The sequence below is a fragment of the Dyadobacter sp. Leaf189 genome (assembly GCF_001424405.1).
Classification (GTDB): Bacteria; Bacteroidota; Bacteroidia; order Cytophagales; family Spirosomataceae; genus Dyadobacter.
In genome coordinates this window covers 1149544-1207214 of the sequence record NZ_LMPS01000004.1, presented here as the reverse complement: position 1 = coordinate 1207214, position 57671 = coordinate 1149544, and the positions used below count along the sequence as shown (strand labels likewise).

The 57671-nt window shown below is 46.8% G+C and carries 54 protein-coding genes (2 of these 54 only partly in view); 27 read left to right on the top strand and 27 right to left on the bottom strand.

What is annotated here, in order from left to right:
- From ASG33_RS14435 to pafA (ASG33_RS14425), 3 genes are all read left to right on the top strand, one after another.
- On the top strand, window positions 1-383 hold the 3' end of the coding sequence (locus tag ASG33_RS14435) for a M16 family metallopeptidase (RefSeq protein ID WP_409012523.1). It extends 2401 nt beyond the left edge of the window; the window shows 383 of its 2784 coding nt (coding positions 2402-2784); its start codon lies off the left edge, out of view; it ends in the stop codon at window positions 381-383.
- Between the two features lie 120 nt (window positions 384-503).
- Window positions 504-2174 (top strand): alkaline phosphatase PafA, encoded by a 1671-nt coding sequence (pafA, locus tag ASG33_RS14430; RefSeq protein ID WP_056286277.1) that lies wholly within the window; start codon window positions 504-506, stop codon window positions 2172-2174.
- Between the two features lie 60 nt (window positions 2175-2234).
- Entirely contained in the window at window positions 2235-3884 is a 1650-nt protein-coding gene (pafA, locus tag ASG33_RS14425) for an alkaline phosphatase PafA (protein WP_056286274.1), read from the top strand.
- A gap of 79 nt (window positions 3885-3963) precedes the next feature.
- Here pafA (ASG33_RS14425) and ASG33_RS14420 read toward each other — a convergent pair whose 3' ends face one another.
- From ASG33_RS14420 to ASG33_RS14410, 3 genes are all read right to left on the bottom strand, one after another.
- Window positions 3964-4398: an NfeD family protein gene (locus ASG33_RS14420; protein ID WP_056286271.1), complete on the bottom strand. Its 435-nt coding sequence runs from the start codon at window positions 4396-4398 to the stop codon at window positions 3964-3966.
- 1 nt (window position 4399) lies between these two features.
- The gene (locus tag ASG33_RS14415; RefSeq protein ID WP_056286268.1) at window positions 4400-5311 is read right to left on the bottom strand and encodes an SPFH domain-containing protein; all 912 of its coding nucleotides are present in this window, start codon (window positions 5309-5311) and stop codon (window positions 4400-4402) included.
- A 123-nt stretch (window positions 5312-5434) separates the two neighbouring features.
- A complete protein-coding gene (locus ASG33_RS14410; protein WP_056286265.1) occupies window positions 5435-6601 on the bottom strand; it encodes an acyl-CoA dehydrogenase family protein in 1167 nt (388 codons plus the stop codon).
- A 211-nt stretch (window positions 6602-6812) separates the two neighbouring features.
- Between ASG33_RS14410 and ASG33_RS14405 the strand changes: the two genes are divergently transcribed.
- Together ASG33_RS14405 and ASG33_RS14400 are read left to right on the top strand one after the other, a co-directional pair.
- A complete protein-coding gene (locus tag ASG33_RS14405) occupies window positions 6813-8129 on the top strand; it encodes a UDP-glucose/GDP-mannose dehydrogenase family protein (protein ID WP_056286263.1) in 1317 nt (438 codons plus the stop codon).
- Between the two features lie 36 nt (window positions 8130-8165).
- A complete protein-coding gene (locus ASG33_RS14400) occupies window positions 8166-9158 on the top strand; it encodes a UDP-glucuronic acid decarboxylase family protein (protein WP_056286260.1) in 993 nt (330 codons plus the stop codon).
- 60 nt (window positions 9159-9218) lie between these two features.
- Here ASG33_RS14400 and frr read toward each other — a convergent pair whose 3' ends face one another.
- From frr to dusB, 4 genes are all read right to left on the bottom strand, one after another.
- A complete protein-coding gene (frr, locus tag ASG33_RS14395) occupies window positions 9219-9779 on the bottom strand; it encodes a ribosome recycling factor (RefSeq protein WP_056286258.1) in 561 nt (186 codons plus the stop codon).
- A gap of 24 nt (window positions 9780-9803) precedes the next feature.
- On the bottom strand, window positions 9804-10523 hold the full coding sequence (gene pyrH / locus ASG33_RS14390) for a UMP kinase (protein WP_056286255.1): 720 nt from the start codon (window positions 10521-10523) through the stop codon (window positions 9804-9806).
- 62 nt (window positions 10524-10585) lie between these two features.
- Complete coding sequence (locus tag ASG33_RS14385; RefSeq protein ID WP_056286253.1) at window positions 10586-11122, bottom strand: biotin/lipoyl-containing protein; 537 nt, start codon at window positions 11120-11122, stop codon at window positions 10586-10588.
- Entirely contained in the window at window positions 11116-12105 is a 990-nt protein-coding gene (dusB, locus tag ASG33_RS14380) for a tRNA dihydrouridine synthase DusB (RefSeq protein ID WP_056286251.1), read from the bottom strand. Before dusB ends, ASG33_RS14385 begins: the two co-directional genes overlap by 7 nt.
- Before the next feature lie 108 nt (window positions 12106-12213).
- On the opposite strand from dusB, the gene ASG33_RS14375 reads away from it, so the two are divergent.
- The 4 genes from ASG33_RS14375 (at window position 12214) to ASG33_RS14360 (ending at window position 15147) form a co-directional block, all read left to right on the top strand.
- The gene (locus ASG33_RS14375) at window positions 12214-13176 is read left to right on the top strand and encodes a CPBP family intramembrane glutamic endopeptidase (RefSeq protein WP_056286248.1); all 963 of its coding nucleotides are present in this window, start codon (window positions 12214-12216) and stop codon (window positions 13174-13176) included.
- A gap of 21 nt (window positions 13177-13197) precedes the next feature.
- Window positions 13198-13419, top strand: coding sequence for a DUF2007 domain-containing protein (locus ASG33_RS14370; protein ID WP_056286245.1), 222 nt, complete (start codon window positions 13198-13200; stop codon window positions 13417-13419).
- Entirely contained in the window at window positions 13391-14224 is an 834-nt protein-coding gene (locus ASG33_RS14365; RefSeq protein ID WP_056286243.1) for a phosphatidate cytidylyltransferase, read from the top strand. Before ASG33_RS14370 ends, ASG33_RS14365 begins: the two co-directional genes overlap by 29 nt.
- A 173-nt stretch (window positions 14225-14397) precedes the next feature.
- Window positions 14398-15147: a carboxypeptidase-like regulatory domain-containing protein gene (locus tag ASG33_RS14360; RefSeq protein WP_056286239.1), complete on the top strand. Its 750-nt coding sequence runs from the start codon at window positions 14398-14400 to the stop codon at window positions 15145-15147.
- Here ASG33_RS14360 and ASG33_RS14355 read toward each other — a convergent pair.
- On the bottom strand, window positions 15144-15947 hold the full coding sequence (locus ASG33_RS14355) for a UDP-2,3-diacylglucosamine diphosphatase (protein WP_056286236.1): 804 nt from the start codon (window positions 15945-15947) through the stop codon (window positions 15144-15146). The genes ASG33_RS14360 and ASG33_RS14355 overlap by 4 nt on opposite strands.
- Before the next feature lie 144 nt (window positions 15948-16091).
- Here ASG33_RS14355 and ASG33_RS14350 point away from each other — a divergent pair, with 144 nt between their 5' ends.
- Window positions 16092-16835 (top strand): hypothetical protein, encoded by a 744-nt coding sequence (locus tag ASG33_RS14350; protein WP_056286235.1) that lies wholly within the window; start codon window positions 16092-16094, stop codon window positions 16833-16835.
- A 52-nt stretch (window positions 16836-16887) separates the two neighbouring features.
- On the opposite strand, the gene ASG33_RS14345 is transcribed toward ASG33_RS14350, so the two are convergent.
- Window positions 16888-17397 (bottom strand): DUF4494 domain-containing protein, encoded by a 510-nt coding sequence (locus ASG33_RS14345; protein ID WP_056286232.1) that lies wholly within the window; start codon window positions 17395-17397, stop codon window positions 16888-16890.
- A gap of 143 nt (window positions 17398-17540) precedes the next feature.
- Here ASG33_RS14345 and ASG33_RS14340 point away from each other — a divergent pair, with 143 nt between their 5' ends.
- From ASG33_RS14340 to ASG33_RS14310, 7 genes are all read left to right on the top strand, one after another.
- Window positions 17541-18173, top strand: a complete 633-nt coding sequence (locus ASG33_RS14340; protein WP_056286229.1) for a hypothetical protein — start codon at window positions 17541-17543, stop codon at window positions 18171-18173.
- A 34-nt stretch (window positions 18174-18207) separates the two neighbouring features.
- Window positions 18208-20040: a hypothetical protein gene (locus ASG33_RS14335; RefSeq protein ID WP_229238645.1), complete on the top strand. Its 1833-nt coding sequence runs from the start codon at window positions 18208-18210 to the stop codon at window positions 20038-20040.
- Window positions 20041-20059: 19 nt separating this feature from the next.
- On the top strand, window positions 20060-20824 hold the full coding sequence (locus ASG33_RS14330; RefSeq protein ID WP_056286226.1) for an exodeoxyribonuclease III: 765 nt from the start codon (window positions 20060-20062) through the stop codon (window positions 20822-20824).
- A gap of 88 nt (window positions 20825-20912) precedes the next feature.
- The gene (locus ASG33_RS14325) at window positions 20913-21497 is read left to right on the top strand and encodes a Uma2 family endonuclease (RefSeq protein ID WP_056286223.1); all 585 of its coding nucleotides are present in this window, start codon (window positions 20913-20915) and stop codon (window positions 21495-21497) included.
- Window positions 21498-21522: 25 nt separating this feature from the next.
- On the top strand, window positions 21523-22119 hold the full coding sequence (locus tag ASG33_RS14320) for a pseudouridine synthase (RefSeq protein WP_082489215.1): 597 nt from the start codon (window positions 21523-21525) through the stop codon (window positions 22117-22119).
- A gap of 96 nt (window positions 22120-22215) precedes the next feature.
- Complete coding sequence (gene mutS, locus ASG33_RS14315) at window positions 22216-24879, top strand: DNA mismatch repair protein MutS (protein ID WP_056286220.1); 2664 nt, start codon at window positions 22216-22218, stop codon at window positions 24877-24879.
- 53 nt (window positions 24880-24932) lie between these two features.
- On the top strand, window positions 24933-26123 hold the full coding sequence (locus tag ASG33_RS14310; RefSeq protein ID WP_056286217.1) for an MFS transporter: 1191 nt from the start codon (window positions 24933-24935) through the stop codon (window positions 26121-26123).
- A gap of 75 nt (window positions 26124-26198) precedes the next feature.
- On the opposite strand, the gene ASG33_RS14305 is transcribed toward ASG33_RS14310, so the two are convergent.
- From ASG33_RS14305 to ASG33_RS14285, 5 genes are all read right to left on the bottom strand, one after another.
- Window positions 26199-26873 carry a hypothetical protein gene (locus tag ASG33_RS14305; protein WP_056286214.1) on the bottom strand — a complete coding sequence of 225 codons (675 nt, stop codon included), beginning with the start codon at window positions 26871-26873 and terminating at the stop codon, window positions 26199-26201.
- 42 nt (window positions 26874-26915) lie between these two features.
- Window positions 26916-27749 carry a hypothetical protein gene (locus tag ASG33_RS14300; protein ID WP_056286212.1) on the bottom strand — a complete coding sequence of 278 codons (834 nt, stop codon included), beginning with the start codon at window positions 27747-27749 and terminating at the stop codon, window positions 26916-26918.
- Window positions 27750-27940: 191 nt separating this feature from the next.
- Window positions 27941-31369 carry a family 16 glycoside hydrolase gene (locus tag ASG33_RS14295; protein WP_056286612.1) on the bottom strand — a complete coding sequence of 1143 codons (3429 nt, stop codon included), beginning with the start codon at window positions 31367-31369 and terminating at the stop codon, window positions 27941-27943.
- Between the two features lie 77 nt (window positions 31370-31446).
- Window positions 31447-32721 (bottom strand): Gfo/Idh/MocA family oxidoreductase, encoded by a 1275-nt coding sequence (locus tag ASG33_RS14290; RefSeq protein WP_056286208.1) that lies wholly within the window; start codon window positions 32719-32721, stop codon window positions 31447-31449.
- Window positions 32722-32856: 135 nt separating this feature from the next.
- Window positions 32857-34416, bottom strand: coding sequence for an acyl-CoA carboxylase subunit beta (locus ASG33_RS14285; protein ID WP_056286205.1), 1560 nt, complete (start codon window positions 34414-34416; stop codon window positions 32857-32859).
- Between the two features lie 86 nt (window positions 34417-34502).
- Here ASG33_RS14285 and porQ point away from each other — a divergent pair, with 86 nt between their 5' ends.
- Complete coding sequence (porQ, locus tag ASG33_RS14280; RefSeq protein WP_056286203.1) at window positions 34503-35558, top strand: type IX secretion system protein PorQ; 1056 nt, start codon at window positions 34503-34505, stop codon at window positions 35556-35558.
- Here the strand turns inward: porQ and ASG33_RS14275 are convergent.
- The 5 genes from ASG33_RS14275 to pyrF form a co-directional block, all read right to left on the bottom strand.
- The gene (locus ASG33_RS14275; RefSeq protein ID WP_056286607.1) at window positions 35555-37051 is read right to left on the bottom strand and encodes an ATP-binding cassette domain-containing protein; all 1497 of its coding nucleotides are present in this window, start codon (window positions 37049-37051) and stop codon (window positions 35555-35557) included. The two genes, porQ and ASG33_RS14275, sit on opposite strands and share 4 nt — an antisense overlap.
- Window positions 37052-37162: 111 nt before the next feature.
- Window positions 37163-37648: a type 1 glutamine amidotransferase domain-containing protein gene (locus ASG33_RS14270; protein ID WP_409012526.1), complete on the bottom strand. Its 486-nt coding sequence runs from the start codon at window positions 37646-37648 to the stop codon at window positions 37163-37165.
- Window positions 37649-37927: 279 nt separating this feature from the next.
- On the bottom strand, window positions 37928-40531 hold the full coding sequence (gene clpB / locus ASG33_RS14265) for an ATP-dependent chaperone ClpB (RefSeq protein WP_056286198.1): 2604 nt from the start codon (window positions 40529-40531) through the stop codon (window positions 37928-37930).
- 223 nt (window positions 40532-40754) lie between these two features.
- On the bottom strand, window positions 40755-41984 hold the full coding sequence (gene lysA / locus ASG33_RS14260) for a diaminopimelate decarboxylase (RefSeq protein WP_056286194.1): 1230 nt from the start codon (window positions 41982-41984) through the stop codon (window positions 40755-40757).
- 46 nt (window positions 41985-42030) lie between these two features.
- Complete coding sequence (pyrF, locus tag ASG33_RS14255) at window positions 42031-42858, bottom strand: orotidine-5'-phosphate decarboxylase (RefSeq protein ID WP_056286191.1); 828 nt, start codon at window positions 42856-42858, stop codon at window positions 42031-42033.
- A gap of 101 nt (window positions 42859-42959) precedes the next feature.
- Between pyrF and rfbC the strand changes: the two genes are divergently transcribed.
- Window positions 42960-43511: a dTDP-4-dehydrorhamnose 3,5-epimerase gene (rfbC, locus tag ASG33_RS14250; protein ID WP_056286189.1), complete on the top strand. Its 552-nt coding sequence runs from the start codon at window positions 42960-42962 to the stop codon at window positions 43509-43511.
- On the opposite strand, the gene ASG33_RS14245 is transcribed toward rfbC, so the two are convergent.
- The 5 genes from ASG33_RS14245 to ASG33_RS14225 form a co-directional block, all read right to left on the bottom strand.
- Window positions 43512-44192, bottom strand: a complete 681-nt coding sequence (locus ASG33_RS14245) for a type 1 glutamine amidotransferase domain-containing protein (protein WP_056286184.1) — start codon at window positions 44190-44192, stop codon at window positions 43512-43514. It abuts the gene before it with no gap.
- Between the two features lie 87 nt (window positions 44193-44279).
- Window positions 44280-44939 (bottom strand): response regulator transcription factor, encoded by a 660-nt coding sequence (locus tag ASG33_RS14240; RefSeq protein WP_056286180.1) that lies wholly within the window; start codon window positions 44937-44939, stop codon window positions 44280-44282.
- A gap of 6 nt (window positions 44940-44945) precedes the next feature.
- Complete coding sequence (locus ASG33_RS14235) at window positions 44946-45809, bottom strand: sensor histidine kinase (RefSeq protein ID WP_082489214.1); 864 nt, start codon at window positions 45807-45809, stop codon at window positions 44946-44948.
- A complete protein-coding gene (locus tag ASG33_RS14230; protein WP_157474748.1) occupies window positions 45796-46494 on the bottom strand; it encodes a hypothetical protein in 699 nt (232 codons plus the stop codon). The genes ASG33_RS14235 and ASG33_RS14230 overlap by 14 nt, the downstream gene beginning before the upstream one ends.
- An 18-nt stretch (window positions 46495-46512) precedes the next feature.
- Entirely contained in the window at window positions 46513-46929 is a 417-nt protein-coding gene (locus tag ASG33_RS14225) for a hypothetical protein (protein WP_056286169.1), read from the bottom strand.
- Between the two features lie 147 nt (window positions 46930-47076).
- On the opposite strand from ASG33_RS14225, the gene ASG33_RS26160 reads away from it, so the two are divergent.
- The 4 genes from ASG33_RS26160 (at window position 47077) to ASG33_RS14210 (ending at window position 48882) form a co-directional block, all read left to right on the top strand.
- Window positions 47077-47202: a hypothetical protein gene (locus ASG33_RS26160; protein ID WP_255356505.1), complete on the top strand. Its 126-nt coding sequence runs from the start codon at window positions 47077-47079 to the stop codon at window positions 47200-47202.
- Window positions 47203-47324: 122 nt separating this feature from the next.
- Window positions 47325-47609: a SelT/SelW/SelH family protein gene (locus ASG33_RS14220; protein WP_409012525.1), complete on the top strand. Its 285-nt coding sequence runs from the start codon at window positions 47325-47327 to the stop codon at window positions 47607-47609.
- 244 nt (window positions 47610-47853) lie between these two features.
- Window positions 47854-48276 carry an Hsp20/alpha crystallin family protein gene (locus ASG33_RS14215; protein WP_056286162.1) on the top strand — a complete coding sequence of 141 codons (423 nt, stop codon included), beginning with the start codon at window positions 47854-47856 and terminating at the stop codon, window positions 48274-48276.
- A gap of 273 nt (window positions 48277-48549) precedes the next feature.
- Window positions 48550-48882: a hypothetical protein gene (locus ASG33_RS14210; RefSeq protein WP_229238644.1), complete on the top strand. Its 333-nt coding sequence runs from the start codon at window positions 48550-48552 to the stop codon at window positions 48880-48882.
- 45 nt (window positions 48883-48927) lie between these two features.
- Here ASG33_RS14210 and metG read toward each other — a convergent pair whose 3' ends face one another.
- Window positions 48928-50997 carry a methionine--tRNA ligase gene (gene metG / locus ASG33_RS14205; RefSeq protein WP_056286154.1) on the bottom strand — a complete coding sequence of 690 codons (2070 nt, stop codon included), beginning with the start codon at window positions 50995-50997 and terminating at the stop codon, window positions 48928-48930.
- 176 nt (window positions 50998-51173) lie between these two features.
- Here metG and ASG33_RS14200 point away from each other — a divergent pair, with 176 nt between their 5' ends.
- Window positions 51174-52172, top strand: coding sequence for an NAD-dependent epimerase/dehydratase family protein (locus tag ASG33_RS14200; RefSeq protein ID WP_056286151.1), 999 nt, complete (start codon window positions 51174-51176; stop codon window positions 52170-52172).
- A 78-nt stretch (window positions 52173-52250) separates the two neighbouring features.
- Entirely contained in the window at window positions 52251-53657 is a 1407-nt protein-coding gene (locus ASG33_RS14195; protein WP_056286148.1) for a lipopolysaccharide assembly protein LapB, read from the top strand.
- A gap of 6 nt (window positions 53658-53663) precedes the next feature.
- Here ASG33_RS14195 and ASG33_RS14190 read toward each other — a convergent pair whose 3' ends face one another.
- Window positions 53664-54782 carry a glycosyltransferase family 1 protein gene (locus tag ASG33_RS14190; RefSeq protein ID WP_056286145.1) on the bottom strand — a complete coding sequence of 373 codons (1119 nt, stop codon included), beginning with the start codon at window positions 54780-54782 and terminating at the stop codon, window positions 53664-53666.
- Window positions 54783-54871: 89 nt separating this feature from the next.
- Here ASG33_RS14190 and ASG33_RS14185 point away from each other — a divergent pair, with 89 nt between their 5' ends.
- On the top strand, window positions 54872-56161 hold the full coding sequence (locus ASG33_RS14185; protein ID WP_056286142.1) for a pitrilysin family protein: 1290 nt from the start codon (window positions 54872-54874) through the stop codon (window positions 56159-56161).
- Between the two features lie 53 nt (window positions 56162-56214).
- Here the strand turns inward: ASG33_RS14185 and ASG33_RS14180 are convergent, their stop codons facing one another.
- Window positions 56215-57471, bottom strand: a complete 1257-nt coding sequence (locus ASG33_RS14180) for a pitrilysin family protein (protein ID WP_056286141.1) — start codon at window positions 57469-57471, stop codon at window positions 56215-56217.
- A gap of 144 nt (window positions 57472-57615) precedes the next feature.
- Here ASG33_RS14180 and ASG33_RS14175 point away from each other — a divergent pair, with 144 nt between their 5' ends.
- Window positions 57616-57671: the beginning of a lipopolysaccharide assembly protein LapB gene (locus tag ASG33_RS14175; RefSeq protein WP_056286136.1), read on the top strand. It continues 1060 nt past the right edge of the window; the window shows 56 of its 1116 coding nt (coding positions 1-56); its start codon is at window positions 57616-57618; the stop codon falls past the right edge of the window.

The following is a 57671-nucleotide window of genomic DNA, read 5'->3' as shown; positions in this document are numbered from 1 at the left end:
TTTATGCGCCTGAGAATGCGGAGAAGCTTGAAGCTGCATTTAAAGAGGAAATTGACAAGGTGTTGAAGGAAGGTTTTACAGCCGAAGAGTTAAAGGCGGCCAAGTCAGGTTACCTGCAATCGCGTCAGGTAGCACGGTCGCAGGATGCATCTCTGACCAGCACACTGACCAATAACCTTTATCTCAACCGTACCATGCAGTGGGATGCGGATTTTGAGAAAAAGATTGAGGCGCTGACTCCCGAGCAGATCAAAGCTGCATTTAACAAGCACATTGATTATAACAAGCTTGTCATTATTAAAGCAGGGGATTTTGAAAAAGCTAAAAAAGGAGCTCCCAATCAAGGCGCGCCGGGTAAACTGGGCGGAAGCGAGAAAAACTAATGCAACCTGAAAGTTGAACAGAAAACCGGCAGCAAAAAGCGCCGGTTTTCTGCTTTACTAGGTGTACATGTTTAACTTTGCGACATTATCTACAAATCAGCGGTATCGAACCCACTTCTTATGAAATCAATCTACGCCATTGTTCTTGCATGTTTTCTGGCAGGAATGAGCCAATATTCCGCACAAGGTCAGACTAAGTCGAAAACAGCGCCACAACCTGCAAAACTTGCCCGGCCAAAGCTGGTAGTAGGCATCGTCGTGGATCAGATGCGCTATGATTATCTGTACCGATACTACGACAAGTACAAGGAAGGCGGATTGAAAAGGCTGATGAATGAAGGTTTCAACTGTCGCAATAACCACTACCATTATGCATTGACGGTAACTGCGGCGGGACACTCTGCGGTGTACACGGGATCAATGCCGGCAATCAATGGGATCATTGGAAATGAATGGTATGATAATGCAGCGCAAAAAGGGGTTTATTGTACCGATGATAATACAGTCGCTACTGTTGGCAGCAGTAATGTTACCGTTGGAAAAATGTCGCCGCGCAATTTACTGGTGAGTACCGTAACAGATCAGCTTCGCATCGCTACCAACTTCCGCTCAAAAACGATAGGTGTGGCTATTAAAGACCGTGCTTCGATTTTACCGGCCGGCCACGCCGCGAGCGGTGCATACTGGTTTGATTCAAAAACGGGCAATTTCGTAACCAGCACTTACTATATGCCCGCATTGCCGAAATGGGTTACCGACTATAACAGCTTGAAGAAGCCAGCGGAATATGCCGGAAAAGGCTGGTCAACACTTCTTCCGGTTGATCAATACAGCCAGAGCAGCAAGGATGAGGTGGTTTGGGAAGGTTTGATCACCTCCAATAATAAAACCACTTTCCCGCACGAACTTGTCGGGAATGCAGGCGATGCATTCGGTCCGGTTACAACTTCGCCCTGGGGCAATACGTTGACAAAAGAAATGGCGATCGCTGCGATTAAAGGGGAGAATTTAGGAAAAGGGGCGGATACTGATTTCCTGGCAGTGAGCTTTTCGTCGCCCGACCGCATCGGTCACATGTTCGGTCCCAACTCCGTGGAGCAGGAGGATAATTACCTGAAACTGGATATGGAGTTTGCCGAGCTCTTCAATTTTCTGGATTCCTGGACCGGCAAAGGCAACTATACCGTTTTTCTGACAGCCGATCACGGCGCAATGGACGTTCCGGCTTTTTGGCAGGAGCACAAACTACCCGCAGGTCTTTTAAGCGCAACTGCATTGACGCGCAGCATTGTCAAAGCAATGAACGATGCTTACGGAGAGGCGGACTACATCGCTGCATTCGAAAACTACCAGATCTATTTCAATAAGGCGGTTTTGAAGGAAAAGAAAATCACGGTTGAAGATGCATATCAGCTGCTGCGAAATACGGTTTTGTCTGCCGATGGAATAGCTGATATCATCAACTTACGGGATATCGGAAAGGCGCCTTTGAACACTTACCAGCTTGAATTGTACAAGAACAATATCAATGCAAAACGCAGCGGGGATTTGCAGCTGATCCTCCAACCGGGCTGGTTTGCTTCCAGCTTTGGTACTGGTACTGACCATGGCACACCTTACAATTACGATACCCACGTTCCTTTCCTGCTTTATGGCTGGGGCGTGAACAAGGGCGAAACTCTAAAACGCACCACTATCGCCGATATCGCACCGACAATCGCTGCATTGCTGCACATTTTGCCGCCAAGCGGAAATGTCGGAAACCCTGTTGAAGAAGCATTGAAAAAGTAGAATCAAGCGGCTGAAAGTTGAAGTTCAGTTATATAATAGTTTAATCTAAATCCTTATAGTGTGAAAAAAGTAGTTCTCTGCCTGTTGGTAGCATTGGGCGCAAATGCCCAAACTGCCAAGAAAAGTGCCGCAACAAAGCCGGCAACACTTGCCCGCCCCAAACTGGTTGTAGGTATTGTGGTCGACCAGATGCGGTACGATTACCTTTACCGGTATTACGATCAATATACAGAAGGTGGTTTCAAGCGGATGATGAATGAAGGTTTTAACTGCCGGAATAATCATTATCCTTACGCATTGACAGTTACAGCGGCCGGCCACGCTTCTGTTTACACAGGTTCTGTTCCGGCGATCAATGGGATTGTTGGAAATGAGTGGTTTGATCCCATTAAAAAACAGGAGGTATATTGTGTAGAAGACAGTACTGTGAAAACAGTGGGCAGCACTACAGGGAGTGTAGGCAAAATGTCACCGAGAAATTTGCTTACAAGCACTGTTACGGATCAGCTCCGCATTGCTACTAACTTTCGTTCTAAAACAATAGGCGTCGCCATTAAAGACCGTGGCTCCATTTTGCCTGCCGGCCACACTGCAAATGCAGCTTACTGGTTTGATTCCAAAACGGGTAACTGGGTTACCAGCAGCTTCTACATGGAGGACCTTCCGCAATGGGTGAAGGATTACAATGCGCGGAAAATGCCTTCGGAATACTTGAAAAAAGGCTGGGAGTTGTTGTTGCCTGCTGATAGCTACACACAAAGCTCACCGGACGACGTAGCCTGGGAAGGTAAATTGCCGGGTGCGAAAAAGCCTGTTTTCCCTTATGAACTTGCTGGTCTGGCAGGGGACGCTTTTGGCGTGGTAACCGACACCCCCTGGGGGAATACGATCACGAAAGAAATGGCGATAGAGGCAATCAAGGGAGAGAAGTTGGGTAAAGGTGCAGATACAGATTTCCTGGCGATCAGCTTTTCTTCAACAGATAAAATAGGACACAGGGTAGGGCCTAACTCCATTGAGCAGCAGGACGATTTCCTTCGCCTTGACCGCGAATTTGCTGATCTTTTCAGTTTTCTGGATAGCTGGGTAGGAAAAGGCCAGTACACTGTATTCCTCACGGCCGATCACGGCGTTGTGGATGTTCCCGGCTTTGCAGCAGAACATAAGCTGCCTTCCGGACTGGTGGATCGCAAGTTGCTTACCAAAACCGTTACTGAGGCATTGAATGAAGGATTTGGAGAAGGTAAGTATGTGATCAGCACTGATAACAACCAGCTGTACCTGGATCATGAATTGTTGAGGAAAAAGAAAATCAGCGTGTCGGATGTTTCGAAGCTAGTAAGAGAGGCGGCATTGACTGTTCCCGGCATCGCAGATGTAATTGATCTCAGCGACATTGGCAAGGCGCCTTTGAACACTTATCAGGCCGAGTTGTACAAAAATAATATCAATGCAAAAAGGAGCGGCGATATTCAGGTGCTTTCGCAGCCTGGCTGGTTTTACGGAACCGCAACCGGTACTTCCCACGGAACTCCTTATAACTACGATACCCAGGTACCCTTCGTGCTTTTTGGCTGGGGAATCAATAAAGGCGAAACGGTAAGAAGAACACACGTTTCAGACATCGCCCCCACCATCGCCGCACTACTGCACATTCTGCCAGGAAGCGGAAATGTAGGAACCGCGGTGGAAGAGGCGTTGAAGAAGTAGAAATGTACTTCGGCTATCGGCTGTCAGCTATCGGCTTTGCGAATAAAGCTGATGCTGACAGCCGACTGCCGAAGTTCCCCTAGCTTTCCTCCACAATCAGAACAATTCCTTCTGTTCTTTTGATAACTACTTTGCTGCCTGCAGGGATTGAGTTTTGATTGCTGGCGAGTGCTTTCCATTCAGCTCCCCGATAGTATATCTTTCCTTCTCCATTCAAAGGGATATCTTTGATCACCATCGCGGTTTCGCCTATGAACTCGGTGTAGCCTGTATCGCCTGTCCGGTCTAGGAGCCTTCTGGCATGTTTCCGGAGAACCAGCAGTGAAACGAGGGAAACGGCAGAGAATGCGAGAATCTGACTTTCTGTTGTGGGTAAAACGCCGAGCAGCGTGAGTAATGAAGTGGTTAATGCACCTATTGCAAAAAATACGAATACGAGTAAAATGCTGACCAGTTCTGCAAGCAGCATCACCAGTCCAACGATAAGCCATATTTGGGGCAGCGACAAATCCATACTATTTCTTCTGTTCTGATTTGACAACTGTTAAGGCTGTGGCAATGAGGGATCCCACATCAGCAAGGTTGGCCGGGATAATCAGTGTATTTCCTGCTTTGGCCAGCTTACCGAATTGTTCCACATAATTTTCGGCCACTTTCAGCTGCACCGCTTCCGATCCACCTTCTGTCTTGATCGCCTCTGCTACTAGCCTGATACTTTCTGCAGTAGCTTCCGCGACCGATCGCAGGGCAGCAGCTTCACCTTCCGCTTCATTGATTTGCCTTAATCTCAAACCTTCTGATTCCAATACTACCTTTTGTTTTTGTCCCTCAGCCACATTGATGGCGGCCTGCTTTTCTCCGTCTGACTGCAGAATAACAGCCCGGCGCTCGCGCTCAGCCTGCATTTGCTTTTCCATTGCATTCAGTACGCTTTGAGGAGGAGTAATATTTTTGATTTCATATCGTAAAACCTTCACACCCCAGCCCGTTGCCGCTTCATCGATTGATTCAACAACAGCCCGGTTGATCGTCATTCTTTCTTCAAATGTTTTGTCCAGATCCAGCTTTCCTATCTCGCTCCTCATGGTGGTCTGAGCAAGTTGGATAACCGCAAAAGTATAGTCTGCTATACCATAAGCTGCCTTTTTCGGATCAATCACCTGAATGAAGATTACCCCATCCATGCGCACCTGCACGTTATCGCGTGTGATACATATCTGCTCGGGAATGTCGATTGCCGATTCTTTGAGGGTGTACTTATATGCTATCCGATCAAAAAACGGGATGATAAAGTTGATTCCGGGTTGAAGTACTGCGTAGAATTTACCTAATCGTTCCAGGATATAGGCAGTTTGTTGAGGAACTACCTTGACCGTCATCAAAACAGTCAGCACGACGAGGACCAGCAATACAATCAGTGAAGTCATAGCAACTTAGTTAAGGTTTATTGCGAAAATAGCCATAACCAGATAGGGTTGCAATGCTTCTTTGATTAACGCGGCAGAAACTTGCCTGCCGGTTTAATAAAAGGATAGGTGGTGACAGAAATATTAATCTTTCAATATTTCTTTTGAAATTACCATTTTCTGGATTTCACTTGTTCCTTCTCCAATGGTACAAAGCTTGCTATCGCGATAGAACTTTTCAACCGGGTAATCCTTCACAAACCCGTAGCCGCCGAATATCTGGACGGCTTCGTTAGCAACCCTCACTGCAGTTTCAGAAGCATGGTATTTGGCCACAGAACTCTCCAATGTCACTTTTTTGCCTGCATCTTTCAATGCGCCTGCATGAAATGTGAGTAATGTAGAAGCCTGAATATCGGTGTGCATATCAGCGAGCTTGAATGCAATTGCCTGGAAATCACAGATCGCCTTCCCGAATTGCCGGCGTTCTTTGGAATAGGCGAGTGCAGCTTCATAAGCGCCTAATGCGGTACCCACCGAGAGGGCCGCAATGGAAATCCTTCCGCCGTCGAGTATTTTCAATGATTGTACAAAGCCGTCGCCGATCTCGCCCAAACGTTGTGAATCCGGAATGTGGCAGTCTTCAAAAATCAGCTCGACCGTTTCAGAAGAGCGCATGCCGAGTTTATCTTCTTTTCTTCCGGCCGAAAATCCCGTTGTTCCCTGCTCGATAATGAATGCAGTTGCGCCGTGTTTGTCGCCGGGCTCGCCTGTTCTGGTAATTACAACGGCCACATCACCGGTCTTTCCGTTTGTGATGAAATTTTTGGAACCGTTCAGTACCCATCCGTCGCCCTTTCTTACAGCTGTCGTGCGCATGTTACCAGCATCAGAACCCGTGTTTGGCTCAGTCAGGCCCCACGCTCCGACGAATTCGCCGGTGGCAAGCTTCGGTAAATAGGCCGATTTCTGGGATGCATTGCCAAACATCAATATGTGATTTGTACAAAGCGAATTGTGCGCCGCCATTGACAATCCAACCGACGGATCCACTTTGGAGAGCGCAATAATGGCAGTTACATATTCCTGATAGCCTAGCCCGGAACCTCCATATTCTTCGGGTACCAGCATGCCCATTAAACCCAGTTCGCCGAGGTTTTGGAACAATTCCCGTGGGAAATGCTGCTGCTCATCCCAGGTTCTTATATAGGGTTTTATATGCATTGCGGCGAAATCCCCCACTGTTTCCTCTATTAAATGGCAGGTTTCGTCTCTTTCAGCCTGCGTGCTCTCCCAATTAGGTGTGTCCATGCGTGTTGTTATTAAAATTTGTATTTACCAATGATAACGAGATTTGGCTCAATTCACTAACCACTAACGAACAAATCGGCAGGGCCGCGGTGAACATTCATTTAAAAAAATTACTTTTGCAACCGGTTGCGTTGGCATTACTTAGATAAATACAATAGATTGCATTAGTATTTTGCTCACGATATACGTTATATAACAATTTTTACATTTTATGAAAATCGCAGTTGTAGGAACAGGTTATGTTGGTTTGGTTACGGGTACCTGCTTCGCCGAAACAGGCAACCAGGTGACTTGTGTCGACATTGACGTTAAAAAAGTAGAACGGTTGCAAAAGGGAGAGATTCCCATTTATGAGCCAGGACTTGATGTGCTTTTCGACCGCAATGTCGCAGAAGGCCGCTTGCTATTTACGACTAACCTTGCCGAAGGGATTAAAGGCGCGCAGGTTATATTCCTCGCTTTGCCAACACCTCCGGGAGAAGACGGATCCGCTGATTTGAAGTATATCCTGAAAGTTGCTGACGATCTCGGCCCTATTCTGGAACAATATGCAGTAATCGTTGACAAAAGCACAGTTCCTGTGGGAACAGCCGAAAAGGTAAGTGCTGCGATTGCGAAAAATGCGAAAATTGATTTCGACGTGGTATCCAACCCTGAGTTCTTAAGAGAAGGTGTTGCGGTTGAGGATTTCATGAAGCCGGATCGCGTTGTGGTTGGTACTACTTCTGATAAAGCGAAGAAAGTAATGGAGAAACTATACGCTCCATTGGTAAGACAAGGTAACCCGGTAATCTTTATGGACGAGCGTTCGGCCGAGATGACCAAATATGCGGCTAACTCATTCCTGGCAATGAAAATTACCTTCATGAATGAGATCGCTAACCTTTGCGAGAAAGTGGGTGCAAACGTAGATGATATCCGTCGTGGTATCGGTACGGACAGCCGCATCGGAAAGCGTTTCCTTTTTGCAGGTATCGGATATGGTGGAAGCTGCTTTCCGAAAGACGTTCAGGCGCTTGCCAAAACTTCAAGGGATTTCAATTATGACTTCCGTATCCTGAAATCAGTAATGGATGTAAATGACGACCAGAAGAAGAAATTGCTTCCGATGATCGAGAATTATTTCGAAGGAGACCTGAAAGGAAAAACAATTGCAGTCTGGGGATTGGCTTTCAAACCATACACAGACGATATCCGCGAGGCGCCGGCGCTTGAAAATATCGAAGCTCTACTGGAAGCAGGTGCGAAGGTAACTGTGTACGATCCGGAGGCGATGAATAATGTAAAAGGTATTTTGGGAGACAAGGTTACTTTCTGCCACACACCTTATGCGGCGCTGGACGATGCAGATGCACTGGCAATTTTTACAGAATGGCCGCAATTCCGTACACCTGAGTTTGATAAAATGGGTAAGTTGTTAAAAAATCGGGTAATTTTCGACGGAAGAAACCTTTACGAGTTGGATCAGATGCGTGAAAACGGTTATACTTATTACAGCATCGGACGTGAAAAGGTAGTTCCAGCCTGATCAAGAAGTATTTTAATTTAACTTATCTCATTGTTAATGAAACGTGTATTAATCACCGGGGCCGCAGGTTTTTTAGGCTCACATCTCTGTGAACGGTTTTTAAAGGAGGGAATGTATGTGATCGGAATGGATAACCTGATTACAGGCGATATGCGGAATATTGAGCATTTGATGCCCGATCCGAATTTCGAATTCAACCATCATGATGTAACCAAGTACGTGCACATTCCTGGCGAGCTGGACTACATTATGCATTTTGCTTCGCCGGCCAGTCCGATCGATTACCTGAAAATCCCAATCCAGACGCTGAAAGTAGGCGCGATGGGAACCCACAACCTGCTTGGGCTTGCACGTGTGAAGAAAGCGCGTTTCATTATCGCTTCCACTTCGGAAGTATATGGTGACCCGCTCGTGCATCCGCAAACGGAAGACTATTGGGGACACGTAAACCCGATTGGTCCAAGAGGCTGTTACGATGAAGCGAAAAGGTATCAGGAAGCAATTACAATGGCTTACCACCGCTACCACGAGCTTGAAACCAGGATCGTACGTATTTTCAATACTTATGGTCCTAGAATGCGATTGAATGACGGACGTGTATTGCCTGCATTCATTGGTCAGGCGCTTCGCGGCGAGGATATTACTGTTTTCGGAGACGGAACACAGACCCGCTCTTTCTGTTATGTGGATGACCTGGTAGAAGGTATCTACCGCTTGCTGATGAGCGATTATTCTTTGCCAGTGAACATTGGTAACCCTGGTGAGATTACAATCGGCCAGTTCGCTGAGGAAATCATCAAGCTCACCGGAACTGACCAGAAAGTGGTTTACAAGCCGCTTCCACAGGACGATCCGAAACAACGTCAGCCTGATATTACCAAAGCAAAGGAGATACTTGGCTGGGAGCCAAAAGTTTCCCGTGAAGAAGGACTTCGCATTACTTACGATTACTTCCGTAACCTGCCCACCGAGCGGCTTTACGAAGAATCCAATCACCGCGGCTTCGAAGGATTCAGCGCCACGAAATAGATCAAATGAAAAAACCCGCTTCAAGCGGGTTTTTTCATTTATGTAGATCAGGTAAAATGGTTACACTTCCATGATCTCTTTTTCTTTTGCATTGAATATCTGCTCTACTTTTGAAATGTAGCCGTCAGTCAGCTTTTGTACACGGTCTTCGCTGATTTTAACCAAATCCTCCGCAACACCTTCTTTCGTCAGCTTTCTCAGTGAGTTATTAGCATCCTGGCGAATGTTACGAATGTTGATCTTCGCTGTTTCAATTTCGTTTTTAGCACGTTTCACCAGCTCTCTTCTGCGCTCCTCGTTCAGCGGCGGTACCGAAATACGGATCATTTCCCCATCATTTGAAGGTGCAAATCCCAGGTTGCCATTACGGATAGCCTTTTCGATTTCATTGATGATCTTCTTTTCAAAAGGGCGGATCGCAATCGTTCTTGCATCCGGCGTGTTGATGGTAGCCACATTCTGCAAAGGAGTCATTGAACCGTAGTATTCGATTTGAAGGCCTTCCAGCATTTGTGGCGATGCTTTTCCAGCGCGTATTTTACCTAATTCGATGATGAGGTGTTTGATAGCGCCTTCCATGGTATCCTTGGCGTCGTCAAGATATAATTCTATTTCTTCCATTGGTTTTTAAAATATGCGGTTCAGCTAGTTGGATATAAGCGTTCCTACCTCTTCTCCCATCACCAGATCGTACAGGTTGCCGGGTTTGTTCATATCAAAAACAATAATAGGCAGGTTGTTCTCCTTACAAAGCGTGAAAGCCGTAAGGTCCATTATTTTGAGGTTCTTGGACAATGCTTCGTCGAAACTCAGCGTGGAATACTTTACGGCAAAAGGATCTTTTTCAGGATCCGCAGTATAGACACCGTCTACACGGGTTCCCTTTAAAACCACCTCTGATTCGGATTCAATGGCGCGGAGACCTGCCGTGGTGTCAGTCGTGAAGTATGGATTACCTGTTCCTGCCCCGAAAATAACCACCCGGCCTTTTTCAAGGTGACGAATCGCACGGCGGCGGATCAATGGTTCACAAACCTGTTCCATTTTGATTGCGGACATCAGGCGGGTGTGAATACCGTGTTTTTCGAGTGAGCTTTGGATCGCCATTCCATTGATAACTGTTGCCAGCATACCCATGTGGTCGCCCTGGACCCGGTCAATCCCGGACTTTTCAACAGAAGCGCCGCGGAAAATATTGCCGCCCCCGATTACGATCGCGATCTGAACCCCGACATCAGCAATCCTCTTGATTTCCTTTGCGTAATTGTCCAGAATGTTGAAATCAATCACCTGGGCCTTATCGCCACCATTAAGCGCTTCACCGCTTAGTTTAAGTAGTAAACGTTTGTATTTTGGTTCGGGCATGGTATGATATCGGTGTTTTCGGCCGTAAAAATAAGCGGACTGAGTTCAGAATACCAAGTAATTTATTGAAACTCCAATAATACCTGGTTTTTTTCAACTATTTCGCCGGGTGCTACTTTCAATGACTTGATTGTGCCGTTTCCGGATGATTTGATCACATTTTCCATTTTCATCGCGACCAGTACAAGCAGGTGGTCGCCCTTGCTGATATGGTCACCTTCGGCCACGGCTATGGACTGGATCAGCCCCGGCATAGGCGCTTTGATATTGTTGATTTTCTGGGAAGCGGTGTTTTGAAGACCCATTCCTTCTAAAAGCAGGTCGAGCTGGTCTTTGGCGGATGTGACATATTCCACCCCGTTGATCAGCAGCCGGGCAGATTTTTCCGCTGCATTCCTTTCCAGGATCTCAACATTATAGGATTTGCTGTTCCAGATGATATGAAAGCGACCCTCGGCAATGGATACGATATCTCCGTCAAAGAGTTTGTCGCCGATCAGCCAACCGTCGCCGCTTTTTTCAATTGCTACCGATCTGTTTTCGCCGATATCCGGGGTATTTCCATTTGAAGCATTGTTGGCAACCGAGACTTTTAACATACCATCACGCTGTAATCGTTGGCAATTTCTTTCAGTATAAAATCAAGTTCATCAAAAGTCATTGCTTCCACCAGCCGCATCCGGTAGGGTTTGAAATGATCCAAACCTTTGAAATAGTTGGTATAGTGACGGCGCATTTCGAATACACCTGCCACAGGTCCTTTCCAGCGGATAGAAAATTCAAGGTGACGGCGGCAAACATCCACGCGCTGCTCCATCGTAGGCGGGGCCAGCTTTTCACCCGTTTTCATATAGTGTTTGATCTCATTGAAGATCCAGGGATTTCCAATCGTTGCGCGGCCGATCATGATACCGTCAACACCAAAGCGGTTTTTGTATTCGACTGCCTTTTCGGGAGTATCCACATCTCCGTTGCCGAAAATAGGAATCGTGATGCGCGGATTTTCCTTGATCCTGGCAATCAGTGACCAGTCGGCTTCGCCTTTGTACATCTGCACGCGCGTGCGGCCGTGAACCGACAGTGCTTTAATGCCGATATCCTGCAACCGCTCTGCTACTTCCTGCACATTCTTGGTATTTTCATCCCAGCCAAGCCTCGTTTTCACAGTTACCGGCAAATGCGTTGATTTGATCACCGCCTCGGTCATCTTGACCATCTTGGGCACATCCTGTAACAATGCAGCACCCGCGCCGCGGCAGGCCACGTTTTTGACAGGACAGCCATAATTAATATCAATCAGATCGGGATTTACACGCGATGCTATTTCGGCGCAGGATCCCATGGTCTCTACATCGCTGCCGAAAAGCTGAATGCCGACTGGCCGCTCGTATTCGAAAATATCGAGTTTCTGCACGCTTTTTGCTGCGTCGCGGATCAGCCCTTCTGACGATACAAATTCTGTATACATCAGATCTGCCCCGTTTTCCTTGCACACCGCCCTGAAAGGAGGATCACTCACATCTTCCATGGGCGCGAGAAGCAATGGGAAATCGCTCAGTTCTATGTTTCCTATCTTGACCATTTCTGTTTGATTGCCGTTTAAACGGCGATTTTACTTAACAGTTTAAACCCTCTTGTTTGTTAAGCGTTTATTTTTAAATTCATAATAAACTGTAAATTTACACCAATTATGCAAAATAGTAATCAGGATCTGGTGGTTTCCCGGGCACCTACTGTGTGGGGCAGTTTGTTGGTTTTGACCGGTTTTGTGCTCATCGGAATGGCAGTAGGGAATATACTGGCCGTCGTGATCCTCGCGCTGTTTTTCTCTTCCGATCAGGTAGGTGTAACTGTACTTCTCAATCAACTGATTACTACCCCTGCCAAAGTTCACAACGGTTGGTACGCATTAATGGTTTTGCAGGGGACCGTACATTTCTTCTCGTACCTGCTGCCTTCGGTACTTTTCTGGATTTATATAGACAAAAAACCAATACGGGAGGTCAACACCAGGCAGCATCCGTCGCCTGTTATCTGGCTGCTCGCTTTTTTGCTGGTACTTGTATTTATTCCTCTCAACAGCAAGTTTATCGAGTGGAATGCAGCCATGAATTTGCCGGACGCACTGTCCGGGCTTGAAATCTGGATGCGGCAAAAGGAGGATCAGCTTTCGGTAATGACCGCCTTTTTAACAAACTATAAAACATTCAGCCAGCTTCTGATCGCATTGTTTGTGGTAACGCTCCTGCCGGCAGTAGGCGAGGAGGCGCTTTTTCGTGGCGTAATACAAACGAAACTGCTCAAAGCAACCAATAATCCACACGTGGCGATCTGGGCTTCCGCCGCGATTTTCAGCGCGATCCATTTTCAGTTTTATGGATTTTTACCAAGAATGATGCTCGGCGCATTGTTCGGTTACCTGTTTTACTGGACGGGCAACTTCTGGGTTGCGGTACTGGCACATTTTGTAAATAATGGATTTGTGCTGGTGATGATGTACCTGCACAACCTGGGCATGATTGATATCAACATAGAAGAGACCAAATCAATGCCGCTGCTGCTGATTACCGTATCTCTGTTTTTGTCTGCGAGCATTCTCAGGTATATCAGGCAGCTGGGCATGACGGAGGCCGGTTCGGGACGAAGGGGATAATTTTAACTATATTTCAAGAAAATGGATGAGAATTGGATAAAAGCATATCAAAGCTCGCAAATGATCAGAGCGGAGATAGCAAGGGAAATACTCGAGCAAAATGGAATTCCGGCAGTAATTGTCAATAAAAAGGATAGCAGTTATCCGATTTTTGGAATGTGCGAAGTGCACGTTCCTGCCAGTGAACTAGACCGGGCTCAAACGATATTAATGAATGAAGACACAATTAAGCAATCTGAATAACTTACAGCAAAGAACTATAACAGGCTTAGCCGGTGTAATTGTCATAATTGGTTGTATCCTTTACAGTGAACTCACTTTCCTACTGCTTTTTTGTTCCATCAGCTCGCTGACCCAGCTCGAATTTTACAAGCTGCTGGGACTGGATGGAAATCAGCCACTTACATATTATGGTACGTTCTGTGGCACAGTTATGATGTTACTTGCGTACTTGATAGAGCAGGACATTGTTCCGTTTGAAAATTACTTCATTATCAGCCCGCTGCTGTCAATGATCTTCTTTATCAAGCTTTACAAGAAAAATGATCTGAAACCATTTACGAACATCGGTTTCACCTTTTTAGGGATCATTTATGTAGCCCTGCCTTTTTCACTCATTATTGTGATGGCCATGCGCGGCGGACGGTATAATTACGAGATTGTTTTAGGAAGCCTGCTGTTATTGTGGGCCTCTGATATAGGCGGGTATTTCGCAGGGACCAAGTTTGGGAAAAGGAAATTGTTTGAGCGGATTTCACCTAAAAAGTCGTGGGAAGGCGCGATGGGAAGTGCTGCATTCGCTGCCGTTATCGCGTTTGCTTTGGGGCATTATTTCCGTACCTTCGAACCCTGGAAATGGTACTGTATCGGGGCAATAATAGTTGTTCTGGGCACTTACGGCGACCTGGTTGAGTCGCTCTTCAAAAGAAGCATCGCCATCAAAGACTCCGGCAGTAGTATCCCTGGCCACGGAGGATTTCTCGACCGTTTCGACGGACTGCTGCTCTCTGCGCCATTTATTGTTACCTTTTTAAAGTTATTTTCCTGACAATCGAGGCTTTATCAGGTAGTGGGGCAATCCCTTACCAGGCGGCTCGTTTTAAAATCAGGAATGAAATTTTACACGCACTTTTTAACAAATAAGGTCTGTCAGTATTGAATATGAAACTTTGAAGACCGCAACATATTACTCCAGCGGTTCCAAAGTATAACCTCGAAAGAATGAAACGTAGTTTTTTAATATTGCTGTTGGTAATTGCAGGGCTGGTATCGGGCCGGGAGGCGTTTGCACAGGGTGAACAGAAAGCTATTACCTTCTCGGGTATGGTAGTCGGTGGAAAGCAGACCGAAATCCTTCCGGGCGCAACGATCTTTATCGTGAATGCAGGACGCGGTACACTTTCCAGAAGTGACGGTTCATTTACGATCAAGGTATTTCCTGGCGACAGCATTGTTTTTGGCTATGTTGGGTATAAAAATCAATATCACATAGTGCCGAGGAACTACAACTCGGATATTTACTCAGCGATCGTAGCATTGCGGGAAGATGTAGTAACCCTTACAGGTGTAACGATTTACCCGTATTCGACCGAAGAGGAATTTAAGAAGGCTTTCCTCGAACTGAAGTTGCCGGATCAGGCGGACAGGGATGCTCTTGCAAAAAGTACCGACCCCGATTATATCAACAGAATGGCGGCCCAGGTGCCCAACAATGCACAGACCAATTACCGGTACTCCATGGACCAGCTCATGTTTGGTCGTGAATCAGCGGCAGGGAAAGGCTTTGCAACCACATTCCCATTCCTGAACCCATTCGCGTGGGCCAACTTTATCAAGTCGGTTAAAAAAGGAGATTTAAAACAGAAAGACTGGCGCAAAGACCTCAATGCAGCGCCGAGGGAAAATATTACCAAGCAGGATTTTATTCCGCCTTCCGAATCTGAAAGCCCCAAGAAAAGCGGTACTAACTAGATAGTAGCGCGTACATACTTTTTCAATTCCAATTTAGCTCCGTCAAAAACAGCATAATGCTGCTGCGTAACCCATTCGCCTAAATTAATGTAGCGTGAATGTGCATTTACCTGCATATCCAGCGTGAGGTGGCGGTGGCCAAAAATGTAATATTGATGGGGGTCTTTCAACTCGACTTCTTTGCAATACTGAAAGAGCCATTCATTATCTTCCCCTAAAAAGCGTTCTTCTCCCTTATTAACATTCGCCAGGCGGCTGCGCCGTGACCAGGCAGTTGCGATCCAAATCCCAAAGTCGGGGTGCGTTATCCTGAATATCAGCTGGAAAAACGGGCTTTCAAAAATGCGCTTTAAGAATTTATATGTACTATCGCCTGGCCCGAGCCCATCGCCGTGGCCTACCAGCACTTTTGTAGTTCCGAGACTAGTCACAAAATCGAAACTCACGGGGTTCCGGTAAATGGAAGCCCCGATTTCCTGTGTAAGATACCCGGGCATCCACATATCGTGGTTTCCGGTGAATATGATAAGTTCAATGCCTCTATCGCTGAGCTCCGCCAGCTTTCCCAGCAACCTCACAAAGCCTTTTGGAACAACCGTTTTGTATTCAAACCAAAAATCGAATAGGTCGCCGACAAGAAAGATAGTCTGTGCGTCGTGCTCGATAGAGCTAAGCCAGCTGACAATCAACTTTTCACGCTCGCGGCTGCTGGCAAGTGAAGGAACACCCAGATGATAGTCAGACGAAAAGTAAATGCGCTTTCCCGGTTGTAATAAAATGGTCCTTGTTTCGAACTTCATGGAATCAATGCAAATGCGGCGCAAGTTACAACGTTCCTATTAAATCAGAAGTGTGAGCCGAATCGACGCTCCATCAAATCGGGTACCTGCCTGGTTTTTCTTCCGGCCTCTTTTTAGATTGCACCCTTTAAACCAGATTTTGAAATGAAAAAGATTTGCCAGGTTCTTGCCTTCATACTGATTGTTGCAGCCGTACAGCAAAGTGCATTGGCACAAGCTCCAAAGAAAATCGGAGCCGACAAACAGCGCGCATTGCAATGGAAGCCCGAAAAGGGACAGTATTATTTTAGTCACTCACTTGTATTCGACTATCAGAATAAAGCCGATAAAACGAGTGGTAAACTGAAAATTTACCTGGATCCGGTCACCGGCGCTATGTGTTTCAAAAAGGAGAGCAGTTTCGGTGAAGGTGGAAAAGCATTCGATTTCGTGATCGCCTTTCCTGATGGAAAGTACATTTACTGCGGTACAGACGAGAATAGTAAAAAGATCAGGATCAATGAATTGGTAAAAGAATTGAAACGGGATGCGGAAACAAAAGCTGAGCAAAAAGAGAACTTCACCACTTACTGTATCCCGACCGGAAACAAACGCGTTGATTTCGGCTTAACAAGCGAAGAATATGATATCACCTACGCAACTTCCGACAACAAAGACAAAGTGTGGCTCACACAAACACCTTTCAGTGTGTATCCATTGTACGGGATGGAATTTGTAGAAGGAGCTGTAAGTTTGCCTGTTACATTCGATTATATGCACCTGCTGCAAAGTAATCAGCTGGTAACGGAAATTAATTCGAAAGATCTGATCCTTAAACTGGTCAGCCTTGAAAAAGATCCTTTTCTGGCAATAACAAAAGGTTACCAGGAATTGAAAGTGAATGATTGAAGTATAAAACCTGGATTTGCATCATTTTGATATAAATCCAGGTTCTTACATTTTATGCATTCTCAGCAAGCTCACGCTCAGCTTTCACTTCTGAAAGCGGCCGCATATTTGCCGGAATCTCGGGCTCCTGGTCCTCCTCGGAAGTGTACGGGAATACGTCCAGAATGGGTGTGAGGTTAATATCTGTGGTTTCGTAAGGGATCAGGAAGTTCCGCATGCTTTCGTTGATACGGTCAAGCGCCTGCTGGATTCCGTCTGCGTTCACCAGCATGTAGTTCACGATTTTCTTCTCTTTTCCGCTTTTTTCATCAACTGAAAAGTAAATCACCTTGGCTTTGAACCACTGCTCGCCTTCTTCATAGGCAAACAGGTCGGCCAGGCGCATTCTTGTGATGCTGGTCACACTGAAATCGCTGGCGCCGGTCACAATTTGCTTGTAAAGTCTCGCCTCGGATTCCGTGTAAGAAACGGCATCCACGAGATATACTTCGTTAATTGTTTTCAAGCTTCCAGCCTCATCTTCTTTTTGATACCTGATCTTTCCTAAATACCAGCTTGCCATAAATTTCTTTCGATTGAATTAATAAAGTCTGCAAATGTAGAGGCTTGTGCGAACGTGGCAAAAAAATATGGAGCTAAACTAATAATGCAAAAACGCAGTATGCGTTCTGATACCTACTGTTTAACTTGCAAAAAAATTTGACGATGAAAAAGAACTTAGCTGTTGGGCTGATATTGATAATTGCAGGCATTTTATCCTCTTGCGGAGTCGGCAAGCAGGTTTCCGAAGCCAAGACTTTCGGGGAATGTAAGTACGATATCCGGTCTGTTGATAGTGTTTACCTCGGCGGTATTGATGTACGCGAATTTCGTAATATCCGGAGTTTCAATGATTTTGATCTTGCCAAATACCCTGGTCTTGCATTAGGACTTTTAAGAAAGAATGTTCCTCTGGATCTCCGCGTCAATCTGGATATTACCAATCCTACCAAAAAGCGGGCAGCTATCAACCAGCTTGAATACAAGGTTTTATTGTCGGATAACGAGATTTTCAATGGATATCTCAGCCAGCTGATCGAAGTAATGCCGGGTACAGGAAGTACGAGAGTGCCTGTGAAACTGAATGCAAACGCGTACCAGCTGCTGACTAACGACAAAACACGCGACCAGTTTGTCAACATGATCTTGTCACTAACCGGCAAATCGGACGCAAAACCGACCAAATTTACTGTCAAAGTGAAGCCAACACTTGATATCGCCGGAAAGCAGGTTGACTATCCCGGCTACATTACATTTGAGAAGGAGATCACAAGCCAGATGATCACAGGGGTGAAGTAACTCCCGGTATTGGCAACAACAATCAGACACTATTTTGAAGTTATTTTTAGATAATCCTCACTTATCAGCTTATTTCGGCCTTGTAGTTGCCCTTTTTCTGCTTTTTGGCGCCACGTTTATTGCACCCAAACTGGTAGTTGCGCGAAAGTGGCTGGCGATCATCCTGATCTTTGTACCGGTTATCTACTTCTCCCTGATACTGGATGCCCACCTGGTTAATATTCCGTTTACTGACGATTTCAACCTGCTTGAAACAGTTGACAAACTCCGAAAAGCGCCGGACTTTCTGGCAGCCGCCAAAGCGCTGTTTGAACAGGTTAACCAGCATCGCTTTGCCTTCGAACGCATTGTAATGCTGGTTATGGTGTTTTTTACGGGTACCGTCAACATCAAAGCCCAGATTATCATAGGCGACCTGTTTTTGCTCGGGATCCTTTACATGCTTTTCCGGGCACTCAAAAAGGAGTCCATTCCCTTTTACTATTTCATACCGGTACCTTATGTGCTTTTCAACCTGGTATTTTGGGAAAATGCTTACTGGGGAATAGCCGCGCTGCAAAATACGCCCCTGATCTTTTTTGCATTGGTAACCGCCTATGCAGTCGGGAGGGGGGATCGCAGGGGGGCGTACCTCGGTCTACTGGCTGCATTATTAACGACCTTCACAAGCGGCAGCGGCTTGCTGACGTGGATCATCGGGTTTATCATTCTCGCATTTCAGAAGCGTTTCCGCCTGCTGCTGGGATGGGTTGCCGCGGCAGCTGCATTTGTCTTATTCTATTTTCTGTTCGATTACAATGTGATCCCCGCCAATGGTGACAAGGTTTGGACGCATCCTGTTTTCAACTTCATATTCGCGCTGGGCTTTTGGGGAAATGCTTTTTTTCTTGATGTCCGCCACCCGCTCGTTCCGCAGTTTCATTCAGATCTGATCGCCTGCATCCTGCTTGGAGGCCTCATTTTCCTGGTGTTTATCGGCTGGTCGCTCCGTATTTTTATTAAAAGGAAGCTTGTGTGGAGTGACTGGTTTTTATGGGGAGCAATGATGTTTTCAATGGGAACCGGCGCCATGTTCGTGATCAGCCGGCCGATCAACACATATCTGATGTACGGGGGAAATGTGTTTTCCCGTCGATATATGATTTTCGGTATCGCATTGCTTGCTACTGGTTATTTGTGCTTCATCATTTTGGTAAAAAATAAAAAGCAGCTGATGAATGTGGTTGCGGTACTTTCTGCATTCACCTTTGTTTCGCTCAATTTCGTTAGCTACTATTTATCAATCGTGCAGGTAAGGAAAATGCACGACGATCTGGTGATTGATAGTTACTATTGGAGAAACTACAATACATTTCTGACTGCCGGCGACCGGTTTGGTGATATCCCATTCTGGAACCACCCGACAAGAATGAAAAGTCTGGTGAGCTCCCTTGAAGCGAGCGGACTGACTGACTTTTACCAGTTCAACACCATACCCGCGCCCGGGCGACTCCTGGCAGAAACTGCCGATACTGCTACCAAATACCAGGGAACATTCGACGCCACTTTTCATTACAGAAATACGGACAACAATGTACCTACCCGCTATTACCAGTTTACGGCTGTTAGGGATGAAAATTCGCCCGCACCTTCGTATTTTGTACTCGCATCTGCCCGATATAAAGTTGTGCTGCCTGCGGTTCCTGTTCCTGATCAAGCCTCGGAGTTGTTGAAAGGCGGTCATTATTACAGCAACAGCTACCGGTATTCGCTATTTAAGTCGAAGTTGCCCGAAGGTATTTACGACGTCTGGCTGATGTACTCCGATCCGTCGGCGACAAGCAAATGGAAATCGCTGCCCACCGGAAAACGGGTGAAAATCAATTAACCGTATTAACAGTCTGGCTATGCAGATACTTACCTACAATTTGAATGGGATCAGGGCAGCCCTGAAAAACGGCTTGATTGAATGGTTAAGCCAAAATCCGGCTGATATCCTGTGTTTCCAGGAAGTAAAGGCGACGCCTGACGTAGTTGATTTATCAGGATTTGAAGCACTGGGCTACGAGCTCATTGGCTGGCATTCTGCGGAAAAGAAAGGGTACAGCGGCGTAGCAATTTTTTCAAAGATCAAGCCCGACCTGGTATCAGCAGGCTGCTCCATTCCGGCGTATGACCGGGAAGGTCGCGTACTCCGCGCTGATTTTGGCGACGTAACGGTGCTCAACTGTTATTTTCCGTCGGGTACCAGCGGGGAGATCAGGCAGGCCGTTAAAATGACTTTCCTGGCTGATTTTTTCATCTGGGCAGAGGAGCTTCGGAAAGACCGTCCCAATCTGATCATCTGCGGAGACTATAATATTGCTCATAATGAAATAGATATCCACGATCCTGTCCGAAATAAAAAGAACTCGGGCTTCCTTCCCGAAGAGCGCGCGTGGATGACAAAATGGTTTGGCAGCGGCTATACTGACGCATTCAGGTTTATGAACCCCGATTTACGCCAGTATTCCTGGTGGACTTACCGCGCCGGCGCGAGAGGCAATAACAAAGGCTGGCGCATCGATTACATTTCTGTAAGTAATAGTCTGCGCGACAGGATCATCGCCAGCCGGCAATTCAATGATGCCGTCCATTCAGATCATTGTCCTGTATGGTTGGAAATTCGTTAGTACCCTTGGGCCTTTCAAGCCCGCCGTTCACTATTTCCTGCGCTCATTTTTTCGTATTTTTGATCAAGCAGCATTTACTCAAATCGTTATGAAACTTGAACTGCCTATGACACTGAAAATGGGAGACCTGATGGATGAGGAGCAATTCTTTCAGCTTTGTCAAATGAATGACACACTCGAGCTCGAAAGGGACTCTCAAGGAAATATTATCGTTATGTCTCCAACAGGATCGTTTACAGGTGGATTTAATTCCCGAATTCTCACTGAAGTTGGTATTTGGAATAAAGAAAATCAGATAGGAGAGTTGTTCGATTCTTCAACTGGCTTTACACTTCCCAACGGGGCAGTGCGCTCGCCGGATGTTTCCTGGATCCGGGAAGAGCGGTGGAATGCATTGACACCGGAACAGCAGGAGAAATTCGCGCCGATCTGTCCTGATTTTGTTATTGAAGTGCGCTCGCTGTCGGATGATTTGAAGTACCTGACCGATAAGATGGACGAATACATGGAGAATGGCGCACAACTTGGCTGGCTGATCGACCGGTTTGAAAAGAAAGTTTACATTTACCAGGCCGGTGCGCCGGTGATCATACGCGAAGGATTAAATGTTAAACTGTCCGGTGAACCAGTGTTGCCGGGCTTTGAGCTCGATCTTGCGGCTGTTATAAAGTAGTTTTTTCTCCCCTAATCAATTCCTTTTGTTTAAATACTTCCTCGTCTACAAACCCTTCGGAATGCTCTCGCAGTTCACGCGTGAAGGCGATCATCCGACATTGGCTGACCTTGATTTTGAATTTGCCAAAGATATTTACCCTGTCGGTCGCCTTGATGCAGACAGTGAAGGCTTGCTGCTGCTCACAAATGACAACTTTCTTAAAACAAAGCTTCTAGAACCGCGCAACAAGCATACACGGACCTACTATGTACAGGTAGAAGGTGACATTACCGCGGAGGCGTGCGAGCAGCTCAGTCGCGGTGTGACGATCAGTATTAATGGAAAAGCATACAAAACACTTCCCGCAAACGCGCAGCTGATCGAAGAACCTCCGCTTCCCGAACGAAATCCGCCGATTCGTTTCCGTAAAAACATACCTGCTACCTGGCTGGCGCTCACACTTCGTGAAGGCAAAAACAGGCAGGTGCGAAGAATGACTGCCGCCGTCGGCTTTCCCACGCTCAGGCTTGCGCGCTGGTCGATCGGAAAATTTTCGCTGGCCGACAAAACCGGAAGTTTTCCTAAGTCCGGGGACGTATGGGAAGTTACGGCTAGCGAAGCCCGGCGCTTCTATGAATGAACAGTTTTGAAGGCTACAAAACCCTGCGCTCAGACTTGGCAAACCGGATAGAAGGCTTAATTTTGTAGATACCTGTTCTTAAAATAAGGCTGATAATTGGCAAAGGCACATAAAGAAACCCCGCTTAACAAACAATACAATCAGATCAAAGCGAAGTATCCCGGGGCATTATTGCTTTTCAGGGTCGGTGATTTTTATGAAACTTTCGGCGAAGATGCAATTCGCGCCTCCAAGATCCTCGGGATCGTTCTTACACGCAGAAACAATGGCGGAGCGCACGAAGAGCTGGCCGGTTTTCCACATCATTCATTAGATAACTATTTACCCAAACTCGTACGCGCAGGCGAGCGCGTGGCTATCTGCGACCAGCTCGAAGATCCCGCTACGGCCAAAGGTATAGTCAAAAGGGGGGTGACCGAGCTGGTTACGCCGGGCGTTTCCTACAACGATAATGTACTCGATACCCGCCGGAATAATTATCTGGCAGCTGTTCACTGCGGCGACAATAACCTCTACGGCATTGCTTTCCTGGATATATCGACGGGGGAATTTATGACCTCGCAGGGAAATGCGGCATATATCGACAAAATGCTGCAGGGTTTCTCGCCCTCGGAAGTGCTCTTCTGTAAGAAATTCAAACAGGAATTCAGTCAGCTTTTTGGTGGCAAATACCATACTTTCCAGTTAGAGGATTGGTGTTTTGGTTTTGATTATGGCTACGAACAGCTTACCTCCCATTTTCAGACAACAACCCTCAAAGGCTACGGGATAGAAACACTGCCGCTGGGTATCGTGGCGGCAGGTGTGATCCTGCATTACCTCAAAGAAACGGAACATAAGGAAGTAGCACATATCGGCCGCATTACGCGGCTGGAAGAAGAAAAGTACGTTTGGCTCGACCGTTTTACGGTCCGCAACCTTGAACTCGTTTATGCCCAGCAGGAAGGCGGCGTTCCGCTGATCCAGATTCTTGACCATACAGTGACTCCGATGGGAGCGCGGTTATTGAGGAAATGGATGGTTTTGCCACTTAAAGAAAAGCTGCCGATTGAAGAAAGGCTGAATATCGTCAGCCATTTTCTCAAACATGAAAGTGTGCACGAGTCTATTCTGCAGAACCTGAAACTGATCGGCGATCTGGAACGTCTGATATCGAAAGTGGCTGTGAGAAGGATCAATCCGAAAGAGTTGGGTCAGCTTAAAAGATCTTTGAACCAGATAATTCCGATTAAAGAGAGTTTATATAAGCTTCTTGAAAAAGAAAAGAAGAAGGCAAAAAAGGACGAAGCCGGTGAAGTTGTTTTGTCTTCTGAACTGGAAGTATTGCTGAAATACGCCGATCAGCTTGACCCTTGTATCGAGCTGGTTAACAAAATAGAAACGGAGCTCCGCGAGGATGCGCCCGTGCTTTCCAATCTTGGAAGGATGATTAAAAAAGGAGTGGACGCCGAGCTGGACGAATTGCATGCCATTTCGTATGAAGGCAAAGATTACTTGCTGCAGCTTCAAAATCGGGAAATAGAACGTACCGGCATCAGTTCGCTGAAAATTGCTTACAACAAAGTTTTCGGTTACTACCTGGAAGTCACTCACGCGCACCAGAACAAGGTGCCTGCCGAGTGGATCAGGAAGCAAACGCTTGTGAATGCGGAGCGTTACATTACCCCGGAACTGAAAGAATACGAAGAGAAGATCATCAATGCGGAAGACAGTATCGCTGCCATTGAATACCGCATATTCAGCGAACTGATCACCGCAGCTACTGAGCAGGTGAATGTAATTCAGAAGAATGCCTCTATCATTTCCGCACTGGATGTACTCAGTTCCTTTGCAACCGTAGCACGGAAAAACAATTACGTCAAGCCGGTAATTACCGAAGATAACCGTTTGGACATTCGCGACGGTCGCCACCCGGTGATTGAGCAACAGCTGCCGGTAGGCGAAAGTTATGTTCCCAACGATTTGTACCTGGATGATTCCTCACAACAGATCATCATCATTACCGGCCCCAACATGGCAGGTAAGTCGGCGTTGCTGCGGCAAACGGCGCTCATCGTTTTGATGGCGCAAATGGGCTGCTACGTGCCGGCCAAATCTGCCTCGGTAGGGCTGGTTGACAAGATATTCACGCGCGTAGGAGCCAGCGACAACCTGAGCCGCGGCGAGAGTACATTCATGGTTGAAATGACCGAAACCGCCAGCATTCTCAATAACCTGAGCGACCGGAGTTTGATCCTGATGGACGAGATAGGGCGGGGGACTAGTACCTACGATGGCGTTTCCATTGCGTGGGCTATCACGGAATACCTGCATAGCCAGCACGATTGTCGCCCCAAAACCTTATTCGCAACACACTACCACGAGCTGAACCAGTTATCCGAGGATTTCCCGCGCATCAAGAATTTCAATGTAGCGGTGAAGGAAGTAGATAACAAAGTCATCTTTCTGCGAAAATTAAAACCTGGCGGAAGCGCGCACAGCTTCGGTATCCATGTAGCGCAGATCGCAGGAATGCCGCAGCCGATTGTTCTTCGCGCCAATGAAATCATGCAGCACCTTGAAAAGGAGCACATGACGCAGGAACACAAAAAGAAAATCAAGGAAATACCCAAGAACAATTTCCAGCTCAGCATTTTTGAGCCGGCAGACCCGAAAATAGAAGAGCTCAAAGAGAAGCTATCTATGATCGACGTGAATACATTGTCTCCCATTGAGGCGCTTCTCAAATTGAACGAATTCCAAAAGCTTGTAAAAAAGTAACAACCTTAATCTACCAATTATCTAACCTACAAATCTCCTGCTCCTTTTATGTTATGAAAAATTCAACGCGATTTCAATTGATGGCCATGATGTTCCTCCTCTATTTCATCTGGGGGTCATGGTATGGGCAAATGAGTAAGTACATGTTTACTGCCCTTAATGCTACCGGGGCACAAGTGGGAAATGCCTATGCCGCTTTTTCAATTGCGCAGATTATTGCTCCATTCTTCGTCGGAATGATCGCCGACAGGTACTTCGCCGCACAGAAAGTATTAGGGGTTCTGAGCTTAGCTGGTGCTGTGCTGTTGTACTTTCTTACAGGTGTGACAAATGCTGATAACTTTTTCGGTATTATCCTCCTTTACTGTATCTCTTTTGCTCCGATGATGTCACTTACGACCTCCATCGCCATGCAGCAGGTTACAAACTCTGAAAAGGATTTTCCTGCAATCCGTGTAATGGGCACGGTCTCCTGGATCGTTGTTTCCAATATCATCGGCTTTTACGGTTTCGGTGACAGTGTGATGATTTTCAAGATCTCTATGGTAGCCTCTGCGCTGCTGGGTATTTACTCGTTCTTTTTGCCTGATACCCCTCCAAAACCAAGCGTGAAATCGTCTTTCTCAGATATCATGGGTTTGGATGCATTCAAGCTTTTCAAAGACCGCTCATTTGCCATTTTCTTCATCTCTTCGCTGCTCATTTGCATTCCGCTTTCGTTTTACTACGCAATGGCCAACCCGTCGCTTACTGATTCGGGTATGACGAACGTTGAAAACAAAATGTCACTTGGACAAGCTTCCGAAGTTGTGTTCATGTTGCTGATCCCGCTTGCATTCAGCCGCCTTGGTGTGAAATGGATGCTTGTAGTAGGTTTGATTGCCTGGATTGTCCGCTTCATCGGATTTGGGTACGGCGACGCCAACAGTGAGTGGCTGCTTTATCTTGCGATCATTCTTCACGGTGTATGCTACGATTTCTTCTTTGTAACCGGGCAGATTTATACCGACAGCAAAGCCGGAGAAAAGTACAGGTCTTCTGCGCAGGGCTTGATTTCCATTGCTACCTACGGAATAGGAATGGGGATCGGATCGTGGCTGGCTGGTCTGGTAGCTGATATGTACACGGTGGAAGGCGTGAAAAACTGGACGAGCATCTGGATGGTGCCTGCTGCAATCGCGGCTGTCGTTCTCGTGCTGTTTGTTCTGTTCTTTAAGGATAACAAAGTAAGGGCTGCTGCTTAGAACGCAGTAGGTTATAATGCACAAAAAAGCCCGCTTGCTTCAAGCTGCGGGCTTTTTTAATGCTATTATTAATGATTAATACCAGCTATCATCCTCGTCACGGTCTCCGAAGTGACGCTTGCTTCCGCCGCCGCCTTTCTTCGAAAACTCACCTCTTCCGTAACGACTGTCGATCTTAGCCTTGTTTCCTTGTCCGTTCCTGTCGCTATGCCCGCGGTCATTGCTGCCTGGCTTACGATCCTGGCTGCGGTACCTGTCATTGTTTCCGAAGCTGCTTCCACCGCCAGCAAAGCCACCGCCTCCGAAACTAGGTCCGGCAGCTGGTTTTTTTACTTCCTGATCGTCGTCGTCTTCGTCATCTATGCCACCAGTGCTGGTTTTTTCTCTTGCACCTGTGCTTCTGTTGTCGGTATCGTTGGGTCTTGGCCGGTTAAAGCCTTCTCTCTTAAAGTCAGATCTTGGGGCCGCGCTTCCTCCATAACTTCCGCCTGGTCCGCCCGGTCTTTGCTCTCTCTTCTGGGATTCGTTAACAACTAATGCCCTGCCATACATTTCCGCTCCATTCAACGAGTTGATTGCCAATCTCGCTTCGTTCTCATCGGGCATTTCAACAAACCCGAAGCCTTTGCTTTGACGTGTGATTTTGTCAATGATAATTTTCGCGGAGCTCACTTTTCCAAATTTTTCGAAAGCTTCACGCAGTTCGCTCTCCTTTAACTTAAAAGAAAGACTCCCAACAAAAATGTCCATGAAACGCCTGTTTATATTTGATTTTTAAGGTTATAAATATATTTATTTTAGCTGATAAGCGACAACATTGTTCTTCCCGAAAGTAGGCACGTAAACGACTTTTTTAGCAGCGTCGTAACCAATATCCGCAGAATTCGTTTTATCCGCGCTGGTATCGAGCAATTTCTCTGTGGTACCGTCGGCTTTTACATAATAAACCATTCCAACCCAGCTTGATACAATGTACTCGCCTGGTTTTACCTGCTCTATTCCATCCGTACTTTTATCCATTCCTTCCGCAATAACGGAGATCTGTTTGGAAGAAGTGAGCTTTTTAAGTGAACCGCTGTCGGCAATAAGCAAATCTGTTCCAACTGCCAGCAATCCGTTTGGTCCGTTAAGTCCCTCGTAGTAGGTAGAAACCTGTCCGTCTTTGATCAAATGGACCTTCTTTGTGCTGGAATCTGAAATATAAATATTGCCTTTCGAATCGATTGTCACATCGTTCAGGAACTGGGCGCCTTCAACAGTATGTTTCTTAACGATTTTACCCGACTTGATGTCAATTTCAACTACTTCCGTCACGTCTGCTACAAAAAGCCTGGATCCGTAAATGCCCATTCCTTTGGGTGCATTCAAGCCAGATACCCAGTCCGTAGCTACGATCTTTCCGTCAAGGCCCACTTTGGCAATCCCCCCTTTACCATCTTTCTCCGCCGGCTTGCCGTCAATCAGTGCGACGTAAAGCAACTTATCCTGCTTACTGAAAAGTACAGATTCAGGAACAGGCAGCTTGGCTTCGGAAGACCAGATCTGGGTAAGAGAATGTTGCGCCTGGGAAGAAAATGCAAGTGCAGATACTATAATGGCACTTAAAGTGAGGTTTCTGGTTTTCATTTGTTTTAATTGACAAAAATGAACTAAGGTTTATATTAAATCAACCTTATCAAGGATGAAAGGATGGTTATTTACTTCTTCCTTTTCCATTTTACGATCATTATACCAAAGCTAAATAAAAATGCCCACACTGATTAGTCTGGGCATTTTTTAAATTTTTTTCAAAAAAATCAGTGATGCTTATAACAGCCTCACTTTCGCTTTTTTCCTTTCTTCTTTTCTACCACCGGCGCAGCCTGCACTTTCGTGAGATCATTGATCCTGATATTCCTGAATTTAAGAGGAGAACCGTGACCAAGGAAGCCCAAATGCCCCGAAGTTCTTGAAAGTCCGGGATGTTCTTTATGGTCGGGAGTCCCGTTTTTACTTGCTTCTGCCAGGTCGCCGTCGACGATCACCGTCCCGTTCAATGTAACCCTGATCTTGGAGCCCTGAACGCGTACTTCTTCGTAGTTCCATTCGCCCATAGGCTTCAAAAAGCCTCTTTTTGCAGGAATAATCCCGTAAGCGGATCCGTGGTACTGGTACTCTTTCAAATCTTTATAAATATCCGCATCGTTGTCCAGGATCTGGATTTCGGTACCTACGTAAGCTGCATCTCCCTGCATTGGCGTTCTGATACCCAGCCCGTTATTGGCGCCGGGAGTCAGCTGGAACTCAAAGCGGAATTCGAAGTCGCTGAACTCGTCTTTTGTATACAAATTCCCGCTTCCGCCTTTCTTAGGATCTACGACCAGCTCGCCGTTTTCAATGAAATAGTCGGTTTTGTTTCCTACCCATTCAAACAGGTTGGCTCCGTCAAAAAGCACTTTAAAGCCTTCCTTTTTCTCTTCGGCCGGCAAAACAAATTCGTTTCTCGGGATCTCACGCACATATACATCGCGGTAGTTGATCTGGTTTCCATGTGCCTGCAATTCGAGTTGTTCTTTGGCAAAAACAGGCAGGTTGCGGTCCCAGTAATTTTCGAGAACCACATTGTCGACTACATTTTCTCCATTCAAATCAACCGAAACGCGGTCGCCGATCATGGTAATGTGGAATGTATTCCAGTCTCCGATTGCATTATCCGCCAGCTTTGAAGGCTTGCTCGGGTTTTTCTGATTGTTATACAAACCGCCTGAACCCACCTGCGCGCCAACATCCACACGCGAAGTGTCCCAGATCTGAACCTGTGGGGTACCTCTCAGGTAAATGCCCGCGTCACCGTCTTTCTGGATTTTCCAATCCACATACATTTCAAAATCACCGTATTGTTTCACAGTGCAAAGGTTATCGCCATGTCCGGAGAAAACGAGTTCACCGTCTTTGGCATACCAGCCTTTTTTCATGATTTCATCCGCCTTGGCCTGTTTCGCCTTCAAAGTATCAGCGCTCATTTTGCCGCGTGCTACCGGATTTTCAACCAGCCCTTTCCAGCCTGACAGATCTTTTCCATTAAACAAAGACACAAATCCTTCACCGGCAGGCAGTTCAGACAAATGCTTTTTAATGGCTTCCAACTGGTAATCACCATCCTTCAATGCTGAAATTGCCTTGGTAATAACATCACGTACTTCGGCGCCATAAAAGTTTTTATTGGCCAATGCAATGCTCGTCACCGCTTGTGCAGCCGACTGGCGGGTTGCGGGCTGATCCAGGTATTTTCCGGCAAACAGCAGTGCATTAAAGGTCCGGTATCTTGCCAGCTCTTTCAAAATCGCCTCTTTTTGCGCATCTGTCCTGGCTAAGCTCATCGCATCACGCAGCATTAACACTTTCACAGTAGGCGTTTTGGGAGACTTGGCAGCGGCGGCAATGTAACCTGAGAATGCAGCTTCGAATTCAGCATTATCCGAAGTCTTTTTCGTGATAGCCAGCAATTCCCTGGCAGCATTTGCATCCGACCATGCAGCCAGCGAGCTGATGGCCATCTTTTTCATTTCTGCGTCGCCTTTCTCGTAAGAAGCCACAACAGACGATAATGCTTTTTTGCCGCCGATGGTTGCCAGCACAGGAAGGTAATTGGCCTGTTTGCCCGCAGACGCAGCTTGCATTTGTTTCAGAACCAGCTCAGTCTGGGAGTTGGTGTCACCAGAGCCTTTCACTACTGCACTGATCGCCTGCTGTGTTGCTGTGATATCCGCGGGTGCCGTTTCAGTATTTAAAAGTGAAAAAAGCTGAGGCAGGTCTTTCGGCTCGGCAAGTGATTTTAGCGCTTCGAATGCCGATTTGTGTACGTCAGGATCTGTACTTTTTAATTGCGCCGATACAACCGCCAGTTTCGAGCTGGCTGCCCGTGCAGCCAAAACGTCGATCATCGCTGCCTTGGCAGGGTTGGGAAGTGCAGGCAATGCTTTGGCGATCTGATCCGTTAAACTGGCACCTTTAATGGTAAGCAGGCTGCTTTTTATAGTTTTGATCTCAGCCGCACTGGCTGTTTTGGATACATTGATCAAAGCTGGAACGCTGCTTTCCTGGCCGATTTTCCCGGCGGCCCATATCGCTGCACTTTTAACCCTGGTATCTTTTGATGTCAATGATTTCAGAATGGTGGGCAATGCGTCCTGTGAACCTGCGTGGCCAAGCATGGTAATAATCTCTGCCTGAACCTCCGGCTGCGCGCCCTTCATAGCTGAAAGCCAGGAAGCAGCTCCGTTCGCCATTAAATATTTCTGACCAAGCTTCAATGCCGCCGCACGGTATTCGGGATCAGTACTTTTCATTGCGCTGACAAGCGCAGGCACTGATTCGCGCTTTTTGCTATCCGCGTAAATTTTCAAGGCAGATGATCTTGTTGCTACCTGCTTGGGATCAGGCGTGTTTTTGATCAGTGCAAGTGCCGCTTTCTCAGCAATAGGCGCATTGCCAGTTTTTGCAAGATTGGCGAGGTATTTCAGGTAAACTGCGGTTGCGTCGCTTTCGTCGTAACCATACATCACTTTTTGCGCAGCCAGCATCAACAGCTGTTCCGAAGAAGGTACCGCAATTTCCGACAGGGCGTATAAACTAACCTTTCGTAATGCGAGATCTCCATTTGTCGCTGTTTTCTCGATTTCAGGAGCGGCTTCTTTGAATTTGGTATCACCTAGCGCCTCAATGATCGCGATGCGGGCTGCGCCTTTTGCATTGCCAAGTGCCTGGAACAATGCGCTGCCGGCTGCATTCGAGCCGTTTCTTGCCAGTGCACGGGCAGCCGGACCTGATAGTCGCTCGTCGCTGAGGTAAGATTTCAATGCCTCAACAGACTCATCTTTTCCGACTGTTTGCAGCTGATAAATCAGGAAGTTTTTGCTGTCCGGATCGTTAACCTTTCCGAGTGCTTCACTGTAAGCTTCTGAGGCCGCTTTTCTGGCAGTTTCCTTGCCAGCTTGCGAAGCATAGTAAGTAAAGCCGCCGAGTGCATACTGGATTTTGGTATTATCGCCTTTGCCGAGCGGAGTCAGCATGGAGGCAATCTGAACCAATGCGGGTTTGCCAAGCTGTTCGAGTTCCGTCATGTTTTTCTTCAACCCGGCCTCATTCTGAGCAGGTAACTTTGAAAAAATGACTTCGATCTGATTGGTAAGTGAGGCATTGGTCTGTGCGATCGTCTGCGAAGCAAGCAGGGACGATGCAACAATGGAGTATATAAATTTCTTCATGTTAGAGAAGCCGGTCACTCGGGCCGGCAGCATATATGATATTGGTTTCAGGAATCAGGATTTCGAAGTACCGTGTGTCAAATAGTCCACGGTCCCCGCATTGGCTGGTTGATCAGGCGGTTTGCTCCTTCATCGTCAATGAACTCCTGTTTTTCAGGGTCGAATTTCAGTGAGCGGCCCAGGCGAAGCGCAGCCAGTCCCATATTCACGATCGTGCAGGAACGGTGCCCGTTCTCCTCATTCAGCGCAAACTTCTTGCGGTTTTTGACGGCATCCACAAAGTCGGTAACCTGTGGCTCAGGATCCGGGAATGCGGCCAGTTTCTTTTCAAGATCCGGTATATCCGACTTGAAGTTCGGGTACAATTTGCCTTTCGGACCTTCGATATAGGCTACTTTCTCGTCCTTCGCTTCTCCGTCCAGAATGATCTGGCAACCATCTTCATAAGTATAGGTAATGCGACGCCAGGTACCTACTGCCTCCGTATGCTGCTGAGGTGCATCCACTTCCACGCTCACCGGGCTGGTATCGTCTTTGCCAAGGAAATACTGGATCGGGTCAAGGTAATGCTGGCCCATATCGCCAAGTCCGCCACCATCGTAATCCCAATATCCGCGGAAAGTCTGGTGAACGCGGTGCTCACTGTACGGTTTGTAGGGTGCAGGTCCGAGCCACATCTCGTAGTCGAGGTCTGCTGGTACGGGCTGGGGTGCGTTATTTGTTTTTCCTACCCAATAAAATTTCCAGTCAAAACCGGTATGCTTGCTTACTGTAACCTTCAATGGCCAGCCCAGCAAGCCGCTCTGTACCAATTTTTTAATAGGTTTAACTGGCGTGCGCATTCCGTAGAAATTATCTTCAAAGCGGAACCACGTATTTAGCCTGAAAATCCTTCCATGCTGCTGAACTGCCTCTACCAGTCGCTTTCCTTCGCCAATGGTACGCGTCATCGGTTTTTCACACCATACATCCTTGCCTGCACGCGCTGCGTCTGCTGCGATGATCCCGTGCCAGTGCGGCGGGGTAGCTACGTGTACAATATCCACTTCGGGAAGCTGGATCAGCTCGCGGTAGTCCGAGAAGGTTTTTACGCCTTTGTCGACCATGCTTACAGCAGTTGCAAGATGCTTTTTATCCACATCACAGAGTGCTACTACTTTGGTTCCGGCATAAGGGATGTGGCCGCGCCCCATAGAGCCGGTACCTACAATAGCCTTGGTGAGCTGATCGCTCGGGGCAAGAAAGCCCTTGCCGAGCACGTGGCGGGGAACGATAGAAAACGTGGCTATCGTCGCAATGGAGCCTTTGATAAAGTTCCTTCTGGATGCAGAAGTACCTTTCTGTTCTTTCATTGATTAAGGTGATTTAGGAAGAAAATATACAAGTAAGGGGCTTCAATTTAGGTCAATAATCAGAAGAGACCAAAACTGCCGCCGGCTTTATAGGAATACGAACAGTATTTACCGGAATGTGAAAAGTCGGGTTTTTCAGAGCGGGATATTGCCGTGCTTTTTACGTGGCAGCACGTCCACTTTATTTTCGAGCATTTCAAAAGCCACGATGAGCTTTTCCCGGGTTTGTTCAGGGTAAATGACCTCGTCGATATAGCCGCGGTTGGCTGCGAGGTATGGATTTGCAAACTTTTCGGTGTACTCGGCTACCTTCTCGGCCAGCTTTTCCTGCGGGTTTTCAGACTGGGCAATATCCCGTTTGAAGATGATCTCCGCCGCGCCGCTTGCGCCCATTACGGCGATCTCTGCACTTGGCCACGCGAAGTTCATATCTGCACCAATGTGCTTGGAGTTCATCACATCGTAGGCGCCGCCGTAAGCTTTGCGTGTGATAACCGTAATGCGCGGCACTGTGGCTTCGCAAAACGCATACAGCAGCTTTGCGCCGTTTGTTATAATCGCATTCCATTCCTGGTCTGTTCCTGGCAGAAAGCCCGGTACATCTTCCAGTACCAGCAGGGGAATGTTGAAACTATCGCAAAAGCGCACAAACCTGGCTGCTTTTGTACTAGCGTGGATATCCAGCACACCGGCCAGTACCGCCGGCTGATTGGCGACAATACCAATGCTCCTTCCTGCCAGCCAGGCAAAACCCACTACGATATTTTCTGCAAAATGCTCGTGTACCTCCAAAAAGCTGTCTGCATCGGTAATTTCGAGAATGATCTCGCGCATATCGTAAGGCTGGTTGGAGCTGGGCGGGATAATATTGTTCAATGTCGGTCGCACTTCATTTTGCACATCATAATGCAGTCTGGGCGCGTCGTCCTCGCAGTTTTGAGGTACGTAGCTCAGCAGCTTCTTAATCGCAAGAAGGCATTCAACCTCATTGGGAGAAACAAAATGCGTTACGCCCGATTTGGAAGCGTGCGTCATCGCGCCGCCGAGTTCTTCCGAAGTTACTTCTTCGTGGGTGACGGTTTTGACCACATTCGGGCCGGTAACGAACATGTAGCTCGTATTTTCAACCATCAAAATGAAGTCCGTGATAGCAGGTGAATAAACAGCCCCGCCCGCGCACGGCCCCATTACCGCTGATATTTGCGGGATCACGCCCGAAGCAAGGGTATTTTTATAAAAGATATCGGCATAACCAGCCAGTGAAAGTACACCTTCCTGAATGCGTGCGCCGCCTGAGTCATTCAATCCGATCAATGGAGCCCCGTTCTTCATCGCCAGGTCCATCAGCTTGCAGATCTTTTCGGCATGCGTTTCTGATAATGAACCACCAAAAACGGTAAAATCCTGTGCAAAAACGTAGGTTAAGCGTCCATTGACCTTTCCATATCCGGTTACCACACCGTCACCGAGATAATGCTCTTTGTCCAGACCAAAATCGGTGCTGCGGTGCGTTACAAACTTTCCTATCTCCTGAAATGTACCTTCATCCACCAGAACCGCGATCCGTTCCCTCGCAGTGAGCTTGCCTTTCTGATGCTGGGCCGCGATCCTTTTTTCACCTCCACCCAGGTCAGCCTCAGCATTTTTCTTGTCTAACAATTCTTTTTCTGAATGGGAGGCTAAATCGGATTTCATGTAATACAGGCGATATAGTTACATTTGTTTTTGAACGGATTATAAATATAGCGGCATTTTACTGATTCGGGAAATTCTACTGACTTATGAGGGCGACTGGATGCCGGGCTTATCTGCTTGCATTATTTTTTCTGCTGATTCAATGGGCTGCACATGCGCAGCCAGCTGGCGGAAAAAGCCGGCTTGACTTTCTTGTTCTGCCATCGCAGGCAAAAAGTACCGCACTCGGCACGCATCATCTCACAGCTTCCGGTAATGATCCCGCCCTTTTTCTCCAAAATCCTGCATTACTGGATTCTTCCAAAAACGACAATGCATCAGTAAACCTGATGCCTTATCTGGCAGATACAAAGTTCCTGAACCTGGCTTATGCACATCGGTCGGGCAAAGCTGTAAATGGTACCTGGGCGGTAGGATTGCAATACCTGAACTACGGTACAATGCAGGAAACAGACAATCTGGGGAATGTAATAGGGGAGTTCAGAGCAGCTGATTACGGGATTTCGGCAGGATATGGACACACCATGGGTGCTTTTTCAGTTGGGGGTACCTTAAAGCTGGTGGGTGCTGCCATGGAAACTTACCAGACCTGGGGCGCTGCTTTTGACTGGGGCGCATTGTTCAGGCATCCGCAGGAAGATTTTACCGTCGGGTTTGTCGTTAAAAACATCGGGTTTTTAAAACAAAACTACAATGGAGCTACCGAGCCTGTATTGCCGCTCGATATCCGGGTGGGCGCTACCTTCAAACCCGAGTATATGCCCGTCAGGATCTCGCTTACTGCGCATCATCTCAACAGGTTCGATATGGTTTATAACGATCCCGCGCTTTTTTACACTTACGATATCAATGGAAATAAGCTGCCAAGAAAAGTCGGTATCGCCGAAAAGCTTGGCCGGCACCTGTCACTTGGCGCTGAGGCTTTGGTACACAAAAATTTCAGGTTGTTACTGGGTTATGATCACTTGCGAAGACAGGAATTGAGGTTATCCGACAAGGCTGCATTGGCGGGTTTCTCCTTCGGCTTCTGGCTCAGGGTCAAACGGTTTGAAGTCTCTTATGGTCGTGGGCAGTATGTGCCGGGTTTTGGCAGCAGCTCGCTTTCCATTGTAATGAATGTGAAAAAAGGCTTCGCAGACTAGTTCGCAACAACAACTCCCTTTTCCAGTTTCAAAAATCGGGTTACGCAGGAAGGAATTTCGTGTGCGTAATGCGACACATAGATCAAAGTCCGGTCGGGCGTATCACAAACTGCATCTACAACGGACTTGAAGTAGTCGATCGCATCGCTGTCAAGTCCCTGGCAGGGTTCGTCGAGGATCAATAGGGGCGGGTTTTTAACAAGCGCCCGCGCCAGCAGCACCATTCTTTGCTGACCTTTTGATAATTGTGAAAAATCCTTTTCCACCAGTTGTCCTACGTGCAGCAACTCTGCTACCTGATGTACCCTATTAATTTGTTGCTCCGTCAGCTTCTTGAAAAACACGCCTGTTGCGTCGAAAAAACCCGAAGCGATGGTTTTGAAAACGGTTGTGTTGCGAGGGAAATACAGATGCAGCTCCGGCGAAACGTGCCCGATCTTCTGCTTGATATCCCAGATAGAAGCGCCTGCGCCACCTCTTTTCTTGTCAAAAAGATCAAAATCATTAGCAAAACGCTGTGGGTTATCTGCCGTAATGATGCTCAATAACGTTGATTTTCCTGATCCGTTCGCGCCTGACAATGCCCACTTTTCTCCTTTTGCTACTTTCCAGTTTACATTGTCCAGGATCAGGTCGGAGCCGTACTTAACCCGGATATTGCGTAAGTCAAATGCATGCCGGAAGTCTGTAAATGTGGGAGTGCCCAATGCCGCAAGACTTTCGGCTGTGGGTTTGGGCTGAGATGGTCCGGAGGTATTTACATGAAATTCTGCAACCGGCTTTTTAGAGGCGATTTTACCGGCATTCAAAACCAGTACGTGCGTAATGCAGGGTGGGAGCTCAGTTGCGGTAGTCGCCATGATAATGGAGATACCTTGCTGCGAAAGCTGCGTTAACGCATTGCGCAGCACTTCCCTTGAATGTACATCCAGGCCGCTGAATGCATTGTCCAGCAACAGTACCCTGGGCTTCTTCAAAAGCGATTTTGCAAGAAGCATTCGTCTGGTTTCGCCATTCGAAAGTGTTACGAAAGGATGATCCAGTAAATGCGTGAGGGAAAGCAGTTCCACAACCCTTTGCAGTTCTTCTTCGCTTACGGAAGAAGGTTTCAGCTGCACTGATTTCTCATCAATCGTACCCACAGGTTTGAGCTGATCTGTCAAAACTGCCCGCAATGTAGGTGCCCGTTCGGCTTCGTAGGCGTGAAAGCGCTGCTGGTAATATTCAGCGCCTGCATTTACAATGCGGTTGAAAGAGTAGTCATTGGAAGCAAGTTCCACTGTTTCGCGGAGAGGCTCACTCCATCCGTAGCTGATCTTGCCGGAGAGTACCGGCCATTTGCCCGCAATCACTTCAAGCAGGATCGTCTTACCTGCGCCATTAGGTCCGGTAACCACCCAATTTTCACCAGTTTCTATATTCCAGTTAACAGCTGATAAAACTTCGGTATCGTATTTTCGAACGGAAACGTCTTGAAGAAGAACTACGGACATGAGCAATTGCGTACTTGATTGGTGCGCAAAGATTACAACTTTGGCCGTAAATGGAAACAAAAAAAGCACTCCTGGCGGAATGCTTTGCGGTTTATAGCCTGCGAATGAATGCTATTGGTGCACTTCCAGATTGAACTCCTTGATCATTGCGGTTGTGAATGCAGACAAGTCGTCGGTAGTGCGGCTGGTTACCAGTCCATTGTTGGTCACCACTTCCTGGTCGATCCAGATAGCTCCTGCATTTTCCAGATCGTGGCGGATTGAAACGTAGGAAGTGAGCGTGCGGCCGATCACCACATCCGCGTCAATGAGGATCTGCGGACCGTGACAGATAGCTGCCACAGGTTTTCCATTTACAAAAAATGAACGCACAAATTCTATCGCTTTCTGATTGATTCGTAAAATGTCCATTCCCATTACTCCGCCGGGGATCAGGAGTGCATCATAGTATTCAGGCCGCGCTAGCTGCAGCGGCACATTTACCTTGTATTTTTCACCCCAATCGAGGTGGCTCCATCCCCTTACATTGTCTTTATTTGGGGAGATCAGGTGGGTTGTTGCTCCCATTTGATCTAGGACTTTTCTGGGACAGGCCATTTCGACCTGTTCGAATCCGTCTGCAACAAGAATTGCGACTTTTATTGAATTGAGCGGCTGTAACATGGAATTTTGATGTGGATGAAAGGGTTAGATTATTTAACTATTTAATTGCACAAAAATTATGCCAATCTGGTTATATGCCTTTCAATCTGATTTCAATAATTGGGCGTCGCTCCTGCTACCCACGTGGGGAAAAGTGCGTTCGCAGTTCGCAAGGGTCACAAACAACAAGAGCGACCCGAAAGTCGCTCTTGCATTTTATAACTATTCCCGGATTTATATCTCCACGCCACCTACGTTTTCAAAGACCAGTTCACCCTGGGAATTCAGCTCCATCATGATCACTGCATCCTTGGCAACCTCACCACCCAAAATCCCTTTTGAAAGCTCATTCAGGATCCTTCTCTGAAGTACACGTTTCAATGGGCGGGCACCGAATGCGGGATCAAAACCGTCTTCACCAAGCTTGGTAAGCGCTTCATCCGTAGCTTCCAATGTAATTCCCTGCTCTTGCAGCATCCGTTGAATTCCTTTGAACTGGATATCCACAATCTTACGGATGTTTTTCATTGTCAGAGGTTCAAACAGCACAATCTCGTCTATCCTGTTCAGGAACTCAGGTCTTACCGAAGCTTTCAGCAGGTCAAGTACCGCCTGTTTCGCTTCTTCCACCACCAGTGTATGGTTCCAGCCTTCGTCTTCGGCAAATTTTTCCTGTATCAGGTGGCTGCCAATGTTGGAAGTCATGATAATGATCGTGTTTTTGAAGTTTGCAACGCGACCTTTGTTATCAGTTAGCCTACCTTCATCCAGTACCTGAAGCAGGATGTTCCATACATCAGGATGTCCTTTTTCGATCTCATCCAGCAAAATCACGCTATATGGTTTCCTGCGGACTGCTTCGGTGAGCTGGCCACCTTCGTCGTAGCCCACATATCCCGGAGGCGCACCCACCAGCCTGCTTACGGCGTGGCGTTCCTGGTACTCGCTCATATCAATGCGCACCATTGCATTCTCGTCGTTGAACAGGTACTCTGCAAGCGTTTTTGCCAGCTCTGTTTTACCAACACCGGTCGGTCCAAGGAAAAGGAAGCTACCGATCGGGCGTTTGGCATCCTGCAAACCGGCGCGGCTTCTTCTTACTGCATCAGATACCACCCCGATCGCCTCTTCCTGTCCGGCCACGCGCTGGTGCAAATGTGCTTCCAGCTGGAGTAGCTTCTCACGGTCGCTCTGAAGCATTTTGCTTACGGGAATACCAGTCCATTTCGCCACTACTTCGGCGATATCTTCGGGCCTGATCTCTTCCTGCATCAGGCTTTCTGCATTCTCGGAATTTTGAAGGTCGGTCAGTTTTTGCTGTACTTCCGGGATGCGGCCGTAACGTATCTCCGCTACTTTTCCGAAATCCCCGGCGCGTTCTGCCTGTTCTGCTTCAAGGCGCAGCTGTTCGCTTTGCTCTTTCAGCGCCCTGACTTCATTTACCTTGCCTTTTTCATTCTCCCATTGTGCTTTCAAAGTATTCCGTTCTTCACTGAGATCGGCTATTTCCCTGTTCAGCACAGTTTCTTTATCCTTGTTATTTTCCCTCCTGATCGCCTCGCGCTCAATTTCCAGCTGCATAATGCGGCGGTTCAGCTCGTCGAGCTCCTCGGGAACGCTGTCCATTTCAAGCCGCAATTTGGAAGCAGCTTCGTCCATTAAGTCGATCGCCTTGTCAGGCAGGAAGCGGTCGCTGATATACCGGTTTGAAAGCTCCACAGCAGCAATAACGGCATCGTCCTGAATGCGCACACCGTGGTGCAGTTCGTATTTTTCCTTGATACCCCTCAAAATGCTGATCGCGTCAGGGATATTAGGTTCGTCCACCATTACTGCCTGGAAGCGGCGTTCCAGCGCTTTGTCTTTCTCTACATACTTCTGATACTCTTTCAATGTAGTGGCGCCAATTGCGTGCAGTTCGCCTCTTGCCAGCGCGGGTTTCAGCAGGTTGGCTGCGTCCATTGCACTTTCACCGCCACCGCCTGCACCGATCAGGGTATGTATCTCGTCAATGAAGAGCACGATTTCTCCTTCGGAGTCGGTTACCTCCTTGATTACTGCTTTCAGACGTTCTTCAAATTCACCTTTGTACTTGGCGCCGGCGATCAGTAGACCCATATCCAGGGACACAATCGTTTTCGATTTAAGGTTTTCGGGAACATCGCCCTGCACAATCCGCTGGGCCAGACCTTCTACGATCGCCGTTTTACCAACACCGGGCTCACCGAGCAGGATCGGGTTGTTTTTAGTACGTCGACTCAATATTTGTAAAACGCGCCTGATCTCTTCATCGCGGCCGATAACCGGGTCGATCTTGCCAGCTTTGGCCAGTTCGTTCAAATTTTTGCTATACCGTTCCAAAGACCGGTATTTAGCTTCTGCATTTTGATCTTTCACGGGATTGTTTTTTCCTCTAAGTTCTTTAATCGCATTAATCAGCTTCTTCTCCTCAAACCCAAGCTCCTTCATCATATTTGCCGTGGCATCTTTTCCGCTCAGGATACCGAGCACCAGCAGTTCTATACTGATGAATTCGTCGCCAAATTCTTTAAGGTAATTCTGTGCTTTTCCACTGGCTGCGGCCATATCATTTCCCAGATAAGGCTGGCCTCCACTCACGTGGGGATAACCGTCGAGAATTTTTTGAAGGCGGTTGTTCAATACTTCCGAGCTGATGTTCAGCTTGTTGAGCAGGAACAGCGACGTATTAGGGTCCTCTTCCAGAATCGCTTTCAGCACGTGGCCGGTTTCAATCGCTTGCTGCTGATTGCCCTGGGCCATTTGTGCAGCATGCTGAATAATCTCCTGCGCTTTGATGGTATATTGGTTAAAATTCATGGCGTTGATTTCTTTGTAATTGATACAACCTGATTACGAAAAATCATGTGCCGGAACTTAAAATCGGAAATTTTGGCATTGAAAATGTTAAACTCTGTAAAAAGCAGACATTCTGTCAATGTAGCTGATGTTTTGCAGGTAACAAGCGCTTTAAACTGTGTCAATACCAGGGCAAAATAAAAGCTGCCTTTTGAGGGGCAGCTTTTATTTTATAATCAATGATTTAAAGGTCAGTTTGCGTTTTCAGCAGGTCTTCGAGCGTTTCCCGCCTTCTTACCAGTTTGGCCTCTCCATTGTCTACCAGCACTTCGGCCGGCCTGACACGCGCATTGTAATTGGAGCTCATCGTCATTCCATAAGCACCTGCATTCAGGAATGCGAGTACATCGCCGGGGCGCACTTCAGGCAGCTCGCGATCACTTGCAAATGTGTCGGTCTCGCAAATGTAACCTACTACATTGTACTGCTTAGGCTCGCCGTTTGGATTGGAAAGATTCAGAATGTGATGGTAAGATCCGTACATCATCGGGCGGATCAGGTGATTAAGTCCAGAATCTACATGCACGAAATTGCGCGCAGGATCCTCCTTCACTACTGTCGTTTTTACCAATAGATAGCCTGACTCACTCACAAGAAATTTCCCGGGTTCAAACCATAATTGGAGCTCGCGGCCGTATTCCTTGCAGAAGTTCAGGAAACGCTCCGAAATGTTTTTGCCTAAAAGCGCCATATCCGTCACTGCGTCGCCGGGCAGGTAAGAAACCTTGAATCCGCCGCCCAGGTCTATTACCTGCAGATCAGGGAAATGCTTGGCAGTTTCAAAAAGAATGTCAGCGACTTTCAGGAAAGGTTCTGCGTCCTTGATATCGGAGCCGGTATGCTGGTGCAGACCGATGATTTTGATATCGTATTTCTTAACAACTTCAAGTATCTGATCGAGCAGCAAAACGGAGATACCAAACTTGGAATCCGTGTGTGCTGTCATGATTTTCGCATTGCCGCCCGCAGCTACATTGGGTTTAATGCGAATCAGGCAGGGTTTGGTGTTCCCGTAAGTTTGCCCGAACCATTCCAGCAGCGGGATACTGTCCACATTGACAATAGCACCGGCGTCAACTGCCGCTTTGACTTCCTCAAATGGTACACCGCTCGGAGTAAAAGTGACCTGGCTGGCTGTGTAGCCGGCTATCAATCCCATTTCCAGCTCTCCTGGTGAAACCACATCGAGTTCTACGCCGATTGATCGCATCAGGCGAAGGATAGCGAGGTTGGTGTTGGCTTTGCAGGCATACTTGATCTTCATGTTGACGCCCGCAAATGCCTCCTGCAATTCGCGCGCTTTCCGGCGGATTGTCCCGCCATCATATAAGTAAAGCGGACTTCCGTAAGTGTTCAGAAGTTCTGCCGGATCAATTTCCTGAATTGAAAATGTATTTTGTTCTGCGACTTGCATTGAATGAGCTATGGAAAAGGATTTCTGATTGGTGTAGTCGGGGCGGTTATTTGCAATATATATCAAGATAAGCGGCCATTTCCTTTTGAATGGACTCTGCTTCCTGTTTTGCTTTTTGTGCAAAATCCCTATCGTTGCCTGCGTAAATGATGCTTCTCGATGCATTGACGAGCAAGCCGCAACTGCTGTTCATTCCAAATCTGGAAACTTCTTCCAGGTTTCCTCCCTGCGCGCCTACGCCAGGCACGAGCAGGAAGTGATCGGGAACAATGGTGCGTATTTTCTCAAATTCCGCAGCTTGGGTGGCGCCTACCACATACATGATCTTGTCTGGTCCGCCCCATTCCTGCGAGGTTTTCAATACCTGCTCAAACAATGCGGTGCCGCCAACTTCCAGTCGCTGAAAATCAGAACTGCCTGAATTGGAGGTTAATGCGAGAAGGATAACCCATTTATTTTCATATTCCAGGAACGGGATTACCGAGTCGCTGCCCATGTAAGGAGCTACTGTCACCGAGTCGAAGTTCAACCCGGAGGAATTTGGGTCAAAGAATGTCCGGGCGTACAAGCCGGAAGTATTCCCGATATCCCCGCGCTTTGCATCTGCGATTGTAAAGTGGGATTCCGGAATGTATTCTAGTGTTTTTTGCAGGCTTTCCCATCCTTTTGCTCCCATTGCTTCATAAAAAGCAATATTTGGTTTGTAGGAAACACAGTAGTCAGCAGTTGCGTCAATGATCTGTTTGTTAAATTCAAATACCGGATCAGCGCTTTGGTGAAGGTGTGAAGGGATCTTGCGGATGTCAGTATCCAGGCCCACGCAGAGGTAGGTTTTCTTGGATAGTATCTGCTCGGACAGTTCTTTATAGGTCATGTTTCGGGAAATATTGCGGCGAAATTACAACGTCTGACAATAGATTCATAAATTTGCCTGACAATAAGCTCGCATCCATAATTACTAAGAACAAGATTTTCATGCATATTCGAGAAACATCCATTTCCGGTTTAGTAGAGATTTTCCCACGCATTTTCGAAGATGAAAGAGGGATGTTTTTTGAGTCTTTCAACAAACAGGTTTTTGAAAATCTGGGATTGCCGACCCACTTTGTTCAGGATAATCAATCATTCTCGAAGAAAGGTGTTGTGAGAGGTTTGCATTTCCAGAATGAACCGTTTGCGCAGGGCAAGCTGGTGAGGGTGATATCAGGGATTGTTTTGGATGTGGCTGTTGATATCCGTCCGGATTCCCCAACTTTCGGCCAATATGAGATATTCGAGCTTCGTGGCGATAAAAACAACTTTGCCTACATTCCGGAGGGTTTTGCGCACGGGTTCGCTGCTGTGGAAGACGCGATATTCAGCTACAAATGCACGAACATATACAATAAGCAGGCAGAGTCAGGGATATTGTGGAATGATCCGGACCTGAACATCAACTGGGGTGTTAGCAACCCGAATGTATCTGAGAAAGATCTGGTACTGCCTACACTCAGATCGCTTTTTCCTGATAAAGTGATCAGCGCCTGATCATTTTTCAAATAGTTCTTCCAGCGCTTTTGAGGCAATTTTTTTAGCTGAGCTTGGGTTCTGTCCGGTAATCAGCCGCTCATCCATTTCAATGAATTCCATAAAAGGGATCATTGATTTGGTATAATGCGCGCCGCCTTCTTTGAGCTTGTCTTCCAGGTAAAAAGGTACTTCGCTGACAAAGCTCATCAGCGTTTCTTCCATATTTGAAATGCCTGTCAGGTATTTATCGCGGATCAACTCCGTTCCGTCCGAAAGTTTCACATTCAAAAGCGCACAAACGCCGTGGCTCACCGCCGCAATCATGCCATTATGTTCGTAGACGGATCGGATAATGGCCTGTAATGCAGCATTTTCGGTGAAATCCCACATTGCTCCGTGACCGCCGGTGAAGTAAACAAGACGGTAGTCGGAAGTATGGACCTGCTCGGGGCGAAGTGAATTTTGAAGTTTGTCCCGAAAGTCTTTATCGTGCCAGTAGCGCGCATTGCATTCATCTTTCAGGTCAAAGCTCCTTTCGTCAATGGGAATGTTGCCTCCCTCCGGACTGGCAAAATCCATCAGAATGCGCCTCTTTACCATTACATCATAAAAGTGCGTCAGCTCGCTCAGCCACAATCCGGTCTTTGTAGGCTTGGTTGGATAGCTTGCGTGATTTGTGCAGATGATCAGGACTTTCATGGCGGGCAGCGTGGATGGTAACTGCGCGAAATATACTAAATCCCTGTAAAGCATCGCAGGATTAACCAGTGATTTCAGGAAGATTGGCTAGGATAGTAGCTGGTTTTTATAAGCAAATGCAACTGCAGCTGCTGTGCTTTTTGTACCTGTTTTTTCAAGGACCCGCAGCCGGTGACCTTCCACTGTCCTGACGCTGATAAACAGCTTGTCGCCAATTTCCTGGGTTGACAATCCGTCACAAATCAGTTGCAGTACCTCTTTTTCCCTGGATGAAAGTGCCACATTGCAGGCGTTGGGAAACAGCGGATGTTTGTTTACCTGCCTGTTGACCATTTTACGGTGCATCGCTTTTGATACAAAGTCGTTGTAATAAAAGCCTTCCTCGTCAACCCGGCGGATTGCTTTTTCAACTTCATCCGGACTTGTGTCTTTAAGCAGGTAGCCTTGTACCCCTTTTTCAAGCATATGGATTACAAAACGGTCCTCATTGTACATGGACACCACGATCACCTTGATATTCGGAAATCTTTCGAATGCGGCTTCGGTAGCTTGAATTCCGTCCATGACCGGCATTTGCAGGTCCATAAATACAATGTCGGGTGTATTGGCTGGCAGCCGGTCGAGCAATTCCTGGCCGTTTGCAGCTTCAAGTATAAATTCAAAGTCGGGAATGCCGCTCAGCATGGATATAAATCCTTTTCTGAATAATTCGTGATCGTCGGCGATGCCCAGTTTAAGCGTTTTCATATGGGTTTATGCATTCACTTTTTCTCTGCGGAAGGGGTGTAGCGGCTCGGGCTTATTTTCTGAAATCGGCATAACAGGAATGCGCGCGCAGGCACTTGATCCTCCTGTTTCCGGTTTTTCGTAGTGGACAGTACCATTTACAATAGCCAGCCGGCTTTCGATACCTAATAATCCCAGTCCCGCCAGGTTGTTTTCTTTGATCTTTTCAGGATCAAATCCTACTCCATTGTCAGTAACACGCAGCCCGATCATTTTATCGTCAATATCAAGAGAAATTTCGATACTCGAACAGCTCGCATGCTTGATCGCATTGTTGACGAGCTCCTGCATAATGCGGTACAATGTCAGTTCGAGCTTTTGCCCCTGGCGCGGGAATTCGGCTGTGCTGGACTGGAAGGAAATGACCAGGTTATTATCTTCTTCCAATTTATCAATAAACTCCTCGATAGCTTCCAGCAAGCCGAAACGTTCCAGCGTAGTAGGTACCAGGTCGCGGGTAATCCGGCGCACGTGCAGGATTGTTTCTTCCACAAGCGACTGCGACTTTTTCATAATCTGCTCTTGCTTCTCGTCGTGAGAGTTGCTGACCAGCTTGCTCAATTGATTGAGGCTTAGCTTGGTTAAAGAGAGCATGGTTCCGATATCGTCATGAAGATCCTGGGCAATGCGCCTTCTTTCTGTCTCTTCTGAATTGAGCGCGGTATCGAGCAGGAGCCGGTTGTAATTTTTTTCTATTTCGCTGATTTTCTTTTCTTCCTCAAACCTTCGTTTCTGGTAGTACATGACGAATGAGATCACAAAAAATGCCATCATCAGCATTGCAATCAATGCTATCAGTAATGCTAGTTTCAGTTCTTCATTGTTCTGCATGCTGCGGCTTGGGAAACTGTGCTATTCCAATGCTAAAAAGAATGATACTTACGCTTTCAAACATATAAGGCACGTAAGTAAAGAAACCAATTTCCAGCCACTCTTCCCATTTGGAAGAGTAATGAAGTAATGGCGCAATAAAAAGAAAACTAGAATAGTAAATCAATAATCCTGAACATACCCAAAAAAAAGGATAGATCAGCAGGTTTGGGATTTTTAGTGCGCGTATGGTTTTATAGAAATAAAGTAAAACCCAGAATAACATCAAAAGGCTTTCAACTGTTGTCGAGTACAATACCATCCTGTGATTATGCATATCGCTCAGCCAGGGATTTGTACGTAATGTATCCCACACAGAGAAAGCGGTAAACAATGGAATTGATATCAATACCCATTGCTTAAATCTCCTGGTTTCCAGTTCTTTGTAGAACAGCAGACTGGAAAGGAAATACCTGATCGGAACATTGAAGTTGTACAGCATCACTGTATTCTTTTTATGTGAAGCCCAATCAAACATTAGAAAGTCAATCATGAACTTGACGATCAGGTAAATTCCGAGGATCAAAAACGTATTGTCCCGGTAAGCTTTTCGCTGCCAGATCAGCACGATCGGCAACAGTGTCAGAAACACAGGAATACTCGCCAGAGGTTGCCTCTTAAAATAGGAGATATAAATCTCTAGCATTGAGCAGCTGTTAAAGAATTAACATTGACGGGGACAGATCGGCCCGCCAACCATCACTTCTTTTTCTGCTGCCATATCTTTCAAACCGCCCGCATGCATGCTTTTGGTCAGGTCCCGACCGTCGGCGCCTACGGGAACGATTACCAGTCTGGCAGTCGATTTCTTGGCTCCATTGCCTCTTACAAGCAGCTGTTCGTCCAATGCATTATCGTCTTCGTCCCGCACCCCGTAATACACCCTGAACCCCACGCAATTGTCACCGTGCAATCCGATGAGCTCATTGAACGTGTGTATTCCAAAAAACTCCGCTTTCACAAAATTCTCGCCTCTTCCTACTATCTCGCGCTCCCTGCTCAAATGAGGTTTGGTCAGTTCAAGCGCGCGTTCAGCTGAAATAAGTTGTCCTTCTTTACCGGTAAATTTTTTGACATCCATAAGAATAATTACTAGTGAGGATTAAAGATTATTTAACATTCGTAAATGTAGACACCGGACTTATCAAGACCAAGCTGTGCATTTCCTATTGATTTAACGGTAGTGTAACTAAGTGTCTGTTAATCAAATGATTTTCGATTATCGTAAATGAAAACACGTAATATTACCTGGTGGATCGGGGAGGATTACCAAATCTGCATTGTAATGTTACCTGACCTGAAAATCAGGGTATTTCACGCTAAAAAAGCAGCTTCTACTAAGATACATTTGTAAAGCGTTAGGAAATGCTTGTCCGCAAGCCTTTCTCATCAGGATTAGAGGGTTAGGTTAATACATTCGAAAGCCGCGAGGGATTTCCTTCGCGGCTTTTTTAGTTATCTTGAAAACCTCAATCACTGATCAAGATGAAACCTACTATTGTCATAGAATATTGTCCCAAATGCGGCTGGCTGCTTCGCGCCGCGTGGATGGCGCAGGAGCTGCTTACCACATTTGCAGAGGATTTGCATGCAGTAACGCTAATCCCCTCGGAAGTGGCAGGCCGCTATACCGTGCACCTGGACGAAACCTTGGTGTGGGACCGTAAAAGGGAAGGTCATTTTCCGGAGCCCAAAGAGCTGAAACAGAAGATAAGAGATATCATCGCACCCGATCGCGGATTAGGTCATAACGACCGATAAAGGGGGTATTTCGGACATATTGTCGCTGTGAGGTAAAGCTGACTGCTATTTTGGCGGGTACAGATTTGTTACTCATTTTTTACATTGAGAAAAGCTAGTTGAAAAATATAGTTAAAGTGTTGTGGAATAACAGGTTATTGAGCTTTATCGGCTGTCTGATCTCTAAAATTTAACTGTAACTTAATCTTTGGCACGCAGTTTTTCGTTAATGCTTAAAAACTTGTGAACCTAAAACGCGATAGCTATGGAAAGCAAACCGAAAATACCACAGGAGATGTTGATGAATATCGATTTTATCAATACAATCAACGGTGGAATGAGCGAGCCTGCTATAAAGCTTGACAAGGGATCAGAAGGGTTTGAAGTAGTTGTGAAAATTCCTGGCATCGAGGTTGAAGATCTCCAATTGGAAGTAGTGAAGGGGAAGAGAAATACCAATAACCTAAAACTTTTTCACTTGTTACCCATATTTTCACAGGATAACCTTCCCGAAGAAGAGCAATGGAAGACTGTTCGTTTCATCAACACATTCGTCATTCCGGATGGGGTAGATATTGAACATATCTCAGCAAAATATGATGATACCCTGCGTCACCTTGTCCTCTTTTTACCCTATGGAAATGAGCAGGGCGATTATCATCGCAAAGTAGATATTGAACGGTGGTAAGAAACTGAAATTTGTATTAAATAAAGTCACCTGGCAGTTACACTGCCGGGTTTTTTTATGTCCCGAAGGCTGGAAATGCCTAAATTCAGCTTGTATAATGTTGTAGTATTTATCAGAAAGGCACTTTTTGGAAGATTTGTTATTTTAATTGCATTATGCCTACAATAAACATAAAGATATGATAAAGATGAGTTAAAATCTTATTAAATGGAAGCGGGTTATCTTTATCTTAGCACCGATCTTTTTAATTTACCCTCTACAAAACTCAGCGTTATGAAAAAATCAAACATCTTCGCGTACATTGAGCTTACCAAGCTCATGGAAGAGCTTAGAGCGCCCGCAGACGGAATGCTTAAGCAAAAGTTGAAATCCCAGTCCGCCTATTTCAATATCATTGAACCCAGATATTTCTCTGAGGACCTGATTGGCGAATGGGAGTCAATCCTGAGTGTTATCAGGCAAAAAGGAGCTAAAACTGATGGTGACGGAAAGATAATTTCCAATGCCGTGAGCAACACCATTGATCATTTGAGCGAAAAAGAATGTCAGGCATTGGTTGATAAGATCGCAGCCGTGTATGCTCAGGTGAAAAAGGAATTTCAATAAAAGAATGGCGGAGTAATCTATTAAGTACTTACTCCGCCATTTTCGTTAATTAACGGTGCCTCCGTTCCAGACATCTTTACCGGGCCGTACAAAAGCCAGGCTACCGTCGCGGTCTTCGGCCATCAATATCATTCCCTGACTTTCCATTCCCATCATCTTGCGCGGGGCAAGATTCGCCAGGTAGAGTACCTTTTTACCAATTACTTCTTCCGCTTTGAAGTGTTCTGCGATGCCGCTCAGGACTGTGCGCTTTTCAAGTCCGATATCCACCAGCAGTTTGAGCAGCTTCTTGCTTTTCGGCACATTTTCAGCTTCCAGGATCGTCGCGATGCGGATATCCATTTTGGCAAAATCATCAAATTGTATCTCCGTCTTCACAGGAGTTACGGTTTTGCTTTCCAGCTCATTCATACGTTTTGCATCGTGCAGCTTTTGTACCTGCTTTTCAATGATATGGTCTTCAATCTTTTCAAAAAGTAACTTAGCTTCCAGCACAGGTTGTCCCGCCGTCAGCAGATCGGCTTTCCCTGCATCCGCCCAGGTGCCTTTCAATCCCAGCTGCTCACTGATCTTGGCAGCAGTAAATGGCAGTACCGGCTCCGAAACGATTGCGAGCGAAGCCGAGATCTGCAATGCAATGTTAAGAATGGTATTGACGCGCTCGGGATCTGTTTTGATCACATGCCACGGCTGGGTATCTGCCAGGTATTTATTTCCGAGCCTGGCGAGGTCCATAATCAATGTAAGTGCCTCCCTGAACCTGTAATTTTCCATTGCCTCCGCAATGCGTGCAGGGAATGCTTCCAGCTCTTTCAGTGTATAAGTGTCAATCTCTTCCAGTGCGCCGCGGGCGGGGACTTTTCCTTCACAAAACTTGTGGGTAAGTACCACTGCACGGTTGATGAAATTTCCATAAATACCTACCAGCTCACTATTATTGCGCGTCTGGAAATCTTTCCAGGTAAACTCGCTGTCTTTGGTTTCGGGTGCATTGGCTGTGAGCACGTACCGCAAAACGTCCTGTTTTCCGGGAAGTTCTTCCAGGTACTCGTGCAGCCACACTGCCCAGTTGCGGGAAGTTGAGATTTTATCGCCTTCGAGGTTCATAAACTCGTTGGCGGGCACATTGTCTGCAAGAATGTAGTTTCCTTCTGCCATTAACATAGCAGGGAAAATAATGCAGTGGAAAACGATATTGTCTTTCCCGATGAAATGCACCAATTTGGTTTCCCCGTTTTCTGCATTGCCAGGCTGCCACCATTTCTGCCAGCCTTCTTCGGTGCCATTTTGTTGGATAAGCCAATCTTTGGTAGCAGAGATATAGCCGATAGGTGCTTCAAACCAAACATACAGCACTTTTCCGTCCGTGTCGGGCAGCGGTACCTGTATGCCCCAGTCCAGGTCGCGTGTCATGGCTCGGGGTTTAAGTCCGTCTTTCAGCCATGACTGGCATTGGCCGAATACATTGGTTTTCCATTCTTTATGCTCATTGATATAACCTTCGATCTGAGGCTGCATCTTATCCAGGGGCAGGTACCAGTTTTTGGTTGCTTTCAAAACCGGACTTGCGCCAGACAATGTCGAGCGCGGGTCTTTTAATTCCAGCGGGCTCAGGGTAGAGCCGCACCTTTCACATTGGTCACCGTAGGCATTGGGGTTAGCACAAACCGGGCAGGTACCAACAATGTACCGGTCCGCCAGGAACTGCTGAGCTGTCTCATCGAAGTATTGCTCCGTGACTTCTTCTACGAATACCTCTTTATCGTACAGGTCTTTGAATATCTGCTGCGATGTTTCGTGGTGGACTTTCTTGCTGGTGCGTGAATAAATATCAAATGAGACCCCTAGCTCTTTGAAAGCGGAGTCTATCTGATTATAATATTTGTCAACAACCTGCTGAGGTGTAAGTCCCTCTTTTTTGGCCCGGATCGTGATAGGGACCCCATGTTCATCGGTGCCACTGATAAATGCTACATCCTTTCCATTGGAGCGGAGATAGCGAACGTATATATCTGCCGGTATGTAACAACCCGCCAAATGCCCGATGTGTATCGGTCCATTTGCATAGATAAGCGCTGCGGTTACGGTATATCTGGCTGGATTTGAAATTTGCATTAGGTAAATATTGAAGTATACTGATAAGTGGGTAACCAAAGGCCGGTGCCCCTTTTTGATCTGCTAAATTAGCCAAAAAAGCTTGCAGTAGAGAGTAGTGGGATGCTCCCCCGGAAGGAATTTTTTTGTCCTTAACATTTCAATCCCGAACTTCGGTCGACATTAAATGACCAATCATGAAAGTTCTTATAACCGGTGCGACGGGTTTGGTTGGCAGTGCTGTTGCCCGTAAGTTTCTTCAAGACAAGCATCAGGTAACTGCATTGGTCAGGCCGGGTACCGACAAAAGCCTGCTTGCTGACCAAATTGAGCAGATCACCTGGGCAGAAGGCGATATCCTTGATCTGAGCTCACTCGAAAAAGCCATTGCAGATGCTGATTTTGTTGTTCATACCGCCGCAGTAGTATCCTTTGTCCCTGCCGACCGCAAGATGATGTATAAGGTTAATGTGGAAGGTACCGCCAACGTAGTCAACGTATGTTTGAAATACCCTGTAAAAAAACTCTGTTACGTCAGCAGCATAGCGGCAATAGGCAGGCCGGACCCAAGGAAAGCAGGGGCGGGAGAGGAAGTGGTACTCGACGAGAATCACCGCTGGGAAAATTCGCCTGAGAATTCTGAATACGCCAAATCCAAATACCTGGGTGAGCTCGAAGTGTGGCGGGGGATTGCCGAAGGTCTGAATGCAGTGATCGTTAATCCGACGCTGATCCTGGGCGGCGGAGACTGGAACAAGAGCAGTACGCAGATATTCAGGTACATATATCAGCAAAAACCATTTTATACAGATGGACTCGCTAATTACGTCGACGTGGAAGATGTAGCAGAGGTAATTGTCAGACTGATACATTCCGACATAGCAGGTGAAAGGTTTTTGCTCAATGCGGGAAGCATTTCTTACAAAAATCTGTTCTTTATGATTGCCGACGCAATGCACAAAAAACGACCTTCATTCCGGGTGGGTACCGGGCTGGCAGGGGTGATCTGGAGGGTTGAGGCAGTGCGTACCTGGCTGCTTGGAACGAAGCCGCTAATTACCAAGGAAACAGCGCGTTCGGCAGCAAGAAAGGTGACTTACAGGAACGATAAGATTAAAAATGCACTCCATTTTGACTTCCAACCGATCGAAAAAACGGTGCAGCGGGTGAGCGAAACTTTGCTCGGGAAGATTTGAAATGCGGGGAATTATTTTATATCTTTCTTTCATTATCATAGTGGTGCGTAAGCCCAAAATTCTAATCTAGCGGTCCGTATGATGGAGAAAAATTTCGGGGAAAGAAAGGATTACATGAAGGAGACATTGCTCAGGTTTGAAAGAATGCTGAAAACCAGCGAGCCGGTTTTTTTTGATTTGGATACGTACGAGAAGGTTACCGTACATTATATAGAAAAAGGAGATTGGGATAAAGCGTTTAAAGCTTGTGAGTTGGGATTGTCGGATTACCCTTATTCCCTCGATTTGCTATTGAATATGGTTCAGCTCCATGCCAACAGAGGCGAGCATGAACTGGCTCAGGAAATTCTGGAGAGAGCTTCCCTTTTTCATCCGGGCGATATTGAAATATCATTTATGCAGGTGGCCATTTCCAATATGATGGGCGAGTATGAAGAAGCCCTCGAACTCCTGGAGAACCTGCTGCACAGAGTAGAAGACAAAGACGAAATATACTTTCAGATCGGGCAGACTTACCAGAACTGGGGTAAATACGAGGATGCGATTAAGTTTTACAAAAGGTCGCTCAGAAATAACCTGAATAACGAGAGCGCATTGTATGAGCTGGCACATTGCCTCGATCTGGTAGGGCAGCTTGAAAGTCACCTTGACTACTATAACGAGCTGGTTGATCGGGATCCGTTTTCACATCATGCCTGGTACAATCTCGGGATCGCATTCAGTAAGCTGGAACGCTATGAAGATGCAGTGAATGCATACGAATACGCGACGCTTGTCAAGGACGATTTTGCTTCCGCTTTTTTCCAGTTGGGTAACTCTTACATGAACCTGGAAAGGTATGAAGACGCCAAAGCGCAATATCTACGCGCCATTGAACTGGAAGGCGAGCAGCCGGAAACCTGCTGCTGTCTGGGTACCTGCTACGAAAAGCTTGGCGAGTACGAAACAGCGATCAGATACTACCGGCAGACCGTTAAGCTGGACAGCCAGTGGGATGACGGCTGGTATGGATTGGGTATTTGTTTCAGTGAGTTAGGCAGATGGTACGAAGCAGTGGGTTTTCTGCGCAAGGCGATCCAGATTACAGAGCTGAATCCTGATTACTGGCTTGCACTTGCTGAGACGGAGTTCAAGGTAGGTAACGTGATTTCTGCATTTGAAGCGTTTGAAAAAGCGGCGGAAATAGAGCCTTCCAATCCTGATATCTGGCTCAAATGGTCGCATGTGCTTTTTGAGCAAGGTAACTATGCACGTGCTTGCGACCTGCTGCAGGCAGCAATCGACGAAATGCCCGAAGAAGCAGATTTGTATTACAGAATGGCAGTATACCAGATACACGCCGGACAATACCGCGAAGCTTTGGTGAATTTGGAAACCGCATTAACCCTGGATTATGAGGGTCACGTACAACTTTTCGAATTCTTTCCTGATCTTGAAAAACAAAAAGCGCTATTCCGGATTATCGAGCAGTACCGGGAGAAATAAGACCTTTTACAAAATTCCAGCATAAAGCATGGTCAGCTGTGCCGCAATCTGTTTTGCATCAAACTGCGCGACATGCAGCTTTCCGGCTTGAATGAGGTCAGACCTTAAAGATTGGTCAGTCAGTAAACGATTCAGTTGCTGGCTGACCTCTTCTGTTTTCAGGGGATCAGCATACAAACCACCTTTGCCACCTGCTTCTTCCAGACAGGAGCCTTTCGCCGATAAAACCGGAATGCCACTATGCAATGCTTCCAGAATCGGGATACCAAAACCTTCGTACACCGAAATGTAGGCGAATACAGTAGCTTGCTGGTAAAAGGCAGGTAAATGGTCCGAAGGAATGTTATGCAATACTTTCACACGATTTTGAAGCTTGCCGCGGGCGATACTTTCATTGATTTTGGCCAGATACGGAGTTGCTTTTCCGATTAGTACCAACTCAAAATTCTTTGCATTCGATTGTGCAAATGCCTCTACCAGTCGGTGCTGGTTCTTTCGCTCCTCCAGAGTTCCTACGCACAGCACATAGGGTTTGTTCAGCTGATATTTTTGCAGGATCTCCGCATTTAATCTGTCATCGGAAGGTTGTCTGAAAATGGAACTGCTATCCTGGTAAATGACCTTGATCTTGCCTGGATCTACCTGGTACAGGTCGACCAGATCGCGCTTTGTTTGCTCACTTACAGCAACAACCTCATCAGCCCTCGCACAGGCAGAGCGGAATTTATGCCGGTATATCAGCCTGTCAACAGGTTTAAAAAGATGTGGTAACCGCTCAAAAATCAGGTCATGGATTGTTACGACCGACCGGATGTTCCGCGCTGACAAACCCTGAGGAATTTCATTGCTTAACCCATGAAAAAGTTCCACCCTTTCCTCACTCAATTGCTTTGAAATGCGTGAATATCGCCAGTAGGAGGATAGTTTCTGATCAATCCACTTATCAGGAAAACGGATTGATCCTGAGGGGAATGTGGGGAAAAGATCCTGCGTGTTCCTTGGAGTATAAGCCAGGTATTCATTTGTTTTTTCGTAGCGCAAAAGGGCTTCCAGGATGAACCTGCTGTAATTGCCAAGGCCTGTTTTGTTTGCGAAAGCGCGCTTGGCGTCAAATCCGATACGCATAAGTGGGGATGCAAGGGTTTCCGGGCAAAAGTCTGTAATTTTGTTTATACCGCCGAAAATTATTGGCGGCTATTTTGTGTTAATCAGGAATGAAGAGAAATAACGTTCGTAAGCGGGGCAACCCGGAATCATCCTCCCTTTCACTTACCGAAGAATACCAGATACATACGCTTGCCAACGGAATCAGGATAGCGCATAAGCAGGTTCCGCATACGCAAATCGCGCACTGCGGGATCATGCTGGATATAGGTAGCCGCGACGAATTGCCTTTTCAGCAAGGTTTAGCGCATTTTTGGGAACATATGGCTTTCAAAGGAACCGAAAAGCGTAGTTCTTATCATATCATCAACCGGCTCGAAAATGTGGGCGGTGAGCTCAATGCTTATACAACCAAAGAGAAGATCTGTTTTCATGCTTCTGTTCTCGATGATCATTTCGAGAAGGCAATGGATCTGCTTACCGATATAACCTTCCATTCCGTATTTCCCGACAAGCAGATTGAGCGTGAACGAAATGTGATCCTGGAAGAAATGTCCATGTATGTTGACTCGCCAGAAGACGCGATTCAGGACGATTTCGATCAGCTCGTTTTCCCCGAGCATGCTTTGGGAAATAATATATTGGGTACTGCGGAGACGGTCAATTCTTTTGGGCGGGAGCATCTCCACAAATTTATCAATGATAATATAGACACCGAGCGCATTGTGGTGTCGTCGGTGAGCAGACTGCCTTTTTCAAAAATTGTAAAGGTCGCTGAGAAATACCTGGGTGACGTGCCGCATCGGAAAACAACCCGCGTACGTACCCCGCCGGCCGCTTATGTGCCGGTTCAGCAGCAGAAAGAACGTGCTATTTCGCAGGCGCAATGTGCAATGGGGCAACCCGCTTATGCGTTGCTGGACGATAAAAGATTGCCATTCTTTATGCTGGTAAACCTGTTGGGCGGCCCGGGAATGAACTCCCGGTTCAATCTTTCACTGCGTGAAAAGTATGGTTTTGTGTATTCAATCGAAGGGAATTACACACCCTACCTCGATACCGGATTCATGGGGATTTTCTTTGGCACCGAGAAGAAGCAGCTTAACAAAAGCATTTCATTGATTCACAAGGAACTGAAACGCATTCGCGAGGTGCCGCTTTCTGTATTACAGCTGCATCAGACTAAAGTTCAGTTAATGGGTCAGCTGGCGATGTCGGAAGAGAGTAATATGAGCTTTATGCTGATGATGGCGAAAAGTTTGCTGGATACCGGGCGGGTGGATTCACTGCCGGAGATATTCGCAGAAATCGGGCAAATCACTTCTCAGCAATTGCAGGATATAGCGCAGGAAATGTTTAATGAGCAGAATTTCAGCTACCTGACTTTTTTGCCTGAATAACTGTTTAGATGAATGAGAAAAGAGCCGCTGCACAATGGAGCGGCTCTTTTGGTTTATATCAAAACCGGCTCTTTTGCTTCGACCCTGTAATATAAAGTAGAAGCATTGGCAGGATTCAGGATGTTCTTGGCGGCTGTATGAATGTCGGCCGGCGTGAGGTTCCGTATAATTTCCGCATCTGCATTCGCCCAATCCACATTGCCTGCATTAGCGGCAAAGGCCAGGTTCATTGCCCGGTTTAGCAGTTCCACCTCAGAAAACGCGATAGAGGCTTCGGACTGGTTTTTCACTTTCGTCACCTCTTCTTCCGTTGCCCCATTCTCAATAATTTCATGTAAAACCTCGTTGACCGCATTGTCAGCATCTTCCAGTGTTACACCGGGATTAAGGTTCCCTTTGATCATCAAAAGACCTGGATCCAGGGAGGAGGTTACACTCGCATTGATACTATTGAAAAGCGATCTTTCCTTCAAAAGCTTTTGGTACAATCTCGAAGACTTACCACGACCCAAAACGTCACTCAGCAGGTCGGCAGCGTAAAATCCGTCTTCATATCTGCCCGGCATGTGAAACACCTTGATCAGCGAATTGAGAGGGACAGCAGCTGACGTTTCCAGAAAACGTGCCTCTGTCTGTACAGGTTCTTTTGGGATATTCCGCACGTAGGGCGTGCCGGCGGGAATATTGCCGAACCACTTTTCAGCCAGTTGCTGCACCTTCTCGAAGGTAACAGCGCCGGCTACAACCATGATCGCATTGTTGGGTCTGTAAAAGCGAAAGAAGAAGTCTTTCACATCGTCCATTGTTGCCCGCTCAATGTGCTCGATATCTTTTCCGATCGTAGCCCAGCGGTAAGGATGTGCCTGGTAGGCAAGCGGCCTCAATTTAAGCCACATATCCCCGTAAGGCTGGTTCAGGTACCTTTGTTTGAATTCCTCAATCACTACTTTGCGCTGTACTTCAAGCACATTGGGGTCGAAAGAAAGGCTCAGCATTCTGTCGGATTCCAGCCAGAATGCCGTTTCCACATTCTCGGCGGGGAGTGTAATGTAATAATTGGTAATGTCGGGCGAAGTAAATGCATTGTTCTCGCCGCCCACATTCTGCACCGGGATATCGTAGTTGGGAATGTGCTGGGAGCCGCCAAACATCAAATGCTCAAATAAATGTGCAAATCCTGTCCGCTCTTCGTCCTCATCACGTGAACCTACATTGTATAGGATGTTAACAGCCGCCATCGGCGTCGAGAAATCCTCATGTACAAATACTTTCAGGCCGTTGTCCAGCGTAAACTGCTTATAGCGAATCATAATAGTCGATCTGACGAAATTTTTTTGCAGGTACAGGCGGCTAATTTAGACTGCCACAGAAACCCATCACCTGTAATTAGGGTTATAAACAAAGCTAACGTTCAGCTGGGATACCACCAAACCATTTGAGTTAATAGTCTTACCATGCAAAACATATTACGCATACTGTTTTTGTTCCTTTGTAGTTCCATTTCTTTCGA

Excerpts from the sequence above, each read along its gene's own strand:
- pafA (WP_056286277.1), top strand. The coding sequence starts at position 504 with ATGAAATCAATCTACGCCATTGTTCTTGCATGTTTTCTGGCAGGAATG.
- ASG33_RS14420 (WP_056286271.1), bottom strand. The coding sequence starts at position 4,398 with ATGGATTTGTCGCTGCCCCAAATATGGCTTATCGTTGGACTGGTGATG.
- ASG33_RS14415 (WP_056286268.1), bottom strand. The coding sequence starts at position 5,311 with ATGACTTCACTGATTGTATTGCTGGTCCTCGTCGTGCTGACTGTTTTG.
- ASG33_RS14410 (WP_056286265.1), bottom strand. The coding sequence starts at position 6,601 with ATGGACACACCTAATTGGGAGAGCACGCAGGCTGAAAGAGACGAAACC.
- ASG33_RS14405 (WP_056286263.1), top strand. The coding sequence starts at position 6,813 with ATGAAAATCGCAGTTGTAGGAACAGGTTATGTTGGTTTGGTTACGGGT.
- ASG33_RS14400 (WP_056286260.1), top strand. The coding sequence starts at position 8,166 with ATGAAACGTGTATTAATCACCGGGGCCGCAGGTTTTTTAGGCTCACAT.
- frr (WP_056286258.1), bottom strand. The coding sequence starts at position 9,779 with ATGGAAGAAATAGAATTATATCTTGACGACGCCAAGGATACCATGGAA.
- pyrH (WP_056286255.1), bottom strand. The coding sequence starts at position 10,523 with ATGCCCGAACCAAAATACAAACGTTTACTACTTAAACTAAGCGGTGAA.
- ASG33_RS14385 (WP_056286253.1), bottom strand. The coding sequence starts at position 11,122 with ATGTTAAAAGTCTCGGTTGCCAACAATGCTTCAAATGGAAATACCCCG.
- dusB (WP_056286251.1), bottom strand. The coding sequence starts at position 12,105 with ATGGTCAAGATAGGAAACATAGAACTGAGCGATTTCCCATTGCTTCTC.
- ASG33_RS14375 (WP_056286248.1), top strand. The coding sequence starts at position 12,214 with ATGCAAAATAGTAATCAGGATCTGGTGGTTTCCCGGGCACCTACTGTG.
- ASG33_RS14370 (WP_056286245.1), top strand. The coding sequence starts at position 13,198 with ATGGATGAGAATTGGATAAAAGCATATCAAAGCTCGCAAATGATCAGA.
- ASG33_RS14365 (WP_056286243.1), top strand. The coding sequence starts at position 13,391 with ATGAAGACACAATTAAGCAATCTGAATAACTTACAGCAAAGAACTATA.
- ASG33_RS14360 (WP_056286239.1), top strand. The coding sequence starts at position 14,398 with ATGAAACGTAGTTTTTTAATATTGCTGTTGGTAATTGCAGGGCTGGTA.
- ASG33_RS14355 (WP_056286236.1), bottom strand. The coding sequence starts at position 15,947 with ATGAAGTTCGAAACAAGGACCATTTTATTACAACCGGGAAAGCGCATT.
- ASG33_RS14350 (WP_056286235.1), top strand. The coding sequence starts at position 16,092 with ATGAAAAAGATTTGCCAGGTTCTTGCCTTCATACTGATTGTTGCAGCC.
- ASG33_RS14345 (WP_056286232.1), bottom strand. The coding sequence starts at position 17,397 with ATGGCAAGCTGGTATTTAGGAAAGATCAGGTATCAAAAAGAAGATGAG.
- ASG33_RS14340 (WP_056286229.1), top strand. The coding sequence starts at position 17,541 with ATGAAAAAGAACTTAGCTGTTGGGCTGATATTGATAATTGCAGGCATT.
- ASG33_RS14330 (WP_056286226.1), top strand. The coding sequence starts at position 20,060 with ATGCAGATACTTACCTACAATTTGAATGGGATCAGGGCAGCCCTGAAA.
- ASG33_RS14325 (WP_056286223.1), top strand. The coding sequence starts at position 20,913 with ATGAAACTTGAACTGCCTATGACACTGAAAATGGGAGACCTGATGGAT.
- ASG33_RS14310 (WP_056286217.1), top strand. The coding sequence starts at position 24,933 with ATGAAAAATTCAACGCGATTTCAATTGATGGCCATGATGTTCCTCCTC.
- ASG33_RS14305 (WP_056286214.1), bottom strand. The coding sequence starts at position 26,873 with ATGGACATTTTTGTTGGGAGTCTTTCTTTTAAGTTAAAGGAGAGCGAA.
- ASG33_RS14300 (WP_056286212.1), bottom strand. The coding sequence starts at position 27,749 with ATGAAAACCAGAAACCTCACTTTAAGTGCCATTATAGTATCTGCACTT.
- ASG33_RS14295 (WP_056286612.1), bottom strand. The coding sequence starts at position 31,369 with ATGAAGAAATTTATATACTCCATTGTTGCATCGTCCCTGCTTGCTTCG.
- ASG33_RS14290 (WP_056286208.1), bottom strand. The coding sequence starts at position 32,721 with ATGAAAGAACAGAAAGGTACTTCTGCATCCAGAAGGAACTTTATCAAA.
- ASG33_RS14285 (WP_056286205.1), bottom strand. The coding sequence starts at position 34,416 with ATGAAATCCGATTTAGCCTCCCATTCAGAAAAAGAATTGTTAGACAAG.
- porQ (WP_056286203.1), top strand. The coding sequence starts at position 34,503 with ATGAGGGCGACTGGATGCCGGGCTTATCTGCTTGCATTATTTTTTCTG.
- ASG33_RS14275 (WP_056286607.1), bottom strand. The coding sequence starts at position 37,051 with ATGTCCGTAGTTCTTCTTCAAGACGTTTCCGTTCGAAAATACGATACC.
- ASG33_RS14270 (WP_409012526.1), bottom strand. The coding sequence starts at position 37,648 with ATGGCCTGTCCCAGAAAAGTCCTAGATCAAATGGGAGCAACAACCCAC.
- clpB (WP_056286198.1), bottom strand. The coding sequence starts at position 40,531 with ATGAATTTTAACCAATATACCATCAAAGCGCAGGAGATTATTCAGCAT.
- lysA (WP_056286194.1), bottom strand. The coding sequence starts at position 41,984 with ATGCAAGTCGCAGAACAAAATACATTTTCAATTCAGGAAATTGATCCG.
- pyrF (WP_056286191.1), bottom strand. The coding sequence starts at position 42,858 with ATGACCTATAAAGAACTGTCCGAGCAGATACTATCCAAGAAAACCTAC.
- rfbC (WP_056286189.1), top strand. The coding sequence starts at position 42,960 with ATGCATATTCGAGAAACATCCATTTCCGGTTTAGTAGAGATTTTCCCA.
- ASG33_RS14245 (WP_056286184.1), bottom strand. The coding sequence starts at position 44,192 with ATGAAAGTCCTGATCATCTGCACAAATCACGCAAGCTATCCAACCAAG.
- ASG33_RS14240 (WP_056286180.1), bottom strand. The coding sequence starts at position 44,939 with ATGAAAACGCTTAAACTGGGCATCGCCGACGATCACGAATTATTCAGA.
- ASG33_RS14235 (WP_082489214.1), bottom strand. The coding sequence starts at position 45,809 with ATGCAGAACAATGAAGAACTGAAACTAGCATTACTGATAGCATTGATT.
- ASG33_RS14230 (WP_157474748.1), bottom strand. The coding sequence starts at position 46,494 with ATGCTAGAGATTTATATCTCCTATTTTAAGAGGCAACCTCTGGCGAGT.
- ASG33_RS14225 (WP_056286169.1), bottom strand. The coding sequence starts at position 46,929 with ATGGATGTCAAAAAATTTACCGGTAAAGAAGGACAACTTATTTCAGCT.
- ASG33_RS26160 (WP_255356505.1), top strand. The coding sequence starts at position 47,077 with ATGAAAACACGTAATATTACCTGGTGGATCGGGGAGGATTACCAAATC.
- ASG33_RS14215 (WP_056286162.1), top strand. The coding sequence starts at position 47,854 with ATGGAAAGCAAACCGAAAATACCACAGGAGATGTTGATGAATATCGAT.
- ASG33_RS14210 (WP_229238644.1), top strand. The coding sequence starts at position 48,550 with ATGAAAAAATCAAACATCTTCGCGTACATTGAGCTTACCAAGCTCATG.
- metG (WP_056286154.1), bottom strand. The coding sequence starts at position 50,997 with ATGCAAATTTCAAATCCAGCCAGATATACCGTAACCGCAGCGCTTATC.
- ASG33_RS14200 (WP_056286151.1), top strand. The coding sequence starts at position 51,174 with ATGAAAGTTCTTATAACCGGTGCGACGGGTTTGGTTGGCAGTGCTGTT.
- ASG33_RS14195 (WP_056286148.1), top strand. The coding sequence starts at position 52,251 with ATGATGGAGAAAAATTTCGGGGAAAGAAAGGATTACATGAAGGAGACA.
- ASG33_RS14190 (WP_056286145.1), bottom strand. The coding sequence starts at position 54,782 with ATGCGTATCGGATTTGACGCCAAGCGCGCTTTCGCAAACAAAACAGGC.
- ASG33_RS14185 (WP_056286142.1), top strand. The coding sequence starts at position 54,872 with ATGAAGAGAAATAACGTTCGTAAGCGGGGCAACCCGGAATCATCCTCC.
- ASG33_RS14180 (WP_056286141.1), bottom strand. The coding sequence starts at position 57,471 with ATGATTCGCTATAAGCAGTTTACGCTGGACAACGGCCTGAAAGTATTT.